The sequence below is a fragment of the Streptomyces sp. NPDC004647 genome, assembly GCF_040609575.1.
Taxonomy (GTDB): domain Bacteria; phylum Actinomycetota; class Actinomycetes; order Streptomycetales; family Streptomycetaceae; genus Streptomyces.
In genome coordinates this window covers 56963-113314 of sequence record NZ_JBEXKU010000014.1, presented here as the reverse complement: position 1 = coordinate 113314, position 56352 = coordinate 56963, and the positions used below count along the sequence as shown (strand labels likewise).

General features: G+C 70.6%; 47 protein-coding genes and 4 tRNA genes (1 of these 51 running past the window's edge). 18 read left to right on the top strand and 33 right to left on the bottom strand.

The window, feature by feature from the left end; translation table 11 throughout:
* The first annotated feature begins 115 nt into the window (after positions 1 to 115).
* Complete coding sequence (locus ABZW18_RS09025) at positions 116 to 826, top strand: hypothetical protein (protein WP_356184206.1); 711 nt, start codon at positions 116 to 118, stop codon at positions 824 to 826.
* Between the two features lie 54 nt (positions 827 to 880).
* On the opposite strand, the gene ABZW18_RS09020 is transcribed toward ABZW18_RS09025, so the two are convergent.
* Positions 881 to 1564, bottom strand: a complete 684-nt coding sequence (locus ABZW18_RS09020) for a FadR/GntR family transcriptional regulator (RefSeq protein WP_356184203.1) — start codon at positions 1562 to 1564, stop codon at positions 881 to 883.
* Positions 1565 to 1689: 125 nt separating this feature from the next.
* Positions 1690 to 1763: transfer RNA gene (locus tag ABZW18_RS09015), tRNA-Lys, on the bottom strand.
* 200 nt (positions 1764 to 1963) lie between these two features.
* Between ABZW18_RS09015 and ABZW18_RS09010 the strand changes: the two genes are divergently transcribed.
* Positions 1964 to 2554 (top strand): lytic polysaccharide monooxygenase auxiliary activity family 9 protein, encoded by a 591-nt coding sequence (locus ABZW18_RS09010; RefSeq protein WP_356184200.1) that lies wholly within the window; start codon positions 1964 to 1966, stop codon positions 2552 to 2554.
* Between the two features lie 139 nt (positions 2555 to 2693).
* A complete protein-coding gene (locus ABZW18_RS09005) occupies positions 2694 to 4379 on the top strand; it encodes an AMP-binding protein (protein ID WP_356184197.1) in 1686 nt (561 codons plus the stop codon).
* 122 nt (positions 4380 to 4501) lie between these two features.
* On the opposite strand, the gene ABZW18_RS09000 is transcribed toward ABZW18_RS09005, so the two are convergent.
* The 6 genes from ABZW18_RS09000 to ehuB all read right to left on the bottom strand — a co-directional run bounded on the left by ABZW18_RS09000 (position 4502) and on the right by ehuB (position 8741).
* Positions 4502 to 4578 (bottom strand) — tRNA-Lys (locus tag ABZW18_RS09000).
* Between the two features lie 94 nt (positions 4579 to 4672).
* The gene (locus tag ABZW18_RS08995) at positions 4673 to 5431 is read right to left on the bottom strand and encodes an IclR family transcriptional regulator C-terminal domain-containing protein (RefSeq protein ID WP_356184194.1); all 759 of its coding nucleotides are present in this window, start codon (positions 5429 to 5431) and stop codon (positions 4673 to 4675) included.
* Positions 5432 to 5661: 230 nt separating this feature from the next.
* Entirely contained in the window at positions 5662 to 6480 is an 819-nt protein-coding gene (ehuA, locus tag ABZW18_RS08990) for an ectoine/hydroxyectoine ABC transporter ATP-binding protein EhuA (protein ID WP_356184192.1), read from the bottom strand.
* Positions 6470 to 7120: an ectoine/hydroxyectoine ABC transporter permease subunit EhuD gene (ehuD, locus tag ABZW18_RS08985; RefSeq protein ID WP_356184189.1), complete on the bottom strand. Its 651-nt coding sequence runs from the start codon at positions 7118 to 7120 to the stop codon at positions 6470 to 6472. The genes ehuA and ehuD overlap by 11 nt, the downstream gene beginning before the upstream one ends.
* Positions 7120 to 7857, bottom strand: coding sequence for an ectoine/hydroxyectoine ABC transporter permease subunit EhuC (ehuC, locus tag ABZW18_RS08980; RefSeq protein WP_356184186.1), 738 nt, complete (start codon positions 7855 to 7857; stop codon positions 7120 to 7122). The genes ehuD and ehuC overlap by 1 nt, the downstream gene beginning before the upstream one ends.
* On the bottom strand, positions 7854 to 8741 hold the full coding sequence (gene ehuB, locus ABZW18_RS08975; RefSeq protein ID WP_356184184.1) for an ectoine/hydroxyectoine ABC transporter substrate-binding protein EhuB: 888 nt from the start codon (positions 8739 to 8741) through the stop codon (positions 7854 to 7856). Before ehuB ends, ehuC begins: the two co-directional genes overlap by 4 nt.
* Positions 8742 to 8917: 176 nt before the next feature.
* Here ehuB and ABZW18_RS08970 point away from each other — a divergent pair, with 176 nt between their 5' ends.
* Entirely contained in the window at positions 8918 to 9418 is a 501-nt protein-coding gene (locus ABZW18_RS08970) for a DUF3830 family protein (protein WP_356184181.1), read from the top strand.
* 230 nt (positions 9419 to 9648) lie between these two features.
* On the opposite strand, the gene ABZW18_RS08965 is transcribed toward ABZW18_RS08970, so the two are convergent.
* Together ABZW18_RS08965 and ABZW18_RS08960 are read right to left on the bottom strand one after the other, a co-directional pair.
* Complete coding sequence (locus ABZW18_RS08965) at positions 9649 to 11088, bottom strand: amidase (RefSeq protein ID WP_356184179.1); 1440 nt, start codon at positions 11086 to 11088, stop codon at positions 9649 to 9651.
* 321 nt (positions 11089 to 11409) lie between these two features.
* Positions 11410 to 12375, bottom strand: coding sequence for a D-2-hydroxyacid dehydrogenase (locus ABZW18_RS08960; RefSeq protein ID WP_356184177.1), 966 nt, complete (start codon positions 12373 to 12375; stop codon positions 11410 to 11412).
* 221 nt (positions 12376 to 12596) lie between these two features.
* On the opposite strand from ABZW18_RS08960, the gene ABZW18_RS08955 reads away from it, so the two are divergent.
* The 3 genes from ABZW18_RS08955 (at position 12597) to ABZW18_RS08945 (ending at position 16170) form a co-directional block, all read left to right on the top strand.
* Positions 12597 to 13523 (top strand): decarboxylase, encoded by a 927-nt coding sequence (locus ABZW18_RS08955; RefSeq protein WP_356184174.1) that lies wholly within the window; start codon positions 12597 to 12599, stop codon positions 13521 to 13523.
* 270 nt (positions 13524 to 13793) lie between these two features.
* A complete protein-coding gene (locus ABZW18_RS08950) occupies positions 13794 to 14555 on the top strand; it encodes a decarboxylase (protein WP_356184171.1) in 762 nt (253 codons plus the stop codon).
* A 490-nt stretch (positions 14556 to 15045) separates the two neighbouring features.
* Entirely contained in the window at positions 15046 to 16170 is a 1125-nt protein-coding gene (locus ABZW18_RS08945; RefSeq protein ID WP_356184169.1) for an LLM class flavin-dependent oxidoreductase, read from the top strand.
* A gap of 173 nt (positions 16171 to 16343) precedes the next feature.
* On the opposite strand, the gene ABZW18_RS08940 is transcribed toward ABZW18_RS08945, so the two are convergent.
* Positions 16344 to 18122 carry an EAL domain-containing protein gene (locus ABZW18_RS08940; protein WP_356184221.1) on the bottom strand — a complete coding sequence of 593 codons (1779 nt, stop codon included), beginning with the start codon at positions 18120 to 18122 and terminating at the stop codon, positions 16344 to 16346.
* 469 nt (positions 18123 to 18591) lie between these two features.
* Between ABZW18_RS08940 and ABZW18_RS08935 the strand changes: the two genes are divergently transcribed.
* Positions 18592 to 19839 carry a M6 family metalloprotease domain-containing protein gene (locus tag ABZW18_RS08935; protein ID WP_356184166.1) on the top strand — a complete coding sequence of 416 codons (1248 nt, stop codon included), beginning with the start codon at positions 18592 to 18594 and terminating at the stop codon, positions 19837 to 19839.
* A 172-nt stretch (positions 19840 to 20011) separates the two neighbouring features.
* On the opposite strand, the gene ABZW18_RS08930 is transcribed toward ABZW18_RS08935, so the two are convergent.
* The 6 genes from ABZW18_RS08930 to ABZW18_RS08905 all read right to left on the bottom strand — a co-directional run bounded on the left by ABZW18_RS08930 (position 20012) and on the right by ABZW18_RS08905 (position 26229).
* Positions 20012 to 20085, bottom strand: a tRNA-Lys gene (locus ABZW18_RS08930).
* Between the two features lie 217 nt (positions 20086 to 20302).
* Entirely contained in the window at positions 20303 to 20671 is a 369-nt protein-coding gene (locus ABZW18_RS08925) for a hypothetical protein (protein WP_356184164.1), read from the bottom strand.
* A gap of 96 nt (positions 20672 to 20767) precedes the next feature.
* Positions 20768 to 22165 carry an AAA domain-containing protein gene (locus ABZW18_RS08920; RefSeq protein ID WP_356184218.1) on the bottom strand — a complete coding sequence of 466 codons (1398 nt, stop codon included), beginning with the start codon at positions 22163 to 22165 and terminating at the stop codon, positions 20768 to 20770.
* 44 nt (positions 22166 to 22209) lie between these two features.
* Positions 22210 to 23880: a hypothetical protein gene (locus ABZW18_RS08915; RefSeq protein ID WP_356184161.1), complete on the bottom strand. Its 1671-nt coding sequence runs from the start codon at positions 23878 to 23880 to the stop codon at positions 22210 to 22212.
* Positions 23871 to 25229: a hypothetical protein gene (locus ABZW18_RS08910; protein WP_356184216.1), complete on the bottom strand. Its 1359-nt coding sequence runs from the start codon at positions 25227 to 25229 to the stop codon at positions 23871 to 23873. Before ABZW18_RS08910 ends, ABZW18_RS08915 begins: the two co-directional genes overlap by 10 nt.
* A complete protein-coding gene (locus ABZW18_RS08905) occupies positions 25153 to 26229 on the bottom strand; it encodes a phosphatase PAP2 family protein (RefSeq protein ID WP_356184158.1) in 1077 nt (358 codons plus the stop codon). The genes ABZW18_RS08910 and ABZW18_RS08905 overlap by 77 nt, the downstream gene beginning before the upstream one ends.
* Before the next feature lie 331 nt (positions 26230 to 26560).
* On the opposite strand from ABZW18_RS08905, the gene ABZW18_RS08900 reads away from it, so the two are divergent.
* The gene (locus tag ABZW18_RS08900; RefSeq protein WP_356184155.1) at positions 26561 to 27172 is read left to right on the top strand and encodes a histidine phosphatase family protein; all 612 of its coding nucleotides are present in this window, start codon (positions 26561 to 26563) and stop codon (positions 27170 to 27172) included.
* 113 nt (positions 27173 to 27285) lie between these two features.
* Here the strand turns inward: ABZW18_RS08900 and ABZW18_RS08895 are convergent, their stop codons facing one another.
* Positions 27286 to 28686 carry a tetratricopeptide repeat protein gene (locus ABZW18_RS08895; RefSeq protein WP_356184152.1) on the bottom strand — a complete coding sequence of 467 codons (1401 nt, stop codon included), beginning with the start codon at positions 28684 to 28686 and terminating at the stop codon, positions 27286 to 27288.
* 276 nt (positions 28687 to 28962) lie between these two features.
* Here ABZW18_RS08895 and ABZW18_RS08890 point away from each other — a divergent pair, with 276 nt between their 5' ends.
* Positions 28963 to 29424 (top strand): hypothetical protein, encoded by a 462-nt coding sequence (locus ABZW18_RS08890; RefSeq protein WP_356184149.1) that lies wholly within the window; start codon positions 28963 to 28965, stop codon positions 29422 to 29424.
* 77 nt (positions 29425 to 29501) lie between these two features.
* Positions 29502 to 30362: a fused MFS/spermidine synthase gene (locus ABZW18_RS08885; RefSeq protein WP_356184147.1), complete on the top strand. Its 861-nt coding sequence runs from the start codon at positions 29502 to 29504 to the stop codon at positions 30360 to 30362.
* Between the two features lie 18 nt (positions 30363 to 30380).
* Here ABZW18_RS08885 and ABZW18_RS08880 read toward each other — a convergent pair whose 3' ends face one another.
* Positions 30381 to 30899 (bottom strand): hypothetical protein, encoded by a 519-nt coding sequence (locus tag ABZW18_RS08880; RefSeq protein WP_356184144.1) that lies wholly within the window; start codon positions 30897 to 30899, stop codon positions 30381 to 30383.
* Between the two features lie 84 nt (positions 30900 to 30983).
* Between ABZW18_RS08880 and ABZW18_RS08875 the strand changes: the two genes are divergently transcribed.
* The 3 genes from ABZW18_RS08875 (at position 30984) to ABZW18_RS08865 (ending at position 34776) form a co-directional block, all read left to right on the top strand.
* Complete coding sequence (locus tag ABZW18_RS08875; RefSeq protein ID WP_356184142.1) at positions 30984 to 31676, top strand: response regulator transcription factor; 693 nt, start codon at positions 30984 to 30986, stop codon at positions 31674 to 31676.
* On the top strand, positions 31673 to 33085 hold the full coding sequence (locus ABZW18_RS08870) for a HAMP domain-containing sensor histidine kinase (protein ID WP_356184139.1): 1413 nt from the start codon (positions 31673 to 31675) through the stop codon (positions 33083 to 33085). The genes ABZW18_RS08875 and ABZW18_RS08870 overlap by 4 nt, the downstream gene beginning before the upstream one ends.
* 197 nt (positions 33086 to 33282) lie before the next feature.
* The gene (locus ABZW18_RS08865; protein ID WP_356184136.1) at positions 33283 to 34776 is read left to right on the top strand and encodes a cellulose binding domain-containing protein; all 1494 of its coding nucleotides are present in this window, start codon (positions 33283 to 33285) and stop codon (positions 34774 to 34776) included.
* Between the two features lie 154 nt (positions 34777 to 34930).
* On the opposite strand, the gene ABZW18_RS08860 is transcribed toward ABZW18_RS08865, so the two are convergent.
* The 4 genes from ABZW18_RS08860 to ABZW18_RS08845 form a co-directional block, all read right to left on the bottom strand.
* Positions 34931 to 36349 (bottom strand): GH1 family beta-glucosidase, encoded by a 1419-nt coding sequence (locus tag ABZW18_RS08860; RefSeq protein ID WP_356184133.1) that lies wholly within the window; start codon positions 36347 to 36349, stop codon positions 34931 to 34933.
* A gap of 170 nt (positions 36350 to 36519) precedes the next feature.
* Positions 36520 to 37422 carry a carbohydrate ABC transporter permease gene (locus ABZW18_RS08855; RefSeq protein WP_356184131.1) on the bottom strand — a complete coding sequence of 301 codons (903 nt, stop codon included), beginning with the start codon at positions 37420 to 37422 and terminating at the stop codon, positions 36520 to 36522.
* A 9-nt stretch (positions 37423 to 37431) separates the two neighbouring features.
* Positions 37432 to 38415, bottom strand: a complete 984-nt coding sequence (locus ABZW18_RS08850; protein ID WP_356184128.1) for a sugar ABC transporter permease — start codon at positions 38413 to 38415, stop codon at positions 37432 to 37434.
* A 4-nt stretch (positions 38416 to 38419) separates the two neighbouring features.
* A complete protein-coding gene (locus ABZW18_RS08845) occupies positions 38420 to 39751 on the bottom strand; it encodes an extracellular solute-binding protein (protein ID WP_356184125.1) in 1332 nt (443 codons plus the stop codon).
* 259 nt (positions 39752 to 40010) lie between these two features.
* On the opposite strand from ABZW18_RS08845, the gene ABZW18_RS08840 reads away from it, so the two are divergent.
* Positions 40011 to 41039: a LacI family DNA-binding transcriptional regulator gene (locus tag ABZW18_RS08840; protein WP_356184122.1), complete on the top strand. Its 1029-nt coding sequence runs from the start codon at positions 40011 to 40013 to the stop codon at positions 41037 to 41039.
* Positions 41040 to 41132: 93 nt separating this feature from the next.
* Here the strand turns inward: ABZW18_RS08840 and ABZW18_RS08835 are convergent, their stop codons facing one another.
* The 4 genes from ABZW18_RS08835 to ABZW18_RS08820 form a co-directional block, all read right to left on the bottom strand.
* Positions 41133 to 41609 (bottom strand): hypothetical protein, encoded by a 477-nt coding sequence (locus tag ABZW18_RS08835; RefSeq protein WP_356184120.1) that lies wholly within the window; start codon positions 41607 to 41609, stop codon positions 41133 to 41135.
* Positions 41610 to 42042: 433 nt separating this feature from the next.
* Positions 42043 to 42115: transfer RNA gene (locus ABZW18_RS08830), tRNA-His, on the bottom strand.
* A 92-nt stretch (positions 42116 to 42207) separates the two neighbouring features.
* Complete coding sequence (orn, locus tag ABZW18_RS08825) at positions 42208 to 42810, bottom strand: oligoribonuclease (protein ID WP_356184118.1); 603 nt, start codon at positions 42808 to 42810, stop codon at positions 42208 to 42210.
* A 5-nt stretch (positions 42811 to 42815) separates the two neighbouring features.
* Positions 42816 to 44069: a helix-turn-helix domain-containing protein gene (locus tag ABZW18_RS08820; protein ID WP_356184117.1), complete on the bottom strand. Its 1254-nt coding sequence runs from the start codon at positions 44067 to 44069 to the stop codon at positions 42816 to 42818.
* Positions 44070 to 44908: 839 nt separating this feature from the next.
* Here ABZW18_RS08820 and ABZW18_RS08815 point away from each other — a divergent pair.
* Positions 44909 to 45430 carry a universal stress protein gene (locus ABZW18_RS08815; protein ID WP_356184114.1) on the top strand — a complete coding sequence of 174 codons (522 nt, stop codon included), beginning with the start codon at positions 44909 to 44911 and terminating at the stop codon, positions 45428 to 45430.
* A gap of 272 nt (positions 45431 to 45702) precedes the next feature.
* Here the strand turns inward: ABZW18_RS08815 and glmS are convergent, their stop codons facing one another.
* Together glmS and ABZW18_RS08805 are read right to left on the bottom strand one after the other, a co-directional pair.
* Positions 45703 to 47517: a glutamine--fructose-6-phosphate transaminase (isomerizing) gene (gene glmS, locus ABZW18_RS08810; RefSeq protein ID WP_356184112.1), complete on the bottom strand. Its 1815-nt coding sequence runs from the start codon at positions 47515 to 47517 to the stop codon at positions 45703 to 45705.
* A gap of 88 nt (positions 47518 to 47605) precedes the next feature.
* Complete coding sequence (locus ABZW18_RS08805; protein ID WP_356184109.1) at positions 47606 to 47881, bottom strand: hypothetical protein; 276 nt, start codon at positions 47879 to 47881, stop codon at positions 47606 to 47608.
* A 269-nt stretch (positions 47882 to 48150) separates the two neighbouring features.
* Here ABZW18_RS08805 and ABZW18_RS08800 point away from each other — a divergent pair, with 269 nt between their 5' ends.
* A complete protein-coding gene (locus tag ABZW18_RS08800) occupies positions 48151 to 49740 on the top strand; it encodes a beta-N-acetylhexosaminidase (protein ID WP_356184107.1) in 1590 nt (529 codons plus the stop codon).
* Positions 49741 to 49995: 255 nt separating this feature from the next.
* Here the strand turns inward: ABZW18_RS08800 and ABZW18_RS08795 are convergent, their stop codons facing one another.
* The 4 genes from ABZW18_RS08795 to ABZW18_RS08780 are packed head-to-tail and all read right to left on the bottom strand — an operon-like array spanning position 49996 to position 56028.
* Positions 49996 to 51162 (bottom strand): acyl-CoA dehydrogenase family protein, encoded by a 1167-nt coding sequence (locus ABZW18_RS08795; protein ID WP_356184104.1) that lies wholly within the window; start codon positions 51160 to 51162, stop codon positions 49996 to 49998.
* A gap of 5 nt (positions 51163 to 51167) precedes the next feature.
* Positions 51168 to 52118, bottom strand: a complete 951-nt coding sequence (locus tag ABZW18_RS08790; RefSeq protein ID WP_356184102.1) for a hydroxymethylglutaryl-CoA lyase — start codon at positions 52116 to 52118, stop codon at positions 51168 to 51170.
* Complete coding sequence (locus tag ABZW18_RS08785) at positions 52118 to 54382, bottom strand: biotin carboxylase N-terminal domain-containing protein (RefSeq protein WP_356184099.1); 2265 nt, start codon at positions 54380 to 54382, stop codon at positions 52118 to 52120. Before ABZW18_RS08785 ends, ABZW18_RS08790 begins: the two co-directional genes overlap by 1 nt.
* Before the next feature lie 14 nt (positions 54383 to 54396).
* On the bottom strand, positions 54397 to 56028 hold the full coding sequence (locus ABZW18_RS08780) for a carboxyl transferase domain-containing protein (protein WP_356184097.1): 1632 nt from the start codon (positions 56026 to 56028) through the stop codon (positions 54397 to 54399).
* A 154-nt stretch (positions 56029 to 56182) separates the two neighbouring features.
* Here ABZW18_RS08780 and ABZW18_RS08775 point away from each other — a divergent pair, with 154 nt between their 5' ends.
* Positions 56183 to 56352, top strand: partial view of a TetR/AcrR family transcriptional regulator gene (locus ABZW18_RS08775; protein WP_356184094.1) — the 5' end (the start) only. The gene runs 475 nt beyond the window's last position; 170 of the gene's 645 nt are visible here — the first part of the coding sequence; its start codon is at positions 56183 to 56185; its stop codon lies off the right edge, out of view.

Below are 56352 nucleotides of genomic sequence, written 5' to 3'. Positions count from 1 at the left end.
CTGGGGAGCCGTGCGCGGCAAGTAGACGAACGTTCGATATTCCGCTATTTCCGTCAGTAATGTTCGATTGCGGTGCTCGATGCGCCATGGAAGGCTCCTCGGAAATCATCGGGGGGTGGATATGGCTACAAACGTAAGCTCGAACATCGTCATAGACGCGTTCAACTCGCTTGGCTGGGATACTTCAATCGCCGCGCGAGGTGTTGCCGGGTACTCGACACTCTCAAGCTGGCGTACGTCGCAGACCGCTCAGGTAGCCGCAGCCGGCGCGGCGGCCATGGCAGTACCGGGCGCACATCTGCTCGCTCTCACCGCGGACGTGGGATTTCTCCTGCACAAGATGTCCATCTGCGCGTGGGGCATCGGATTCAAACTGGGGGCCACGGTTGACGGCGAGGATGACATGGCGGTCATCCTCGGCCTGTGGGCCGGAGCCCTGGAGCCGGACGCGTTGAGCGTGGGTACTGCCGCCGTCGGGGTATCAGCAGGCTGGATGGTCCTCAACGCCACCTATCCGACCTACGGTGCCGCCGTGATGGCCAAAGTGCTGGCCGCCGGCGCCGGATCCGGGGTTTCCGCGGTGGGAGCCAAGATCGCGGGAAAGAAGAGCGGCAAGGCCCTGGCCAAGCTGAGCAAGCCATTCCTGCAGAAGATCGCGCAGAAAATAGCGGTGAAGTTCTCGGCACTGCTTGGTTCAAAGGCCGCTACAGGCGCTATTCCCATCCTCGGTGCACTCGCCGGCGCCGGAATCAATTCCTACTTCATCATGAAGTTCGCCGATGCCGCGGAGACCTACTACAGGGCAAAGATCGCCGCCGGAGGATGAGGCACTGACAGCCCGACGCGAACGAACGCTGGGGTGCCACCGATCCGGTGGCACCTAGCGTTCGCGGCGCGCGGAGCTCAGACGGGTCCGGATGTTCCCGAAGTGGTCGCGTACGGCTGCCTCGGCGCGTACGGCGTCCCCCGAGCGGACCGCCGCGAGGATCTCCCGGTGCTGACGGCAGGTGTTCTTCGGGTCGGGCTGGGTGTCCACCAGGTCCGTACGGACACGGTGGAAGGAGTCCCAGAACGCCTCGAGGACCTCGCTCAGCAGAAGGTTGTCCAGCCCGCGGTAGAGGGCGGTGTGGAAGGCCCGGTCGGTGTCGGCCCGGACAGCGCCGTCGTCGGCCTCGTCCTCCATACGTGATACGAGCGCGTCCAGTTCGACGAGATCCGCGGCGGGTACGCGGCCGGCCAGTCGCGCTATCAGCCCGGTCTCTATCGCCTCGCGCAGCTCCAGGAGCTGGAGAAGGCTGTCCTCGCCGCGGTAGTGCCCGGCGACCGTGCGGAAGGTCAGGCCCTCGATCATCGGGGCCATGGACATCGGTCCGACGTACGTCCCGAAGCCGTGCCGGATCTCGACTATGCCCATCGCCTGGAGAGCCTTGAGGGCTTCGCGGACGGAGTTGCGGCTGACCCCGAGCAGCTCCATGAGCTCGGCCTCGGTGGGCAGCGGAGCGCCGGACGGCAGCCGCTGGTCGATGATCAGCTTCTTGATCCGCTCCTGGATGTCGCTCGCCATTCCGCGACTGTGCACTGCAACCTCCGATTTGGCCATCCCCTGACCGTGGTCAGGAGGTAACCGGACACCGCCCCGGAACGACTCTGGGCCTCCCCGCCGGTGGCGAGGAGGCCCAGAGTGTCGTGTGCGCCGCCAGGGACTCGAACCCCGGACCCGCTGATTAAGAGTCAGCTGCTCTAACCAACTGAGCTAGCGGCGCGCGCTGACATGGAAATCGTACCCGATCAGCGGGGATGGTCCGAACGGCCGGGCGGGCCGGGTGTTCGGGCGGGCCGGGGCCCGGATTTCACGCCTTGATTGGTCTGGACATGTCCATCGGGCAGTCCTAGTCTGGCACTTGGTCTAGACCTGATCTGCACTCGGCTCACGGACATCCCCCACGTCCTCCAGGAGCGAAGCATGCATAAAAAGATCAGTGCGGCCGTGATCGGGCTCGGTATCGTCGGCGCCTCGGTTCTCGCCACCGGCAGCGCCACCAGTCACGGCTACACCAACCTCCCCATCAGCCGGCAGGCCCTCTGCGCCAACGGCACCGTGAAGGACTGCGGCCCCATCCAGTACGAGCCGCAGAGCGTCGAAGGCCCCAAGGGCTTCCCGTCGGGAGGCCCCGCGGACGGCAAGATCTGCAGTGCCGGCAACAGCCAGTTCGCCCAGCTCGACGACCCGCGCGGCGGTCGGTGGCCCGCCACCAAGGTCACCGGCGGCCAGGGCTACAGCTTCACCTGGCGGCTCACCGCCCCGCACTCGACCACCGACTTCCGCTACTACATCACCAAGAACGGCTACAACCCCTCAAGGCCGCTCACCCGGGCCGACCTGGAGCTCCAGCCGTTCATGTCGGTCCCCTACAACGGCACGCGGCCGGGTACCACCGTCGTGCACCAGGGCACCATCCCCACCCAGAAGACCGGTAAGCACCTGATCGTCGGCGTCTGGACCATCGCCGACACGAGCAACGCCTTCTACGCCTGCTCGGACGTCACGTTCTAAGGCGTCGCCCTCCGTTTCGGACCGTCCTCACTGCCGCGGTCGGTCCGGGACGCGGGCAATGGCGCCGGTCGATACGGATGACCTCGGGGCTTGATTGCCCCCTCCTCACCTGACATAGCGTCAGTTACCGTGCACTGTCATGGGGACGACGACCGGCACCGTCGCGGAACTCGTACAGCAGCGTTGGGGCGACCACCGGCCCGGCCTGAAATTCGAGGACCGGGTCATCAGTCACCATCAGGTCGCGGCCGGAGCAGCCGCCCGGGCCGCGCTCCTGACCGATCTGCTGCCGCCCGACGGTGCACCGCACATCGGGGTGCTGCTGGACAATGTGCCCGACTACCCGCTCTGGCTCGCCGCCGCGGCGCTGGCCGGCGCCACCGTCGTCGGCGTCAACCCCACCCGGCGCGGCCCCGAGCTCGCCGGCGACATCATCCACACCGACTGCTCTCTGCTGATCACCGAGCGGGCCCATCTCCCGCTGCTCGAGGGCCTCGACACGGGCATCCCCCCGGGCAGGGTCCTGGTCGTCGACGACCCGGGTTACGCGGCGCTGCTCGCACCGTACGAAGGGGCAGGTCCCGGCGACGCCAGGGTCGGTCCGGTCGGGCCCGGCACCCGGATGCTGCTCTCCTTCACCTCCGGCTCCACCGGTGCGCCCAAGGCCGCCATCTGCTCCCAGGGCCGGCTCGCCGCCGCGGGCCGGTCCCTGGTGTCGTACTTCGGGACCGGCCCCGACGACGTGCACTACATCTGCATGCCGATGTTCCACGGCAACGCCGTCGTCGCCGGCTGGGCCCCGGCGCTGGCGGGCGGGGCGGCCGTCGCCCTGCGCCGCAGATTCTCGGCGTCCGGCTTCCTCCCGGACGTACGGGCCTTCGGGGCGACCTACTTCACGTACGTCGGCCGGGCCGTGCAGTATCTGCTGGCCACGCCCGCGAAGCCGGACGACCGCGACAACCCGTTGCGCACCGGCTTCGGCACCGAGGCCGGAGCTGTCGACGCGGCCCGCTTCACCGCCCGCTTCGGCGTACCGCTGGTCGAGGGCTACGGCTCCTCCGAGGGCGGGGCCGCCCTCCAGCGCTCCCCGGACGCCCCGCCCGGTGCCATAGGCCGCGCCACCCCGGGCGACGATCTCGCGGTGGTCGACCCGGAGACGGGCCGGGAGCTGCCTCGCGCGGTCCTCGATCCGGCCGGCGGGCTGCTCAACGGAGAGGAGGCGATCGGCGAGCTGGTCAACCGTGGCCGCAGCCCCTTCGAGGGCTACTGGCGCAATGAGCAGGCGGCCGCGGCCCGCACTCGGGGAGGCTGGTACTGGACCGGCGACCTCTTCTTCCGCGACGAGCGCGGCTTCTTCCACTTCGCCGGGCGCTGCGACGACCGGCTGCGCGTCGACAGCGAGAATCTCGCCGCCGCGATGATCGAGAACATCCTCGCCCGCTACGAGCCCGCCGCCGCGGTCGCCGTGTATGCCGTACCCGACCCGGTCGCCGGGGATCAGGTGATGGCTGCCCTCGCACTGCGCGAGGGCGACGTGTTCGATCCGGAGGACTTCGCGGCCTTCCTGACCGCTCAGCCCGACCTCGGTACGAAGATGGCCCCCCGCTTCGTACGGATCGCGGCTGCCATGCCCGTCACCGCGACGAACAAGGTCCACCGGGTCGGTCTGCGCCGCGAAGGGTTCCGCTGCACCGACCCGGTGTGGTGGTCGCCGCAGGACGCCGGCCCGTGCGGGGCCGCCTACCGGCTGCTGGACGGCCGCGACCTCGGGCGGCTGCTGAAGAGCTACCGGGACCAGGGCCGGGAGGACCTTCTCGGCCGCTGATCAGGGCCCCGGCCGGTCCGGGCGTTCTCCGCGGAGGTCGGAGGGTGGCGGCCGAAGCGGGCCGGAAACGACACCGGGCTCTCTCGGATGTCCGAGAAAGCCCAGGTCAACAACGCTCTCTGTGGTGCGCCGCCAGGGACTCGAACCCCGGACCCGCTGATTAAGAGTCAGCTGCTCTAACCAACTGAGCTAGCGGCGCGCTGACGACTGCCGCGGAGCGGCCGACGTCAGAAGCAATAGTACCTGGTCCGAGGGGGTGGTCCGGCACGGAGGGAGCAGCGGTCCGCCGTACGTCAGATCGTGAGCGAGAGCAGTACGGGAGCGGCCTTGCGGTTGAGGGCGTCGGCGGCCTGCCGCAGCCGGTGGGCGTGCTCGATCGGCATCGACAGCGCGAGGCAGCCGACCGCCTGGCCCGCGGTGATCGGGACCGCGGCGCACACGGTACCCACCGCGTACTCCTGGAGATCGAGCACCGGGACGGTCGGCGGCTGGTTGTCCAGCTTGGTGAAGAGCACCCGCTCGTTGGTGATCGTCCGTGAGGTGAGCCGGGCGGTCTTGTGGCGCGAGAGGTGGTCGCGGCGGCCGTTGTGGTCGAGCTGGGTGAGCAGGCACTTGCCGACCGCGCTCGCGTGCGCGGCGGACCGGAAGTCCACCCACTCGTTGACCTTCGGAGCCCGCGGCCCGTCCACATACTGCGTGATCTTGACCTCGCCGTCGATGTAACGGCTGATGTAGACCGCCGCTCCCACCGAGTCACGGATTTCGGTCAGGATGCGCTGGAGTTTGCCGGACAGGGCCTGCTTGTTGTCGCCGCCGGAGCCGAGAAGCACCAGGGATTCACCGACGACATACGCACCGTCGGCGACCTGCTCCACATATCCTTCGCGCCGCAGCATCAGCAGAAGCTGGGAGAGGGAGCCGACAGGCAGGCTTGTTTCGCGCGCGATCTGAACGTCGGTGACCCCGTCGCCGTGCTTGGCAACGGTTTCCAGCACGCGAAGGGCGTACTGCACCGAGTGGAACGGCGCGGTCGGCTCGGGCTTGAGCGCCACGGTTTCCCCCTAGCAGGTTGTGACCGCTTGCGTCGTCGCCGTCGCTGCTGGTCACGGGGGAGGGGCACTCCACACCGGCCCCGGCAGCTGGGCTCGATACCACGATAGCCGCCAAGGGCGCGGAATGGAGCGGGTGTTGAGCAGATCGATGGCGCGCTCCAAGCGTGTCAGCAAGAGCGCGCCATCGTGGCATATGCCCAGGTCATGGAATGACCGCAGGAGCTGCGATATCAGAGCACCGCGCTGAGGAATTCCCGCGTGCGCTCCTGCTCGGGCTCCGAAAAGATCTTCTCCGGCGGACCCGATTCGATGACCCTTCCGGCGTCGAACATCAGCACGTCATCCGAAATGTCTCGGGCGAAATTCATCTCGTGAGTCACACAGAGCATGGTGATGTCCGTGGTGTGCGCGATGTCGCGCAGCACATCCAGGACCCCGGCCACCAGCTCCGGGTCCAGCGCCGAGGTCACCTCGTCGAGCAGCAGCACCTGCGGCCGCATCGCCAGCGCCCGCGCGATCGCCACCCGCTGCTGCTGTCCGCCGGACAGCTGCGTCGGGTACTTGTCGATGTGCTCGGTCAGCCCGACCAGCTCGAGCAGCTCGCGCGCCCGCTCGTCGGCCTCGTCCTTGGTCATCCCGAGGACGTGGACGGGTGCCTCGGTGATGTTCCGCAGCACCTTCATGTTGGGGAACAGGTTGAACTGCTGGAAGACCATGCCGATCTTCTTGCGGATCTCGCGGCTGTGCTTCTCGCCCGCGGGGACGAGCTTGTCGCCCTTCTGCTCGTGGGTGAGGTACTCGCCGGCGACCTGGATGCTGCCCTCGTCGGGCTTCAGCAGGGTCATCAGCAGCCGCAGGATCGTGGTCTTGCCCGATCCGGAGGGGCCGATCAGCGTCACATGCTTGCCAGGGGCGACCGTGAAGTCGAGGTGGTCCAGGACGGTGTTGCCGCCGAAGCGCTTGGTCACCTGGTCGAAGCGGATCAGCTCGGTGCTGTCCTTGCTCACCGGGACGGGCGAGGGCGGGGTCTGGGAGTTGTCAGTGGACAAGACGACGCTCCAGGAATCGCATGAGAAGGGAAGCCGGGTAGGAGATCAGGATGAAGGCGACGCCCACCACGGTGTACGGCTCGATGTACTGGAAGGTCGCCGCGCCGAACAGCCGGGCCTGGTTCAGCATCTCCAGGACGCCGATGGCGAGCAGCATCGGCGTGTCCTTCAGCAGCGCGATGACGTAGTTGCCGAGCGCCGGGACGACGCGGCGGATCGCCTGCGGAAGGATCACCGAACCCCAGGTACGGCCGCGCGGCAGGCTCAGCGCGGTGGCCGCCTCCCACTGGCCCAGCGGCACGCCCTCGATACCCGCCCGGTAGACCTCGGCGGTGTACGTCGAGTAGTGCAGCCCGATGCCGATCACTCCGGTGGCCAGCGCGGAGGTCTGGATGCCCCACTCCGGCAGCACGAAGAAGAAGAAGAACAGCTGCACCAGCAGCGGGGTGTTGCGGATGAACTCGACGAAGACGTTCACCGGCCAGCGTACGAAGCGGGTCGGCGCGCGCTGCGCCAGAGCCCAGACCAGGCCGAGCGCGAAAGCGAGCAGGGAGCCGAGCGCGGTCGCCTCGAGGGTGACCCTGACCCCGTCCCAGAATTGCGGCATGAAGTCGCCGACGACGGACCACTGCCAGTTCATCAGTGACCTCCAGCGGTGATGATGTTGGAGGACTGCTGGGTCTCCTCGCGGATGTTGAGCTTCCGGAAGATGCCACCGCCCTTCTCGGGCTTCTGGCCGATCGAGGCCTTGGCGCGGCGCTCCAGCAGTCGCATACCGCGGGTGAGGATGAAGGCGAGGACGAAGTACATGCCGAGGATGCTGAGGTAGATGTTCGCGCTCTCGCCGGTGGCCAGGCGCGCCAGCTGCGCTTCGAAGGAGATCTCACCGACGCCCAGCAGGCCGGCCAGCGCCGTGCCCTTGAGCAGCTCGATGAGCAGGTTGTTGAACGGCGGAAGCATCTCGGGCACCGCCTGCGGCAGGATGACCAGGCGCAGCCGCTGCCAGGGCGTGAAGCTCAGCGCGATCCCGGCTTCCCGCTGGGCCGGGGCGACCGCGGCGATGCCACCGCGGACGATCTCCGAGCCGTACGCGCCGTAGGACAGCCCGAGGGCGAGGGTGGCGGCCCACATCGGGACCAGCTGCCATCCCAGGGCGAGAGGTACCACGAAGAACAGCCAGAACATCAGGACCAGGGCCGATGTCCCGCGGAAGACCTCGACGTAGAACCCCGAGAGGAACCGGAGGATCCAGAACCGCGAGGTACGCGCGAGGCCGGTGATGAAGGCGACGCCGGCGCCGAGCGCTGCACTGTAGAAGGTCAGCTGGACCGTGATCCAGATGCCCTCGAAGATGAGTCCCCACAGCTCCGCTGTCATTTCTTGCACAGCTCCCCTGCGGTGAGGTCGGTCATCTCGGTGGTGGTGAAGCCGAAGGGTTTGACGATGCGCAACAGCTCGCCGCTCTCCTTCATCTTGTGCAGCTCTTCGTTGAAGGCGTCCCGCAGCTTCGTCTCGCCCTTGCGGAAGGCGAAGGCGCCCGCGCCGTGGGCGGGCTTGCCGTCGAGCTCCGGCAGGAAGGGCTTGGTCGACTCGACCTCGGGATTCTTCGTCTGCTCGATGACGTTGCGGACGGTGAGGCTGGTGCCGGCGAAGGCGTCGGCGCGGCCCTGGGCGACAGCCAGCAGGCCGGCCAGCTGGTCCGGGTAGATCTGGATGGCGTCCCGCTTGATGCCGGCGTCGACCGCGTAGTCGATCTCGGCGTATGCGCTGCCGCTCGCGAGTTTGGCGCCGGTCTTCTTGACGTCCGCGTACGTCCCGAGTTTCTTCGGGTTCCCCTTGCGGACGATGAAGGCGTCCAGCACCTCGTAGTCCGGGTCCGCGAAGAGGACCTGCTCGCAGCGGTCCGGGTTGATGAACATGCCCGCGGAGATCACATCGAACTGCTGCGAGTTCAGACCGGGGATGAGCGACCCGAACTCGGTTGGCACCGGCTGAACATTCGGCACCCCCAGCCGTTTGAAGATGACCTTCGCGATCTCCGGTGCCTCTCCGGTGACCTCCGCCTTCTTGCTGATGTACCCGAAGGGGATCTCACCCGCGATCCCCAGCCGCACGACCTTCTGAGCGCGCATCCGCTCCAGAAGGTTCCCTCCGCCCTGTACGTCCGCGGTGGACACCCGGCTACAGCCGGCCGCTCCCAGTGCTCCGAACGCGGCCGCTCCCTTGAGAAGCGAGCGGCGGCCGACCGTTCTTCCGATCATGTCGTTCCCCTGTGGTGAGCCATGGGCGCGCGGCTACCCGGCTCCAGCCCAGTTATGCCAATCGATTCCAGCCGTTGCTGGTTTTCTTCCGGGGAGGACCCCGGAGCGCGGTCGCGGCGCCGTGCTATTGACCGTTGGGACACAATTGGTCCCGTATCCGAACGAGAGGATCCACGATGGCAGACCGCTTCATCGAAGTCTCGCTCGACAAGCGTGGTGTCACCTGTACGGCCAAGCTGCTCGACGACCGCGCGCCGATCACCTGTGAGGCGGTGTGGAACGCGCTGCCGCTGGGCGGCGACGTCTACCACGCGAAGTACGCACGCAACGAGATCTATACGCTGCTTCCGCCCTTCGCGCCGGCGGAGCCGCCACTGGAGAACCCCACGATCACTCCCATTCCGGGCGACCTGTGCTACTTCACTTTCTCCGACACCCAGTTGGGGACGAAGTCCTATGGCTACGAAACGCAGGCCAAGCATCAGGGCCAGGTCCAGGTCGTGGATCTCGCGCTCTTCTACGAGCGCAACAATCTGCTGATCAACGGTGACGCGGGCTGGGTCCCGGGCATCGTCTGGGGCTCGATCGTCGACGGCCTCGACCGGATGGCCGAGGCCTGTCAGGACCTCTGGCGGGCGGGAGCGCTGGGCGAGACCCTCAACTTCCGACGGGCGTAGCCGCCACCGCGGCTGTGATCGCGGGGCGCCCCGTCGTTCTCATGGGGCGCCCCCGTTCCCTCATGGGAAGCCCGCATTCCTGGCGGGCGTCCCCTGGTGTGGGCGGTCGGCGTCGTACTGCCGCGTTGTACGGCCGCGGCGTGCGGTCAGCGCTCTGAGGTCTGCGCCGTACGGCCGGTGCTGTGCGGTCTGCGCCGTGCGGTCGGTGCGTTGAGGTCTGCGCCGTGCGGTCAGTGTTGTGCGAGTGCCGGCGGCCGGACTCCGTCCGCGACCCCGGCCTCGTACAGCGCATGCGCCGCCCGCAGGACGAGCCCATCCGCGTGGCGTGCGGCGACCAGCTGCACACCGATCGGCAGGCCGTCGCCGTCCATGCCGCACGGCACGGACGCGGCGGGCTGCTGGGTGAGGTTGAAGGGGTAGGTGAAGGGCGTCCAGCCGGTCCAGCGCCTGTGGGCGGAACCCTTCGGTACCTCGGCGCCCGCCTCGAACGCGGTGATCGGCAGCGTCGGGGTCACCAGCAGGTCGTACCGGCTGTGGAAGCGGCCCATTGCCTGGCCCAGTGCCATCCGTACGTCCACCGCCGCCAGGTAGTCCAGCGCGCTGTACTGCGCCCCCTGGTCGCAGATCTCCCGGAGCCCGGGGTCGAGCAACTCTCGCTGCTCCTTGCCCAGATGCTGCACCACACGGGCCGCGCCGCTGAACCACAGGGTGTGGAAGGCGTCCACCGGCTCGGCGATATCGGGGTCGACCTCCTCCACGTACGCCCCGAGCTCGGCGAGCCGCTCCACCGCGTGCCGGACCGCGGCGGCGACCTGGGGGTCAACGGCGACCTGGCCGCCGAAGGTCGGGGAGTAGGCGATGTGCAGTCCGGCCAGTGCGCGGCCGGGGCCGTCACCGGCGCCGTCCCCGAGGCCGTCCAGGAAGCCTCCCGGTGCCTGTCCCAGCTGGGACCAGTCCCGCCAGTCCTGGCCGGTGATCACATCCATCAGCAGCGCCGCGTCGCGTGCGTCGCGGGTCATCGGCCCGACGTGCGCGAGGGTGCCGAAGGCGCTCGCCGGGTAGATCGGAACCCTCCCATAGGTGGGTTTGAGCGCGAAGATCCCACAGAAGGACGCGGGGATACGGACCGAGCCGCCGCCGTCCGTGCCCAGGCTGAGCGGGCCCGCGCCGAGCGCGACTGCCGCGGAGCTCCCGCCGCTCGAACCGCCCGCCGTGCGCTGGGGATCGTAGGGATTGGTCGTCACGCCGTGCCGCGGGCTGTCGGTCACTCCCTTCCAGCCGAACTCGGGCGTCGTCGTCTTGCCGACAAAGACGGCGCCGTGCTCGCGCAGCCGGGCGACGGCGGGAGCGTCCTCGTCCCAGGGCTGCCCCTCGGCCTTGACGGTCTTCGACCCGCGCAGCGTCGGACCGCCGCGCAACAGGAGGATGTCCTTCACCGACACCGGCACACCGTCCACCAGCCCGGCCGGCTCGCCGCGCCGCCAACGCTCCTGGGACTCGGTGGCCCGAGCGAGCGCGTCCTCGGCGTCGACCCGTACGAAGGCGTTGACGGTTGGGTCCGTCCGCTCGATCCGGTCCAGTACGGCACGGGTCGCATCGACGGGGGAGAAGGCGCGGGCGGCGTATCCCGTCAGGAGCTCGGTTGCCGTGAGATCGGCCAGATCGGTCATCGACCCTCCAAGGGTTCGGACTCGGGACTCGGGACTCGGGGGGTTCGGGGGGCCTGGGAGCGGGAGCTGGGGCTCGGCCAGGAGGCGGTCCGGGATGTGGCGGTGGCGGTGGGGCGGCTGTGGCTGTCGGCTGGGGTGGTGGCCGCGGGTCGTTCGGGTCGGGCCGCGCCCCGTTCGGGTCGGGCCGGGACCGGGACCCGTTCGGGTCGGGCCGGGACCGGGACCCGTTCGGGTCGGGCCGGGACCGGGACCCGTTCGGACCAGGACGTGCCACCGGGCTCGGGGCCATCCGGTGGCACGCACCGGGTGACCCGCGGCCGTTCAGGAGACCGGCACGTACCCCAGCCGTTTGTCCACCACGTTGAGCAGTGGCTCGCCCGCCGCCCAGCGGTCGAAGTTGTCCATGAACTGTTCGGCGAGGGCGTCCCGCCAGCCGATGGTGTCCCCACTCATATGGGGTGAGACGAGCAGCCCCGGCACATCCCAGATCCGGCTGTTGGCGGGGAGCGGCTCGCTCTCGAAGACGTCGAGTGCCGCGCCCCCGATCGTCCGGTCGAGCACGACGTCGACCAGGTCCTTCTCCACCACGAGAGGGCCGCGCCCCACGTTGATGAAGCGGGCCTCCGGCTTCATCCGGGAGAACGTGGCGGCATTGAACATGCCCCTCGTCTCTTCTGTGAGAGGGGCCGCGCAAACCACCCAGTCGGCTGAAGGCAGCAGACCGTGCAGCGCCCCGCTGCCGTGCACCCGGCCGAACTCCGGGTCCTCCCCGCGCTCCGTACGGCCGACCAGTTCCACCCGGATGCCCAGCCCCGCGAGCGTGCGGCCGATCGCCCGGCCGATCGGCCCGGAGCCCACGACCACCGCCCGGGACCCGGCCAGCCGCATGGTCTCCCGGTGTTTCCAGCGGCGCTGCCGCTGGAGTTCCCAACTGCCGGGGAAGTCCTTGGCCATGGCGATCACGAGCCCGGCGACGTACTCCGCGATCGGCTGCTCGAAGACTCCCCGGGCGTTGGTCAGCACGGTGTCGGAGGCGACGATCTCCGGGCAGAGCACCCGGTCCACGCCCGCGCTGGCGGTGTGCACCCAGCCCGGCCGTGAGCCGGAGCCGGGCCAGGCATCCCGTACCGCGTCGGAGGTGAAATCCCAGACGAGCAGGGCGTCGGCGGTCGACAGCAGCCCGGCCAGAGACTGCTCGTCGCTATGCACAATTCGGACACGGCCGGCCAGTCGGTCGAGCCGCGGTGGGGGGTCCGCGCCGAAGACAAGAAGGGTGCTTTCGGACATTGGCAGGAAACCGTTTCGAAACGTAGGTCCGCTTGGCTGAAGCGCCGGAGCGGTGAACGGCCTGAGATGGGAGGATTGACCACGCTAGGGAGCAGAAACTACCTTCGTCAACACGGGGTATCTGCCCCGCATCTGTCCCGACGTCCCGGCGTGCTCCGGCTCTCGTTTCTTCCTGGTCATCTGGCCATTGGCCCAGCCCTCCGTTTGTATTGGGGCTTGAAATGGACGTCTCCTTTCTGGGTGGCCCGCAGCCGCAGCGCGGTGTGGGCGTCGTCGCACCATTCGATTTCGCTCTCGACCGCGAACTGTGGCGCTGGGTTCCGGACGACGTATCGCTCCATCTGACCCGCACTCCGTTCGTGCCCGTCGAGGTGAGCCTCGACCTGGCGCGGTTGGTCAGTGAGCACGAGACCCTGCGCGAGGCAGTGCAGGCGCTGTGCGCGGTCGCCCCGGAGGTCGTGGCGTACGCCTGCACTTCGGGCAGTTTCGTCGGCGGCGTCGCCGGGGAGCGCGGGATGTGCGCGGCGATGGAGCAGTCCGGCGAGATGCCGGCACTGACCACGTCGGGCGCCCTGCTTGCCGCGCTGCACGAGATCGGTGCGCACCGCATCGCCCTCGTCACGCCGTACACGAGGTCCGTCACGAGCTCGCTGGAGGACTACCTCGCCGAGGGTGGGGTCACCGTCACCGGGCGGGCGTATCTCGGGCTGACCCGGCACATCTGGAAGGTGCCGTACCGCGACGTGGTGGACATGGCGCGGCAGGCGGTGATCGGTTCGGCGGACGCGCTGTTCATCAGCTGCACCAACCTGCCCACGTACGACGTGATCCCGCAGCTCGAGGCGGAGCTGCGCATGCCGGTGCTGTCGGCGAACCAGGTGACGATGTGGGCGGCTCTGCAGCGGATCGGCGAGCAGGCGGTGGGGCCGTACCAGGCGCTCCTGGATCCGGTGGCAAGGCGTGGGCCGGCGGCGCTGTCGTCGTCTCCGCCGAGCGAGCCGGTGCTCGGCCCGGGGCCGCAGTTCTCCGGTGAGCGCGGGGAGCCGGAGGCGGCTTTCGCGGGGCCGCCGGCGGCGCCCGAGGCGGAGGCCGCGGAAGGTCTGGAGGGTCCGCAGTTCCCGGATGATCCGGGGCCCACGCCGCCGTGACGGCGGGGCCGGACCAGCGTCAGCACCCAGCGGGTTCCGCCCGCGGCCTCACTCGGAAGAGTGAGGCCGCGGGCGGAACCGCAGGATCGCGGCCGGTGTATTCAAGGTAGTCGCGCGGCGCCGTGGGGCGAGCGGCGAGCGGTACATCGGCCCCAGAGCACAATCGGCACGGAACAATCGGGGCACAGAGCAATCGGCAGACAGCGAGCGGCACACGGCAAGCAGCAAGAGGCAAGCGGTATGTGGCGCGGGATCGACTCGGAGGTGGACATGGCAGATGCGGCGGTGAAGCGGTCGGAGGTGGGAACGGCGGCGGTCGGGTTCCTATACCCCGGTTACTCGGCGGAGGACGACTACCCACGGCTCGAAGGCATACTGTCCGCGGACGTCCGGCTGCCTCTGGTCCACACGGATATCGGCGAGGACGCCCACCGGGTGGACGCCCTGCTGGAGATGGGCTCCGCCGCGCGGCTCGCCGCCGGGGTGGAGGAGCTGAAGGCGGCCGGGGCGCAGGCTGTCGTCTGGGCCTGCACCAGCGCCAGCTTCGTCTTCGGCTGGGAGGGCGCGAAGGAGCAGGTGCGGGAGCTCTCCGTTGTGGCCGGGCTCCCCGCTTCCAGTACGTCCTTCGCCTTCGCCCATGCCATTCACGCCCTCGGCGCGGACCGGGTCGCGATCGCCGCGACCTACCCCGAGGATGTCGCCGAGCACTTCAAGGCCTTCCTCAAGGCGTCCGGAACCGAAGTCGTCGCGATGCGCGGCAGCGGCATCATCACCGCCGCCGAGGTCGGCACCTGGGGCCGGCAGGAGGTGCTGGAGCTGGCCCGGGCCGGCGACCACCCCGAAGCCCAGGCCGTGCTGCTTCCCGATACGGCCCTGCACACGGCCGCGTATCTCTCCGACCTCGAGGCGGAGCTGGGTAAGCCCGTCCTCACCGCCAACCAGGTCACTGTGTGGGAGGGCCTGTGCCTTCTCGACCGGAGCGTGCCGCACTCGGACCTCGGGGCACTCTTCGCCTCCGCCCCGGCGAGGTAACCCGGCTGGGAGAGAACCGGGGCACCCGGCGAAGGCGGCCGGGTGCGGGCCGTCGGCGATGGCCCGTCGGCGATGGCGCCGGGCGCTGGTGATCGGGCAGTGGTGGCTTGGCAAAATGGTGACCGGGCAACGGTGACTGGACAGTGGTTGCTTGGCATGGGTGACCGGGCAGTGCTGACGCTGCGAGGCTGACTGCCGGGCCGTGCTCCTGAGCGTGCCCTCCGCCTTGGCCTCCCGCATGCCGGAGGCCGAGGCGAACCGGACGCCGCGGGCCGGTCCGGCGCGATGCCCGAGACGGACCTCGGCCGAGAGCACGGAGGCCGCCGGGGTCCGGTGCCAGCACCCGCCGGTGAAGCCCAGGTTGGCCTTGGCCGGGGGCGGTCGGCTGCCGGTGTATGCCCCGCCATGCGCATCGGGAATAACCGGAGCTCGACTCCGGTTGTCGGTCTGCGGCAAGCAGAACGACAGATCGACCAGGGAGGCGGGCCGCATGGCAGGCACGCACGAGACCATCCGCGGCACGGCCGCCGGGACCGCTCCGGTCCCGCTGTCCGTACTCGACCTCGCCACCGTCGGCAGCGGCCTGACCGCGACTGACGCGCTGCGCACCAGCGTCGAGCTGGCCCGGAACGCGGAGCGGCTCGGCTTCCACCGCTTCTGGGTCGCCGAGCACCACTCCATGCCGGGAGTCGCCAGCTCCTCTCCCGCGGTCATCCTCGCTCACTTGGCCGCGCACACCGAGCGGATCCGGCTCGGCTCCGGCGGGGTCATGCTCCCCAATCACGCGCCGCTGGTGATCGCCGAACAGTTCGGCACCCTCGAAGCGCTGGCCCCCGGCCGGATCGACCTCGGACTCGGCCGCGCGCCGGGCACGGACGGGGCGACCGCCGCCGCGCTGCGCCGCACCGACCGCTCGGGGTCTTCCGTACCGCGGGCAGGGGGAGAAGGGGCCGATGAATTCCCGCAGCAGCTGGCCGAGCTGACCCGGTTCCTGGACGACGACTTCCCGGACGGCCACCCCTACAGCCGTATCCACGCCGTGCCGGGGCCGATCCAGGCCACCCTCCCCGGCGGCGTCCAGTCGCCCGGCAGGCCGCCCGTCTGGCTGCTCGGCTCGAGCGGCTTCAGCGCCCGGCTCGCCGGGATGCTCGGTCTGCCCTTCGCCTTCGCCCACCACTTCTCCGCCGCGCATACGGTCCCCGCGCTCGAGCTCTACCGAGAGTCCTTCCGCCCCTCCGAGTCGCTCGGCGAGCCGTACGCGGTGATCGGCGTATCCGCGCTGGCGACGGAGGACGAGAAGGAGGCCCGTCGGCAGGTACTGACGGGCGCGCTGTCGATGGTCCGGCTGCGCACGGGGCGACCCGGCCTCATACCCTCGGCCGAGGAGGCCGAGGCGTACGAATTCAGTTCCCTGGAGCGGGAGTTCGTGGACAGCTGGCTCTCCAATGTCATCCACGGCACCCCGGACGCGGTCCGCGACGGGCTCGACGGTCTGGTCAAGCGGACCGGTGCCGACGAGCTGATGATCACGTCCAATGCGCACGGCTCCGAAGCCCGTGTGCGCTCGTACGAACTGATCGCCGGGGAGTACGGGCTCCCGGGCGCGACAGGCTGATTGCCGTGGTCGGGTGGGGTCGCTGGTTTGCCGAGCGGCGCGGGACGTAGCCGAGCTGCGTACGCTCCACTCGCGCGACGGCGGCGGGCGGCCCCATTGACTCCCCGGGGAGTTGGCCGTCCCCCGGCTGACTCCGGCCTTGCGCTACCCCTTCGTTGGCCCGCGTCGGACGGTCAAGTCGGGGACTGATTCCGCAGTAGTGCGGAGATACGATTCGGCGGCACCGGGCGGGAGTAGAACCAGCCCTGGCCGGTGTCGCAGCCGATCCTCCGCAGCCGGTCAGCCTGTTCCGCGCTCTCCACACATTCCGCGATCACTGTCAGCCCCAGCCGGTGGGCGAGCTCAACCAGTGCCTCCACGATGGTCTCGTCCGCCGGATTGGGGTGCTCCTCGTCGCGGAAGCCGCAGACGAACGATCCATCCAGCTTCAGAACGGACACCGGCAGGCGGCTCAGATAGGCCAGGTTGGAGTAGCCCGTCCCGAAGTCGTCGATGGCGATCGCAACGCCCATGTCGCTGAGCGCCTGGAGGGCCTGAAGCGGCCGGCCGGCCGATCCCATCACCGCGGATTCGGTCAACTCCAGTTGGAGCAGCTCGGGTGGCAGCCCGGTCTCCTCGAGGATTCCGGCGACATCGGCCACCAGATCCGAGTCCCACACCTGCCGCACCGCGACATTGACGCTGACGAGGACCGGCGGTTTCCCCGGGTGTTCCAGTTGCCAGCGCCGCGCCTGACGGCAGGCGTTCTCCAGCACCCAGCGGCCGAGTTCGACGATCGAGCCGTCCTCCTCCGCCAGCCCGATGAACCGGTTGGGCGCGAGCCTGCCGAACTGCGGGTGCTGCCACCGAACGAGCGCCTCCACCCCCCGTACGGTTCCGTCGTCGAGCCCCACCAGCGGCTGGTACTCCAGGGTGAACTCGCCACGCTCCACGGCCGGTCGCAGGGTGCTGGACAGCGCCTGCCGGGTCATCCGGTGCGCGTTGCGCTCGGGGTCGAAGAGTGTCCACCGGGCTTTGCCGTCCGCCTTCGCCCAGTACAGTGTGGTGTCGGCCGCTTGCATCAGCCCGGTCGCGGTGGTCCCGGCGGCCACCCGCTCGACGACGCCGATGCTCGCCGAGACCGACAGCCGCTGCCCGGCCAGCTCGAAGGGCTGCTGCAACGCGGCCAGTACGGACCCCGCCAGCGTCGCCAGTTGCTCGGTTCCGGTGGAGTCCTCCACCAGGACGGCGAACTCGTCGCCGCCGAGTCGAGCCACCAAATGCCCGCCGCGCCGCGCGTACCCGGCCTGGTCCGCGCAGTGCGTCAGCCGGTGCGCGACCGCGACCAGCAACTGGTCGCCGACGCGGTGCCCGAGCGTGTCATTGACGGCCTTGAAACCGTCGAGGTCGAGGTAGCACAGCCCCACCCGGCCGGTGCCTCCGGGTTCGTACGCCGAGGACTCCAGGGCACCCGCGAGCCGCTCGAAGAAGAGAGCGCGGTTGGGCAGCCGGGTCACCGGGTCGTGCATCTGCAGATGGCGCAGCCGCGCCTGGAGGTCCCGTCGGTCGCTGATGTCCGCAACCGACAGCAGCATGCTGCTGCCCCCCGGAATCGGCGCGATGGTGATCTCGGCCCAGAGCGACTGACCATCGGGGCTCTTGAGGGGGCGCGTGCACTGGAGCCGGTCGCTGCCGCCGCGCAGCAGTGCGCGGTACGCGGCCCAGGTGCGGGAGTCGTGGTCGAGGCCGACGAGATCGGCGGCGGCCTCGGCGGTGAGCCGTGCCGGGTCCCTGCCGAGAAGCGCGCCGAGGGCGTGGTTGGCGCTGACCACCATGCCGTCGCGGTCGACGACGGCCATGGCGAGCTGGGCGGCGTTGAACGCGGCCTGGATGTCACGCAGCTCCGGAGCGGACCGGCCGACCGCCCCAGCGGCCCGGGCCGTACCGCGGTGTGCCGGACCGTGGTCCGGCATGGGCTGCCGGCTCTCCACGGGCCCATGGTCCGCTGCCGGAAACCGGTCCGTGACCGGACTACGTTCTGTGATCATCGGCGGCGTGAAGCCGGGCAGGCAGCCCGGCCCGTCGGGGGATTCGCACACGGCTCGCTCCCGCAGGGCACTCGTCTCGTACAGGTCTCGTAGAGCTGGTCCGGCCGACGGCGGACAACCGCCCATTGAGCAATCCGCGCTGGAAATGTGGCGATCATAGAGGCAGGCGTGACCACCGTTCCAGTAACCCGCCCCTGCCTTCAGGTCCTTGCGGCGACCGTCTGACGGTTCTTGTTCGTCTCCAGCGCAGTTTTGATAACTCGCTGACCGTCTGTGACTTTCCGCTCTGTGTACACGTGTCACGCCGCTCACTCGACCGGGCCACCGAAACAGGTCGTATCTGGACAAATCACAGCAATGTGGAGGTGTCCCGATTCCGTCCGGGGAGGTCGACGTGCCGCGTCCGCAGACACCCGGGGGAGTGGAGCGGCCGCGGTCCCGGCTGCGCAGTCTTGCGGCCGCCCTCACCTCCCTCATGGCGGTGATCGCCACGTCGCTCGTCGCGGGCCCCGCCTCCGCCGACCCCGCTGCCGCCCCGTGCGCCCTGACACGTACGAACGCGCACCACTCCGAGGGTCTGGACTCCTGGAACAGCGCCTATCCGCGGCCGCAGCGCCGGCTCGACGCGGTCATGGTGTTCCTGTCCTTCCCGGATTTCGAGCCGCAGGTCACCCCCGACGAGTTGGCCGCCGACTACTTTCCCGACACCTCTCGCTTCTTCGAGCGCGCCTCGTACGGCCGGTTCGAACTCCGCGCCCACCCGCTCCGCAGCTGGCTCCGGATGCCGGGCCCGTCGACCTCGTACGGGATAGAGCGCGACTGGGACCCCGCCCGGCGGACCACCTATCTGAGTGAAGCCATCGCGGCTGCTGACGCTCAGGTGGATTTCAGCCGGTTCGACATCGTGTATCTGGTCGCCGACCCGGACGCGCCCGGTGTCGACTCGGACGCCACGAAGGTCGTCAACTTCGGGCGGCCGCTGCGAGCCGATGGCAAGGAACTGCGCAGGATCGTCACCGTGTTCGAGGAGCACCCGCCGGACCGGAATGTCCTCGCCCACGAGACCGGGCACGCCTTCGACCTGCCCGACCTCTACCACCGGCCCAGGGACGGCAAGGGCGACTGGGACACCTACGTGGGGGACTGGGACCTCATGGGCAGCCAGTTCGGGCTCGCGCCCGAACCCTTCGGCTGGCACAAGTGGAAGCTGGGCTGGCTGGGCCGGGAGGAGGTCGGCTGCGTGGAGCGCAGGGGTACGAGGGTCTACAGCCTCGACCCGCTCACCGCCCCCATACGGAACGGCTCGGACGGCGGCACCCGACTGCTGGTCGTCCGTACCGCCCGGGCGGCCGCGATCGCCATCGAGGTCCGGGCGGCGGAGGGCAACGACGCCGAGAGCTGCACGCAGGGCGTACTCGTCTACCGGGTGCGCAGTGCGACCGCGTCCGGCGGCGGGCCGATCGAGGTCCTCGACGGGCATCCGCACTCCGCGGCCTGCTGGACGGGGTCGGTCTACCCGCCGCTGGCGGATGCGCCGCTGGGTGTGGGGGAGCGGATGACCGACCGGCGCAGCGGGGTGGTGGTGGAGGTCCTGGGCGTCGACCGGAGCGGGCGCTGGACGGTACGGACGACCCTGCCGTGACAGATCGATCAGGACGGCTCGGGGCAGCTGCGGGTCGCGGGACTGCTCCGGGCCGGGACAGCCCGGGGCGGCTCCAGGAAAGCTCCGCGAATGCTCCGGGAAAGCTCCGGGAATGACAAAAGGCTCTCTCGCAGAAGCGAGAAAGCCCAGGTCAACGGCTAAAACCGTAAAGTGCGCCGCCAGGGACTCGAACCCCGGACCCGCTGATTAAGAGTCAGCTGCTCTAACCAACTGAGCTAGCGGCGCCCGACGGGGAAGACATTAGCATCAGGGTCCGGCGGAACGAAAATCGATACTTTGCCGCCGGTGAAAACGGGCATAACGACTCATGATCGCCATCTGTCGGCCGAGCCGGAGGTAGCGGACCGCGGGCGCCACAGCAGGCGTCACAGCGGGCGATGCGGCGGGTGCGTGTGGGTGGTGCGTGTGCACGCCGGGACGGCGCGGGAGCCGGGCCCGCACGTCACTGCCCCGGTGATTCACCGTGCCGGAGGAGATCACGCCCGAACTCGATCATCCTCTGGGCGTAGTCCTCGCTCCAGTCCGCCCGCGCCGCGACAGCGGCGACGGACAGCGCGTCGAACCGCCGGGGGTCCGCGAGCTGTGCCGCTGCGATCGCCTGGTACTCGGTCGCGCGATCGGCGGCCTCGCGGAAGGCCAGGGTCAGCTCCGTGGACCTGGCCAGCAGGTCTCGCGGGTCATCTATCGACTCCAGATCGAAGAAGTGCTCGTCGTCCTCCAGAGCCTCCGGGGGTTCGAAGAGCAGCGCCGCAGGTCGCAGCCGTCGCTTGGCGTCGTCCGCCTGGTGGTGAGCCGACCGCGGCTCCGACATGGAACTACCTCCGACGTATCTGGACATCACTGACCGCCGCCCTCCATTGTCCCGCGTGTGGCAAGTGGACTGCGGACCGGGCCTCCCTACCCAGGCCTACTCCTGCCATGCCACGGTGTGCTCGGAGAGGTGCGAGAGCACCGCGTGGTTCGCCTCCCAGCCGTCCGGGAACTTCACCGTCACCCCGAGTTGGACGGGCTCGGTGGACGGATGCTCGTCCAGCAGCTCCGCCACTCCCGCCCGGCATACCACGATGCAGGCGTGCCGGTGCCGCGACGCCAGCACGCACAGCCGCCCAGTCTCCAGGTGGAAGGCCGTCGCGTCCGGCCGCCCCGACAGCGGGTGCAGGACGACGGTCACATCGAACTCCCTGCCCTGCAACCGGTTCGCGGTGTCCACCGCCACACCGGACACGCCGAGCTCGGCGAGAGCGCCGCGCACGGCGGCCGCCTGGTCCCGGTGCGCGGTGCCGACCGCGATCCGGGCGGTGGTCAGGGGTACGGGCTTCTCGGCGCGCTCGCTGGTGGCCGCGCCACCCCGGTCCAGCAGTCGCCGGACGACCTGGGCCACGGCGCGGACCGCCTCGGGATCGGTGCGGGGCGTGTGCCGGGCGGGCAGCTCCAGCAGCCCCCAGCCGGACTCGGCGGCTTCGTCCAGCACCCGGTCCGCCGCCGAGCCGTCCGGTGCCACCCCGAAGGTCAGCCGCCGGTCCCCGTGACCCGTACCGCTGCGGAAGGGCGTGTACGGATAGAAGGCGTCCGATACCAGGGGCGCGGCCGAAGCGGGCAGCCGCCACGACACCGGCAGGCGGTGCTGGGGCAGCCCGGGGTTATGGGCGAGCAGCGTGCTCACGGCGCTGGCCGACGGGTCGTAGGACAGGCCCGCCCACTGCTCGGCGCCCACTACGCTGAATGGGTCGAGCTGGCCCGGGTCCCCGACGAACAGCGCCCGCTCGAACAGCCCCGCCACGGCCAGCAGCGCATCCGAGCGCATCTGATAGGCCTCGTCGACGATCGCGTGCCCCCACGGTTCGGCGAGCTTGGTGTGGGCCCACTTCGCGGCAGTCGAGATGACGATGTCGAGGCCGGCGAGATCTGCGGCCTTGGCGGACTTGCGGACCGTGGAGTGCTTGTCGAGGACCGGGTCGTACGGCTGTCCGAAGTGAGGCTGTGGGTCGTTGCCGTGCAGCCGGCCGACCGGGAGGTCGGGTTCGGCCGTCGCCAGGCGGTCCACCAGATCGTCCACCTGCGCGTTGGTCTGCGCCACGACCATCAGCGGGCGGCCGGCGGCGGCCAGCTCGCGCGCGGCCCGGACGACGAGTGTCGATTTGCCCGCGCCGGGCGGCGAGTCCACGACGACGCCGCGGTGCGCTCCGTGCAGCGTGTCGTGCAGGATCGCGTCCGTTGCCCGCGCAGCGGCCGCCCCGGGGTCGAAGCCCTTCTCGGCACCCGCCTCGGGGCCGAAGCTCCTGTCTGCACCTGCTCCGCGGCTCATCGGCGCACCCTCCGCGGCTGCTGCTGCCGCCGGTACCTGATCGCTCACAGCACGTCCTCATCGGTCACCGGGTCCGGAGCCTCGCCCATGGCCGCCGCCAGGGGAGGACCGCCATGCGTCCACGGAGTCAGATCCCGGTCGGGCAGCTCGGGGCCGCCGCGCGGAGCGTGCTCGAACAGCGTCCAGCAGACGCGGTCGCCCTCCTCCGGCACCGACCCCGGTTCCGGGACCTTGCCCCGCCCCATCCCGCCGGTCAACCGTACGACCAGCGCGCCGGGTTCGAACGCCACGAACTCTCCGTTCTGCGTCTTTCCGCCGGGCACCGCGCGGTACACCTTCGCGGATCCGGCGAGATGCGGCCGGTCGTCCGTACGGACCGTGATGAGCGGCCGCGGCCGGGGCACCTTCGCCTCGCTGTACGCCATCACCACGTCCGTGACCACGCCCGCGAACGCCTCCCCGGCCAGCCTCCGGCCCGCCATCACGAGCGGGTCGTCCAGCGCCTCCTGCGCGTCGAGCTGCGCCTGTGCCGTCTCCCGCGCCATCAGCTTCTGCGCCGCCGTGACCGCGTCGTCCCGCTTCGGCTGCGGGGGCTCACCGGCGCGGACGCGGTCGCGATGGCCGGTGTAGGACCAGCGGTCCCGCTTCCACCGATCCGCGACGCGCTCTCCTTCGGGGAGGGTCCGCAACAGATCCACGCCGTGCCACAACGCGTCCCAGGTGGGCCGCAGCTGTCCCTCGACGAGCCGGCGGATCTCGCGCTCCGCGGCGCTCAGTTCCTGGGGCGGCGTGTGATGAGCGGCGAACGCGCCCGGGGCGTCGGTGCCGTCCACCGAGTCGGCCCCGGCTTCGGTTTCGGCGCCGGCCCCGGCTTCAGCGCCGCGCTTGACGCCGCCCGGCATCGCCGCGCGGGCCCGGTCGTAGCGTGCCATCGCCGGAGCCAGCAGCCTGTTGTCGAACACCGGGTCGGTCGCCGGGCCTGCGGGAGGGCGCAGCAGCAGCCCGTCCGCGCCGCGCTCCAGCTCCGCGCGGAGCGCGGCGTCCGCTCCCCGCTCTCCGTCCTCGGGATCGATCCAGGCGAGCAGTGCGCCCAGGTGCTGGTCCTCGAGATTGCTCTGCCCGGTGGCCCAATGGCGGCCGAGCAGCTCGGTCAGCGAGAGCAGCAGCGAGGAGCCGGGGACGCGGGACCGCTCGCCGTAGTGGGTCAGCCAGCGGCCCAGCAGCGGTACGCGTGCGGGCGCCGGATAGGGGGTGTCCGGGTCCTGTTCTGCGGTGCGGCGGAACCGCATCGACCGGCCCAGCAGGCGTACGAACTCCACTCCCGCGGCGCTCGGCAGGAGCAGCTGCGGGGCGTCGGAGCAGAGTTCGACCTCGACCGGCACCTTCTTGCCCGTCTCCGGATCGGTCTCCTTGCGCTCCTCGGCCTCGACCAGGTCCGCGTACGAGTCCAGGTAGGGCAGCACGGCCTCGGCGAGGTCCGCGAGGAACGCGAACCGCAGGTCGCGGTCGCGTGGCTGGGGCACGACCAGCAGGCGTGGCTCGTCCCGGTCGGTGCCCACCAGCGCCCCGAGCGGGGCACCCGCCTCACCGGCGGTCGTCAGCGGAACGAACGCGAGCGGCCGGTCGGACAGATGCCGGTGCCGCACGGTCGCGTTCGGCTGCGCCCGCCCGGCCCGGACGGCCTCCAACCGGGCCAGTGTGGTGATCAGCGACATACGGTCTCCTCGCCGGCGGCGGCGAGCGCCTCGAGCCGCAGGGCGGCGGCGCGGCGCAGGGCGTCGACGGTCGGATCCCCGGACAGCCCGGCTCCGGACGCCCCGCTTACGGACGCCCCGGCTCCGGCCGCCCCCGCCCCGGACGCCCCGGCCCCGGGCTCCTCGGGCCCGCTCTCCTCCGCTCCGGACGCCGCGCCCCCGGAATTGTCGGCTCCGGCCTGCTCCGCGCCCGGTTCCTCGGCGCCGGGCGCCAAGTCGCCCAGGGCCGCGTCAAGGACCGCCCCCACCGTGCTGAGGCCGCCCAGCTCGCCGCGCACCCCGCGGCCCAGCGACTCGACGGCGCCCTGCGCCCGCGACCGGGCCCGGCAGTGGAAGGCCAGCTCGCAGGCGGCCAGGCACTCCGGCGCGTACGTCGCCCCGACCGACTCGACGGCCGTCGCCAGTTCTTCCGCGGGCCGGGTGGGCGTTCTGCCGTCCTCGGCCATCCGCAGATCGAACGTGGTGCCCTCGGGCAGGGCGGCGGCGATCTCCTCGATCCGGGCGAGCCGGGCGAGCTGCCGCCGGGTGACGGAGAGTTGCTTGCGCACGTCCACCGGTTCGGCCGTGGGCAGGTTGGAGAAATCCTTGGGGCAGACCAGCAGCACTCTGTGCCGTACGGGGGAGGCAGCGGAGCGCGCGACACCCATGGCCCCGGCCAGGCGTTCGAGGGCGAGAACGTACACAGCCGCCTGCCGGGCCGCCGCGCCCACCTTGGCCGCGTCGGCCGCACCGTCCACCACCGGGAAGGACTTGACCTCGACAACAGTCCAGCCGCCGTCGGGGTGCACCGCGACCGCGTCCGGCTCCAGATAGGCGGGAGCCCCCGCCACGTCGAGCACCAGCATGGGATGGAACAGCAGCGACCAGCGTCCGGCGGCGCTCGCCTCCTCCAGGGCGAGGCGCGTACGGGCGACGCGTCCCTCGGGGCCGGCGGCCGACAGATCGGGGACCTCCACGACCGGGCCCGCGGGCGGCTCGCCCAGGCGTTCGTGCAGCAGCCGGATCAGCTCTGCCCCACCGTCGGCCCGGACGCGGGCCTCGAAGGCGTTGCCGCGTACGAAAGCGAACTGCGACTGGCCGAAATTCGATGGCGCGCCCAGTGCGTCCGCCAGCGCGGCCTTGTCGACTCCGGCGCCGTCCAGCAGCGCGCGGCGTCGGCAGCCGGGGTTTGCGGCGAGTGCGGCAAGGGCACGGGCGTCGAGCGGGTGCGGTGCCGCGTCGGGCCCGCGGAGCTCAGCGAGCCGCTGCCGGAGCGCCGTCTTCGGCCGTGGCAGGGCCTGCGGTGGCGGTGCGGTCGGGGCCGCCGCCACGGCTCGGCTGTCGAGGGATCCGTTCACCCGCCGAAGTCTCGCATCCGCCACCGACAATGGCGGCGGTTCCGCTTCCGGGGGCGGCACTTCCGGGCGCGGCGACCGGGGTTGCGAGGGGGCCTGCGACGGGTGCGGGAGCCCCCGGTTTCACGGGAGTTGGAGCGACCGCGGAGGTGAGGGCGGCCGCGGGAGACGCCGCGGCGCGGGCAGCGAAGCGGGCGCGGACCCGCCCACGTATGCCGTCGCAGAGCCGCAGCGCGGGGCGTGCCAGCAGCAGTCCCAGCCCCATGACCGCCGCGCCCGCGACCGCGTCGAGGAAGTAGTGGTTCGCGGTCCCCATCACCACGACCGTGGTGAGCAGCGGGTAGGCGATGCCGACGGCCCTCATCAGCCGCGTGCGGCCGTACCGCCAGAGCATCGCGCCGCACCACAGGGACCAGCCGACGTGCAGACTCGGCATCGCCGCGTACTGGTTGGTCAGCCCGCCCAGCCCGCGCGGCGCGCTGGCGTCACCGCCCCACCAGCCGTACGAGGAGTACTGCGCCATGGTGTCGACGAAACCGTGGCCCGCGGAGAGCAGACGGGGCGGGCAGGTCGGGACGAGGGTGAAGCCGACCAGACCTATGAGGGTCGAACCCATCAGCCAGGTGCGGGCGACGCGGTAGTGCTCGTGGCGCCGTTTCCAGAGCCAGACCAGGAGCGCCGGGGTCACCAGGTAGTGCAGGGAGGCGTACGCGAAGTCCGCGGGTATGCCCAGAGAGGCGTGCCGGGTGAACAGCCGGTTGAGCGGGTGCTCGGCGTTTATCGACAGGAGTTGTTCGAAGCGCAGTATGGCCCGGCCGTGGTCCACGGCCGTGGAGACATCGCCCCGGGCCAGCAGCCGCCCCATCGAGTACGCGGCGTACACCACAACGATCAGCGGCAGTTCGGTCCACCAGCGGGCCCTCGTGCCGTGTGCCTCTCCGACGCGGTGCGCGGGCGCGGGCGCGGTGTGGGGCATCCGAACGCTCTCCAAATGTTAAGACGGCCAGCAGGCGCGAGTTCAACCGTACGGTGTACGCGAAACCCGTTGCACACCGCCCCGGTGCTTTGGCAGCACCGCGTTCGCCTGCTGTTCAGTCCCCCGTCGGTACGTGGTCGGCGGGCGTGCGAGCGGGAAGACGCGGGGATCGCTCAGCAGGTTGCTCATCGGTCGTGTGCGCGATGATGGAGAAGGCAGGCCGCACCTGCCGCACAGGTACCGCGCGTACGACGTACGGCGTATCGCGCATACGTTCAGCGCGACGCGTCGTGCGTGCCGTGCGCACCGCACACTCGGCGAGAGGTTCGCTATGGCTCCCCGCATCCTGCTGGCCCGGCACGGGCAGACGGAATGGTCGCTGTCCGGCAGGCACACCGGCCGCACCGACATCCCGCTCCTCGACCAGGGCCGGCGTGGCGCCAAGCTCCTCGGAGAGCGGCTGCACCGGGCGCCGTTCGACGGACTGCCGGGTGTGGAGGTCCGCACGAGCCCGCTGGTGCGGGCCTCGGAGACCTGCGAGCTGGCCGGGTTCGGGGACAGGGCGGAGCCGTGGGACGCGCTGATGGAGTGGGACTACGGCGCCTACGAGGGCCTGACGCAGGCCCAGATCCAGGCCGAGCGGCCGGGCTGGTTCATCTGGCGCGACGGCGTGCCGGAAGGGGAGACGCTGGACCAGCTCGCACGGCGGGCGGACGCGGTGGTGGAGTGGGCGCGCTCGGCGGACCGCGATGTGCTGGTCTTCGCGCACGGCCACATCCTGCGGGCGCTCGGGGCGCGCTGGCTGGGCCAGGACGTCTCGTTCGCCGCCCGGATCAAGTTGGAGCCGACGTCGCTCTCGGTGCTGGGGTGGGCCTACGGGGAGACGGCGCTCGAGGTCTGGAACGAGACGGGGCACCTCGCCGGTCAGAGCGCTCCGAGGTAGCGGACGCGGTGCCTCCCCGGGGCGGGCCGCGCCGGGGAGGCACCACGTGGATTACGAGGGCGCCGGAGTCGAGGGCGCCGGAGTCGAGGGCGCCGGAGTCGAGGGCGCCGGAGTCACTGTCCGGCTCCGCGGGCGGCCGGCCGGGGGCCCGGCACGGTGGAGCCCGGCTGCGCGTGGTGGGCCAGGAAGCCGGCGACGGCCGAGGAGTGGTCGTACGGCCGCAGCAGGCGGGCCGTCGTGCTCAGCATGGTGCGGATGCGGGAGGACTGGACGTGCTCCAGCAGCCGCAGGACGCGTTCGCCCGCGTGTGCCGCTTCCTCCGGCGCCCCGCTCCGGGCGAGGTTCCCCGCCAGTTCCGCGGTGAAGAGAGCCGTGTTCCGCGCGAAGTGCGGGCTCTGCAACTCAGCCGCCCGGCGCGCGTGGTCCGCCGCGCGCCCCCACTCGTCCAGCGCCGACCAGCACTGCGCCTCGAGCCCCTCCAGTTCGGCCTCGCCGTAGAAGGACATCCACTCCGGATCGGCGTCCGTGGGGCCCCGGCCGAAGAGCGACTGGGCCCGCAGCAGTGCCTCTTCACAGCTCCTACGGTCGCCGAGGCCCGCCCAGCCGCCTGCTTCGCGCAGTGCCAGCAGCGATAGCAGCCGGGGCGAGGACAGAAGACGGGCGGCGCGCTGTGCGGCCTGGGCGGCGCGTACGGCCTCGCGCGGGCGGCCCGCGTCACGGGCGAGAAAGGCGGTGTTGCAGAAGGCATGCGCCTCCAGCGCCGGATCGCCCGCCACGCGCGCGGTGGCCAGGGCCTCCGCGTAGTGCGAGCGGGCATCCGCGAAACGGCCCGAATCGTGCGCCAGCCAGCCTACGGAGATGGCGAGTTCACCGGCACCGGCGTGCAGCCGGTCTGTCGTCGACTGGCGTTGCGCTCCAGCGTCGAGCAACGCGTAGGCGATGCTCAGCGGTTGGGCGGCACGCCGGTACAGGCTGTCCGCGCCGTGCCTGTCGTCGAGCAGCCTGATGCGCCGTACGGCCTCCTCGACGGCCGCCGCCTCGGCCGCTCCGGCGCGGTGTTTCGCGCGGGCGGGGTCCGGCCCCAGGGAAGTGGCCGCCACGGCAGCCGGGCCGCCGGTCATGAATGCGCGGCGCAGCACGTCGCTCTCCTCGATGGTCTGGACACAGGGTTCTGGTCGGGTCTCGGTCGGGGGCGTGCTGCCGCTCGTGCGCGCCCCCCGTCCACGCACCGCCTCCCGGGGCGAGAAGCCCATGTCCCCGAGCGAGTGGCCTGGGAACATGTGCCGGAACACCCGTTCATAGGCGTAGTTGGGGCAGCGGATCTCCCCGGACTCGACGCGCCCGATGTAGCGGGCGTCGCATGAGACCTGTTCACCGATGCCGCGGGCCGCGCGGCGTACGGCGGCCGCGAACTCGCCCGGTGACAGCGGACCACGAAGCTGCCGGAACGCCGTGTTGGGCCGCGGCGTGGGACGAGCGTCGAAGATACGCGAAGACGCTGATGGGGACGCCATGGCCGAGCCCTCTCCCTGGCGGTGCTGCCGCCCCGTGAGGGGCGGGGGTTCGTACGGCCGAATCGCGCACCGGGCGCTGGTTCGGCGAGGCACGACCGTACCCGTTGTGACGGAGTCGATACGCAGAGTTTGGCTACAAACCGGATATCTCACCCGCGATCCGCCATGAACTGCCATCCTTTTCGGCGGCGTGCCCCGTAGCCGTTGACGCCGCACCGCGTTGAACACTGCGCACAACGAGCGATGCGGCTCACTTCGGAGGAGGGGTTTCTCTTGATGGAGGCCGGCGTGGATACCAGCGCCTCGCAGACAACTGCCCGGCATCGCCCCAGCCCGGACTGCAGCCGGGCCCCGGAGATCGCCGAGCCCTGCGATCTCGTCACCGTCCCGGCGCGTCAGGGCCTGGAGGCGGTGGACATCCTGCGGCGCGGCATCGGCCCTCAGGCCCCGCGGGCGGGCGTGGGTGGCGTCGGTCCCGTGCTGCACGACCGGAGTTGCGACACCCTCGGTTTTCTGGTGCCGCCCGGCACCGCGGCAGGCTGGGACGTACCGGGCAGCGCGTGCAGCGAGACGAACGGGCGCGGGCTGTCCCTGGCCCATGCCGCCGAGCCACCGGTCGCCGGGGCCGGCTGGCTGCTGCCCCCCAACGGGGCCGACACCGTCACCGACCCGGCGGTGCTGCGTGCGGCGCTGGGCGAGGCCGCCCGCATGATCGAGGCCGTCGACCGCTGCCGCTGACCCGGGGGATCCCGGCTCGGCCCGGGGATGCCGACCGACCGGCCCGGGGATGCCGACCGACCCGGGATACTGGGGGTATGGCAAAGGGCAGACGGCGTGGACGCGGGGCCGAGTCCGTCACCGAACAGGTGGACGGCGGCACTGCCGAGCTTGTCCCCGACCCCGACCGGCCGCGGGCCCGGACGCTGCTCATCGACGGCGCCCCGCAGTCCCATGTGGATCTCGACGACCCGGCCTATCTGGACTTCGAATATCAGCGCAGGCTCGGCCACATCGCCGATCTGACCGCTCCTCCCGGCCGCCCCCTCCAGGCCGTGCACCTGGGAGGCGGCGCCTTCACCCTCGCCCGGTACATCGCGGCGACCCGGCCGCGGTCCACCCAGCAGATCGTGGAGCTGGACTCACGGCTCGTCCAACTCGTACGGCGGGAACTCCCGTTGGAGAGCGGCTGGCGAATACGGGTACGCGGCGGCGACGCCAGGGAAGGGCTCGGGAAGGTGCCCGACGGCTGGGCGGATCTCGTCATAGCCGATGTCTTCAGCGGGGCCCGTACGCCCGCCCATCTGACGAGCGGGGAGTTCGCGGGGGAGATACGGCGGGCGTTGCGGCCCGGCGGTTTCCTCGCGCTGAACATCGCCGACGGGCCGCCACTGGCCCATCTGCGGGCACAAATCGCCACCGTGCGCACCGTGTTCCCCGAGGTGTGCCTGATGGCCGACCCGACCGTGCTGCGGGGCCGGCGCTTCGGCAACGCCGTACTGCTGGCCTCGGACCGCGAGCTGCCGGTCGCCGAACTCACCCGCCGTGCCGCCGGTGATCCGCACCCCGGCCGGGTGGAACACGGGCGGGCGCTGGTGGCCTTCACCGGTGGAGCGGCGCCGGTGAGCGACGTGGGTGCGCGGCCCTCGCCCGAACCGCCGGCGTCGGCGTTCGGCTGAGCGGAGCCGGAACAGGCCCTAGCCCGGGACCCTCTGGACCGTCGGGGGATGCCCGTTCCAGGTGCAGAACACGGACGACGCCCGGCCGCCCGAAGTGAAGTCAACCCGGATCCACTCGGACTGCTTCCAGACCTGCATCCGCCAGCCCGTGTCCGGCGTCGCGGAGACCAGGGAGGCCGAGTACTTGCCGAGATCCAGCACGACCCTTCCGCCCGGCACCGTGTAGCTCTTCACCGTCGCCGGTGCGGCGGAGGGGGCGGGGGAGCGCGGCGGACGGGTGTCCTTGTGGCCGGAAGTGCCCGACGGCTTGGGGGACGACGACGTCGGAGAAGGCTTGGGCCGCCGGGTGGAGGAGGACCGCGGCTGAGCGCCGCCGTCGGCCTCGCTCAACGCGGTCGCATCGCTGGGTATGGGGAGCGCGCGCGGCGGATCGTACGCCGTGCCGGCGAGCACGGTGTGGACGCCCCACCACGACAGCGTGACGGCGGCGCCCGTGGCGAGCGACCAGGCTGCGGCGTGAACGAGACCTCGTTGCATCTGGCTCATACTGCCGCACTTGGCCGGATCCGTACGCTGTTCCGCGCAGGACGGACATCACCCGTATGGCGTACGGTGCCGCTCATGGCAAGTGTGCTCGTGGTCGAGGACGACCAGTTCGTACGCTCCGCCCTCATCCGGCACCTGACCGATGCCTCCCACACCGTGCGAAGCGTCGGCACGGCCCTCGAGGCGCTGCGCGAGGTTGCCCATGTCGGCTTCGATGTCGTGATCCTCGATCTGGGACTCCCCGATCTCGACGGGTCGGAGGCGCTGAAGATGCTGCGTGGCATCACCGATGTCCCGGTGATCATCGCGACGGCGCGGGACGACGAGTCCGAGATCGTCCGTCTGTTGCACGCCGGGGCGGACGACTACCTGGTCAAGCCGTTCTCCGTCGAGCACCTGTCCGCCCGGATGGCCGCCGTGCTGCGCCGCTCGCGCTCGGCCGCTGGTGCCGAGCCGCCGTCCCGGGTGATCCGCGTCGGCGGGCTCGCGATCGATCCGCTGCGGCGTCAGGCCGAGCTGGACGGGGACGGGCTGGACCTCACGCGCCGCGAGTTCGACCTGCTGGCCTTCCTCGCCGGGCGGCCCGGTGTCGTCGTATCGCGCAAGGAGCTGCTGGCCGAGGTGTGGCAGCAGTCCTACGGGGACGACCAGACGATCGACGTCCATCTGTCCTGGCTGCGCCGCAAGTTGGGTGAGACGGCCGCCAAGCCGCGCTATCTGCATACGCTGCGCGGAGTCGGGGTCAAGCTGGAACAACCGCCGCGATGAGGTGGGCACTGGTCAAGGTGAGCCTGGCCGTCACCGCGATGGTCGTGGTCGCCTTCGCCGTACCGCTCGGGCTCGTGGTCAAGGAGATGGCGCGCGACCGGGCCTTCTCCAACGCCGAGCGGCAGGCCGCCACCATCGGCCCGGCCCTCGCCATCACCACAGACCGGGCACAGCTGCTGCGTGCGGTGGCCAGTACCCAGGCCGGTGCGGAGGGCCGGATGGCCGTGCACGTACCGGCCGCCGACGAGCGGCCGGCGGACACGTCGGATGCCGTCGGCGGCGCGGTGGAGGTCGGCGAACAGCGGGCCACCGAGGACGACCTGGCCACCTCGACCCGGCTCGGCCGCGCGTCCATCTCGTCCGTGCCCGGTGGTTTCGCACTGCTCCAGCCGACCGCCGTCGGCTCCGGTGAGGTCGCCATCGTCGAGGTGTTCGTACCGGACCGCGATGTCACCAACGGCGTCAACACCGCCTGGCTGGTGCTCTCCGTGGTCGGCCTCGCGCTGATCATCGGCTCGGTCGCGATCGCCGACCGGCTCGGCACCCGTATGGTCCGTCCTGCCGAGGAGTTGGCGGGGGCCGCCCAGGATCTGGGTGAGGGCAAGCTCGGCACGCGCGTGCCCGAGGAGGGGCCCGCCGAGCTGCGGGCGGCCGCGGTCGCCTTCAACTCGATGGCCGACCAGGTGGTGCAACTGCTCGCCAACGAGCGGGAGCTGGCCGCCGACCTCTCCCACCGGCTGCGCACCCCGCTGACCGTACTGCGGCTCAACGCCGCCTCCCTCGGCGACGGTCCGGCCGCCGACCAGACCCGGGCGGCCGTCGCCCAGCTGGAGGGCGAGGTCGACCAGATCATCCGCACCGCGCGCGAGCAGAAGCCGCAGACCCAGAGCCCGCTGAGCGCGGCCGCCGGCTGCGACGCCTCCGAGGTGATCCGGGAACGGATGGACTTCTGGTCGGCGCTCGCCGAGGACGAGGGCCGGAAGGTACGGCTCGCGGGTGTGGACCGGCCTGTACGTATCCCGGTCGCGCGTCCCGAGCTCGCCGCCGCCCTCGACGCGATGCTCGGCAACGTCTTCCGGCACACGCCCGAGGGCACCGCCTTCGCGGTGGATGTGCACAACGGCGACGATGCCGTGATCGTGCTGGTCTCGGACGCGGGTCCCGGCATCGCCGACCCGGACGCGGCGCTGCGCCGCGGGCAGGGCGACGGCAAAGTCGGCTCGACCGGGCTCGGCCTGGACATTGTCCGCCGCGTCGCGGAGTCCACCGGCGGGGACGTGCGGATCGGGCATTCGGTGCTCGGCGGTACGGAGGTCCGGGTCTGGCTCGCGCTGGACGGGCGGGGGCCGTCCCAGGGGCGCCGCGGGCACCGGGTCGTCCGGCGCAGGCGCGGCAAGGTTGCCGGCTGAGCCTGTCGAGGTCCGGAATTCGCTCGAACGACTCCTCGGACAACTGGCGGAATGCCTTGAACGATTAATCGCCGCCGATCGCGCCCTTAAGGGCGCCATAAGAACGTCCGGGGCCGGGTCGATCTTGGCTTTTGTCCGGTTCGGGCTCGCTAGCGTGCTCCTCACCCACCCCCCGTACAGCAGAGGCAGGCACGCGAATGAGCAGGACTCATCGGCGCAGCATGGGCCGCAGGACCAAGGTGATCGGCGCGGTGCTGACCGCGGCCGCCGTGGGCGGCGGCGCGGTCGTGCTGGCCGGGACGGCACAGGCCGCCTCTGTCGGCGCGGCGTACACCAGGACGAGTGACTGGGGCGGCGGCTACACCGGGCAGTACGTCATCAGCAACGAGACGGACAAGGCGCTGTCCCGCTGGAAGCTCGAGTTCGATCTGCCGGCTGGTACGAAGCTGAGCTCGATGTGGAACGCCTCGCACACCGCCAAGGGGCAGCACATCACCGTGAAGCCCGCGAGCTGGAGTGATGAGATCGCCCCCGGCAAGTCCGTGACGGTCGGTTTCGTCGCCACGTCGGACGCGAAGGCGGCCGCCCCGCGGGCCTGTCTGATCAACGAGGTGAAGTGTTCGGTCGACGACGGCGCCAAGCCGCCGGTGCCGAGCGGCCGCCCGACCCGGACCGCCGAGCCGAGCGTCACCCCCTCCCCGACGAAGACGCCGACCGCGGAGCCGTCGCGCCCCGCCACGGCCTCCCCCTCGCCGTCCAAGACCTCGGGTGCGGGCGCGGGCTCCGGTTCCGCGGCGGGTGCGGGCTTCGCCCCGTACATCGACACCTCGCTCTTCCCGGCCTACGACATGCTGGGCACGGCGAAGAAGACCGGGGTGAAGGAGTTCAACCTCGCGTTCATCACCTCGGGCGGCGGCTGCACTCCGAAGTGGGGCGGCGTGACCGACCTGGGCAGCGACCCGGTGGCCGCGCAGATCGGTGACCTCCGCAAGGCGGGCGGCGATGTGCGCGTGTCCTTCGGCGGCGCGGCGGGATCCGAGCTGGGCGTCGCCTGCTCCTCGGCCTCCGAGCTGGCGGCGGCGTACGGCAAGGTCGTCGACGAGTACAAGCTGACCAAGGCCGACTTCGACATCGAGGGTGCCGCGCTGCCGGATGCCACGGCCAACACCCGCCGCGCGCAGGCCATCGCCGAGCTGCAGAAGAAGAACCCCGATCTCGATGTGTCCTTCACCCTGCCGGTGTTGCCCTCGGGCCTCACCCAGCCGGGCGTCGACCTGCTCGCCGACGCCAAGAAGAACGGTGTGAAGATCTCCGCCGTGAACATCATGGCGATGGACTACGGACCGGCGTTCAGCGGCGACATGGGCCAGTACGCGATCGAGGCGGCGACCGCCACGCAGGGGCAGATCAAGAGCGTCCTCGGACTGTCGGACCAGGCCGCCTGGAAGGCCGTCGCCGTCACTCCGATGATCGGCGTCAATGACGTCGTCACCGAGATCTTCAAGGTCGAGGACGCCACACAGCTGGTGAAGTTCGCCGAGTCCAAGGACCTGGGGTGGCTGTCGATGTGGTCCTCGACCCGTGACAAGCAGTGCCCGGGCGGCGCGAAGGACAGCGCCGACGCGACCTGCAGCTCGATCGTCCAGGACGAGCTGGCCTTCACCAAGGCCTTCGGCACGTACGGCGGCTGAGACCCGTTTGTATGGCGGCTGAGACCCGCTGTACGCACAGCGGCTGAACCCCCCGGGTACGTACAGCGGCTGAACCCCGCACCCCCACGGCACCCCCCACACGCGCGCCCCGGCCCGGCTCCCCCCCACCCGGCCGGGGCGCGCCCCTGTGCCGTTATGCGGCGGGCAATTCACCGGTCCGGGCCACCTCCGCGTACCAGCGGGCGCTGGATTTGGGGGTACGGGTCTGGTTCGCGTAGTCGACATGGATCGCCCCGAACCGTTTGCCGTAGCCGTAGGCCCATTCGAAGTTGTCCAGCAGGGACCAGAGGAAGTAGCCGCGGACATCCGCGCCGTCGGTGATCGCGCGGTGCGTGGCCGCCAGATGCGCCTGCAGATAGGCGATCCGTTCCGGGTCGTGGACGGCGCCGTCGGCGTCCGGCTTGTCCTCGTACGCCGCCCCGTTCTCGGTGATCATCAGAGGCAGGCCGGGGGCCTCGCGGGTGAAGCGCATCAGCAGGTCGTAGAGGCCGGTCGGGTCGACGGACCAGTCCATGGCGGTGAGTTCACCGGGCGGCTGGTGGAACGCGATGCGCTCGGCGCCGGGCCACGGGGAGTGTTTGCCCGCGCCGTGGCCGTCCTTGCGCGGAGGCCGGTTGTCAGTGGCGGCTGATACCACTGAGGGCGTGTAGTAGTTGATGCCCAGCGCGTCCAGGGGGTGCTTGATGACGGCCGGATCGGTGTCGTGCACGTACGACCAGTCGGTGAGCCGCGCGGTGTCGGCGAAGAGGTCGGCGGGGTACCGGCCGTGGAGCATGGGGTCGCTGAAGATACGCGTCGCCAGGGCGTCGATCTGCCGCTGAGCGTCGGCGTCAGTGGCGGCCGGGGGCATTCCGGGCGACGGCGTCAGGGCTCGTACGGCTCCGGGGTTGAGGCTGACCGAGATCCGGGCGCGGGACGGCAGCGCGGACCGCAGGGCCTGGGCTCCGAGGCCGTGGGCGAGGTTGAGGTGGTGCGCGGCGCGCAGGGCCGCGACCGGGTCCGTACGGCCCGGCGCGTGCACTCCCGATCCGTAGCCGAGAAAGGCACTGCACCAGGGCTCGTTGAGGGTCGTCCACAGCTCGACACGGTCACCGAGGGCGTCGGCGACGAGCCGCGCGTACTCGGCGAAGCGGTGCGCCGTGTCGCGCTCGGGCCAGCCGCCCGCGGCCTCCAGCTCCTGCGGCAGATCCCAGTGGTAGAGGGTCAGCAGCGGCTGGATGCCGTACGTCAGCAGCTCGTCGACGAGTGAGCGGTAGAAGTCGAGGCCGCGCTGGACGGCGGGGCCCCGGCCGGTGGGCTGCACGCGCGGCCAGGAGACGGAGAAGCGATAGGCGCCGAGCCCCAGCTCGGCCATGAGCCGGACATCGTCACGGAAGCGGTGGTAGTGGTCGACGGCGACGTCACCGGTGTCGCCGCCGTACACCTTGCCGGGCGTATGGCTGAAGGTGTCCCAGATGGAGGGCGTGCGGCCGTCCTCCCGGGCGGCGCCCTCGACCTGATACGCGGCGGTGGCGGCGCCCCAGAGGAATCCGGGCGGAAAGCGATACGTCATGGAACGCTCCCATGGTGAGTGGGTCGGTGCTGGTGAGGCTGTGAGGCTGTGAGCGGTGAATCGGTGGGTGGTCACCGACGGAGAGGAGGCGAGGGGGGATGTCCGCGGGAAGCCGCACGGAAGGGGCGTGCGTAGGGGCCGTACGTACGGGCCGTACGGAGGGCAGCCGGTCAGCCCTTGATCGCGCCCTGCATGGTGCCGCCGACGATCTGCTTGCCGAAGAGGGTGAAGGCGAGCAGCAGCGGCAGGGTGCCGAGCAGCGCGCCGGCCATGATGACCGACTGGTCCGGAATGTAGCCGCGGCCCAGGCCCGTCAGCGCGACCTGCACCGTCGGATTGTCCTGGGTCAGCGCGATGATTGGCCAGAAGAAGTCGTTCCATGCCTGGACGAAGGTGAGCATCGCGAGCACGGCCATGGCGGGCCGGGCAGCCGGGAAGACCACATGCAGGACGATCCGCAGACTGCTCGCGCCGTCCACCCGCGCAGCCTCGATCAGCTCGGTCGGCAGCGCCTCGGTCAGATACTGCCGCATGAAGAACACCCCGAAGGCGCTGACCAGGGTCGGCAGGATCACGGCCTGGAGCTGGTTCGTCCACTCCAGTTCGGCGACCGTCATGAACAGCGGCACCACGCTCAGCTGGGGCGGCACCATCATCGTGGCGATGGTCAGTATGAGCAGCACGTTCTTGAGACGGAAGCGCAGCTTGGCGAAGGCGAAACCGGCGAGGGTCGAGAACAGCACGGTGCCCGCCGTGACGGTCACGGCCACCACGGTCGTGTTGAGCAGCGCCAGACCCATGTTGGCGTCCGTCCAGGCGGTCTCCATGTTCCGGAACAGATTCCCGCCGAACCAGAAGGGCGGGGGCGTCTGGGCGAGCCGGGTATTGGTGCGGGATGCGGCGATCGCCGTCCACAGCAGGGGGAAGAGCGAGCCGGCGGTGAAGACGGCCAGTACGGCGTAGGTGATCCTGCCGCCGTGCAGCTGCCGACCGGCCTGACCCGCCCTGCCTGTTCTGCCCTCCCTGCGCGCCCTACCCGCCCTGCCGGGCCAGCCGATGTGTGCGGCCGTCATGGCACCCCCTCACTGGCTCTTCCGCAGCCGACGCACGATCAGCCAATGGACCGCGGCGATCAGCAGCAGGATCAGGAACATCGTCCAGGCGATGGCGGAGGCCCGGCCGAGATGGAAGTTGAACCAGCCCTGCTCGTACATATAGAGGCCCAGGGTCTGGAACTGGTGCGAGGCGCCGCCCTTCTCGCCCCCGGCGCCGCCGAACAGCAGCGGTTCACCGAAGAGCTGGGTGGCCCCGATCGTCGAGACGACGACGGTGAAGAGGATCGTCGGCCGCAGCGAGGGGATCGTCACATGGATGAACTGCTGCCAACGCGATGCCCCGTCCAGAGCCGCCGACTCGTACAGATCGCGCGGAACGGCCTGCATCGCCGCCAGATAGATCAGCGCGTTGTAGCCCGTCCACCGCCAGATCACGATCGAGGAGACCGCCAGCTGCGAACTCCACTCGCCGTTCTGCCAGTCGATGCCGTCGAGGCCGACCAGACCCAGCGCCCAGTTGACCATCCCGTAGTCGCGCCCGAAGAGGAGCACGAACACGAGCGTTGCGGCCGCCACCGATGTGGCGTACGGGGCGAGCATCGCGACGCGGAAGAAGTTCGAGCCGCGCAACCGGTAGTTGAGGAGGTGGGCGATCCCGAGCGCCATCAGCAGCTGGGGGACGGTCGAGATCACGCCGATGGTGAAGGTGTTGCGCAGCGCGTTCCAGAAGAACTCGTCCTCCAGCAGCCGGGTGTAGTTGTGCAGCCCCGCCCACTCCATGGCCGTGGGGTCGTGCAGGGACACCCGGTGCAGCGACGACCAGCCCGTATAGAGGAGAGGGAAGAGCCCGAAGACGGTGAAGAAGACGAAGAAGGGCGCGACGAAGGCATACGGGCTCCAGCGCACGTCGCGGCGGTAGCGGCGGCTGCGCCGCAGCGCGCGGCGCTGTGCGCGGAGGGCCGCGCCCCCCTGCCCTGCGGGGGGCGCGGCCGTACGGGACTCGACAGCCATCCGGTCACTGGTCCAGTGCGTTGTCGATGTTCTTCACCGCCGCGGCCCAGCCCTGACCCGGGGTCCTGCCCTGCTGCTCGACCTGGAGCACACCCACATCGGTGATGGCTGTCTGGATGGTCAGGTCCTTCTCACCGACCACCAGCGTCGGGATGCCTCGCGCCGCGTCCGCGAAGATCTTGCCGATCGGCGCATGGTCGAAGTACTCGTGCCGCGCGCCGGCGACTTCGGGTAGCTCGTACGCCGCCCGGGAACTGGGGAAGCTGGCCTGCTTCTCGAAGAGCTTGGCCTGTTGCTCGGGTGCGGTCAGCCAGGCGGCGAGCTTGACGGCCTCGTCCTTGTTCTTCGCGGCCTCCGGCACGGCGAGGAAGGAACCGCCCCAGTTGGCGGGCTTGGGCGCCGGGGCGACGTCCCAGCGGTCCGCCGCCTTCTCCCCGGCCTTCTCCTTGATGTAGCCGAGCATCCACGGCGGGCAGGAGACGGTGGCGAAGCGGCCGTTGGCGTACGCCTGGTCCCAGGTCTTGTCGAACTGCTTGAGCTTGGCGGTCATCTTCCCGTCGATGGCGTCCATCGCCAGGCCCCAGGCTTCCTTCACCGCCGGGCTGTCCTTGTAGATGATCTTGCCGCTCTTGTCGTAGTAGCGCTCCACGTTGCCCGAGACGGCCGCGTTGTAGACACCGCCCGCCGAGTCGAGGAAGACCGTGCCCTTCGGCGCCTTCGCCATGTAGTCCCTGCCGGTGTCGATGTACTTCCGCCAGTCGCCCGCCCAGAGCTTGCCGACCTCCTTGCGGTCGGTCGGCAGCCCGGCCTGTCGGAACAGGTCCTTGCGGTAGCAGATCGCCATCGGCCCGATGTCGGTCCCCAGGCCCACGGTCTTCCCGTTCTCCGCCGTGGCCTGCGCCCACTTCCAGGGGACGAAGCTCTCCTTGTCCACGCCCGTCGTCTCGCCCAGGTCGACGAACTTGTCGGAGTGCTTGGCCGCGACCTCGGTGATGTTCCCGACCTCGACGGCCTGAATGTCCTGCAGCCCGCTGCCGGTGCCGAGATGGGTGAGCAGGTTGGGGTAGTACTGGTCCACCCGCTCGATCGAGGTCTCCTTGACCGTGACGCCGGGGTTGAGCTTCTCGTACGCGTCGTAGAGCCCGGCCTGTTTGTAGCCGAAGACTCCGAAGACGCCTACGGTGACGGTCGTCCTCCCCTTGCCGTCCCCGCCGCCCGGGCTCGCCGAACCCGGTTCGTCACTGTCCTCGGCGCAGCCGGCGAGCAGACCGGTGCTCAGCGCGGCGACGGCAGTGAGGACCACCACCCGGCGGGACATCCGGAACCTTGAGCGCATTTCGTCCTCCTAGCGCACTGACGTACCGCTCGGCCATGGGGGATCGTGAGATGAGGAGTGTGGTGCTGCGGCTCGGGCGGGGAACGTACGGGATATGTATGAGTCCGATACCTTGGGAGCGCTCCCAGGCGTGATGTGTTGAAGAGTTGCGGCTCCCCGGTGGGGTGTCAAGGCTGCGGACACGGGCAACTTACCGAGCCCGAAGTGATGTTGAATGGCACGGCGGTGCCCGATGTATGGCTTATGGCTGGAGGCGGACATGGCGGGGATCGGACGGAGAGGTGGCAGGCCCACCCTGGAGGAGGTCGCCGCCCGAGCCGGTGTCGGCCGGGGTACCGTCTCCCGGGTGATCAACGGCTCGCCCCGGGTCAGCGACCGGACCCGCGCAGCCGTCGAGCGGGCCGTCGCCGAGCTGGGCTACGTACCGAACCGGGCGGCCCGGGCGCTCGCGGGCAACCGCGCCGACGCCGTGGCTCTTGTCATCCCCGAACCCGAGACGCGACTCTTCGCGGAACCGTACTTCTCCGACATCATCCGTGGTGTCGGCGCCGAACTCGCCGACACCGACCTGCAGTTGCTGCTCACCCTCATACGTACACCCAAGGAGCGCCAGCGCCTCGCCCAGTATCTCAGCGCGCACCGCGTCGACGGCGTGCTGCTGGTCTCCGTGCATACCGACGATCCACTGCCCGACCTGCTGGAGCAGATCGAGATGCCCGCGGTGCTCAGCGGCCGCCGCTCCGCCCGCGAGTCCGTGCCGTACGTCGACTCCGACAATGTCGGGGGTGCACGCACGGCCGTGGAGCACCTCATCGAGCGCGGCCGCCGCCGGATCGCGACGATCACCGGCCCGCTCGACATGTACGTGGCGCAGTGCCGGCTCGACGGCTACCGCCAGGCCTTGACCGACGCCGGCATCCCGGCCGACGAGGACTTGGTCGCGGGCGCGGACTTCACCGAGGAGGGCGGCCGCCGCGCGATGCGTGAGCTGCTGGACCGGGGCGCCGACCCGGACGCCGTCTTCGCCGCCTCCGATGTCATGGCGGCGGGCGCCCGCCAGGTCCTGCGCGAGTCCGGCCGCCGGGTCCCCGGGGACGTCGCCCTCGTCGGCTTCGACGACTCACCTGTCGCCCGCCATATGGACCCGCCGCTGACCAGCGTCCGGCAGCCGATCGAGGAGATGGGCCGGGCGATGGCCCGGGTGCTGCTGGAGGAGATTGCGGAGCGCAGCCGCGCGCGCCCGCAACTGGTCCTGCCCACCGAGCTGGTCGTCCGCGCGTCGTCCTGAAAGGAGCCGCGCTTCCCCTCGGGCGAGGGACCCCGGCCGGTCGGCGCGGGCTTTCGGCGCGGGGTTTCGGAGCGGGGTTTCGGCGCGGGCGGATCAGTTGTGGACGGCCAGCTTGAACTGGGCGTGAATGATCTTTCTGGGGGCGCTGTCGTTGTGTGAGACCAGCAGCGCCAGCGGCGTACCCGTGTGCACGAAGATCGCGTGATGCTTGGTGAAGCACTGGATCCCGGGCGAGCGGGGCCGGTGATCGGTGCCCGTGGAGTCAGCACTGCCGGCCAGGCCGAGCGGGTCGCGTACGAACCGGTCACGCAGCTCCGTGTACCCGCCCTCTTCCCAGTGGATGTTGGCCGTCAGATCGCCCCAGCCACCCGCCGCGGGCCAGATCAGCCCCGACCGGTCGTCGGCGCGCCAGTCGGCGACCTCGTAGCCGTCGGGCTGCCGCACCTGGTGCATGCTGTGCTCGTCGTAGGACTCCGCCGAGCCGAAGGGGAACCGCACGCAGTGATACCCGCCATCGGCAGGTATCACCTGAGGCTCATCCCGGATGAGCGAACACACAAGAACCGGCATCAGGACTCCTCTGTCTCAGGCCGACTGCACGCCGTGGGCGCCCGGACCGGCCCCCACTGCCGTGCCCGCCCCCGCACTGCGGCGCAGTTGCCCTTGCAGTTCCATGTCTGCCCGGTTCCGGTAACCGGGGATCTCCACCATGGTGTTGAGACCATCCGTCCCGGTGGCAGCAGTTGACCCCTCGATCGGGTGTCGTATTACGGCGGTGCTTTCTGGGGGGCGTGACGTGTCGATGGGCCTTGACGAATCCGGTGCCCTGGACTCGGCCCGTGCCTGTGCGCCTGCCGCCCTCGAGGGGCGGTCCTGGGTGTACGCCGTGGAGGGTGACAGGGCGGCCGGCCCGAGCGAGGGCCGGGCCCCAGGGGGATCCACGTGGCTTCCGGGACGACAAAGGCCGGACCTGTTCTCGCAGGTCCGGCCTTGATCATTTAAGGGTGAGTAACGGGACTCGAACCCGCGACATCCTGGACCACAACCAGGTGCTCTACCATCTGAGCTATACCCACCATGACCGGTGCTTTCCGCACCGGCCGAGAAAAAGTGTACAGGGTCGGGAGGGATGCTCGCTCCCGGCTTTGAGCCGACCGGGAGCGAGCCTCTACTGCGCCGTAAGCACGTGCTTCGCCGCGATCGCCTTCGCCGTGTCCGAGTCCGGACCGGGCTGCGGCACGAAGATCGCCTCCCGGTAGTAGCGCATTTCGGCGATACTCTCCCGGATGTCCGCGAGCGCCCGGTGGTTGCCGTTCTTCTCCGGACTGTTGAAGTACGCCCGCGGGTACCACCGCCGGGCCAGCTCCTTCACGGACGACACGTCGACGATCCGATAGTGCATATGGCTCTCCAGCGTCGGCATGTCGCGCAGCAGGAAGCCGCGGTCGGTGCCGACGGAGTTCCCGCACAGCGGTGCCTTGCCGCGATCCGGCACATGCGCGCGCACGTACTCCAGCACCTGGGCCTCGGCCGCCGCCAGCGTCGTGCCACCGTCCAGCTCGGCGAGCAGCCCGGAGTCCGTATGCATCTGCCGCACCACCTCGGGCATGGTGGTGAGCGCCTCGGCCGGCGGGCGGATCACGATGTCCACCCCGTCGCCGAGTACGTTCAGCTCCGAGTCCGTGACCAGCGCTGCCACCTCGATGAGCGCGTCGTTCGACAGCGAGAGGCCGGTCATCTCGCAGTCGATCCACACCATGCGATCGTTCATATGTCTCACCCTACGGGCCGGTCCCGCTGACCGGGCACGGACGGACGCCCCGGAATCCGGCCGCCGCCCTGCTCGGACAGCCGTGGGACATAGGCATCGGACTCCGGCTTGCCCTGTTCGTGCCCGGCAGGACCGCCCGGACCGCCCGCCGCGGCGGATCTGCGTATCGCCACGATGCCCGCCGGCTCGGCCTGCCGCTGCTCGATGATCTCCAGCCGCTCCGAACGCTCCGCGGCGCCGTTCTGCGGCCTGCGCGCGCGGTACGCCGCCCGGTAAGCCGCGGGGGAGGACCCCAGCTGCCTCCGGAAGTGACCGCGCAGGGCGACCGGCGACCGGAAGCCGCACCGGCCCGCGACCTCGTCCACCGAATAGTCCGAGGTCTCCAGGAGACGCTGCGCCTGGAGCACTCGCTGAGTGATCAGCCACTGCAGGGGAGCGCTCCCAGTGAGAGAACGGAATCTCCGGTCGAAGGTGCGGCGACTCATATAGGCGCGGGCTGCCAGGGTCTCCACGTCGAACTGCTCGTGCAGATGCTCGAGCGCCCACGCGACGACCTCGGCGAGCGGGTCCGCGCCGATCTCCTCGGGTAAAGACCTGTCGAGGTAGCGCTCCTGACCGCCGCTGCGGCGCGCCGGTACGACGAGCCGGCGGGCGAGCGCGCCCGCTGCCTCGGCGCCGTGGTCGGTGCGCACGATGTGCAGGCACAGGTCGATGCCGGCGGCTGTCCCCGCTGAGGTCAGCACGTCGCCGTCGTCCACATACAGCTCGCGTGGGTCCACATGGACGGACGGATAGCGCTTCGCAAGCGTCGGCGCGTACATCCAGTGCGTGGTGGCGGGCCGGCTGTCCAGCAGTCCGGCCGCGGCCAGCACGAAGGCCCCGGTGCACAGCCCGACGATCCGTGCCCCCTCTTCGTGGGCCCGGCGCAGCGCTTCCAGGGCCTCCGCCGGTGGTGGCGAAGTGATCGAACGCCATGCCGGTACGACCACGGTGCCGGCTCGGGCCAGCGCCTCCAGGCCGTACGGCGCGGTCAGTTCGAGTCCCCCGGTGGTGCGCAGCGGCGCGTCCTCCCCGGCGCACACCAGCAGCCGGTAGCGCGGCACCCCGGCGTCCTGGCGGTCGATGCCGAACACGGAAAGCGGGATGGAGCTCTCGAAGATGGGCCCGCCGCTGAAGAGCAGCACTGCGACGATCTCCCGGCGGCGGCGTCCGGACAGCTTCCGCGCGGCCTCCGGTACGGTCGTGGAGTCCTGGCTCATGGCTCTAAGCCCCCCTCGGTGGTCGCGTCCTCTCGGTCCTGCACGTTTCCCCTCGGTCCTGCACAAGTCCCCCGCCGTGAATGGCCAAGATCGAATCTACTGTGTCGTACGAGGTCGGCGTGACAAGTTCACCACCCACCGCTATGTCGACATGACAACTTGGCGTGAAGCATTCGATCACGAAGCGTCGCACTCGACGGCTCCGCTGGGAAGTACGCCTCTCGCCCTTGCCCCATGCCCGTAGGGTGCACGCGCCCCCGACGCTCCTTTCAGCCCAGGTGGACAGGGGGTTGAGGGCCCTGTCCTGCAAGTGATGCATTGCGGCGCGAAGTTGGCCGAAAACCTTCGCCGCTCGATGGGTAGGTCTCCCCATCTCCCGGCGCGCGCTCCCCGGCGTGGTCGTCTTTGCCCCGCGCCCCGGCCCTGTACTGCCGAGTAGTATCCCTCAGAGCTTCTCAGGGCGCTGCGGTGTCCGTGAACCCGGCCCCCGGTGTTGGTGAGTTCCGTGGTTGCCGGCGGTGCAGACACGCCGGGTAATCGGCCCGTCACAAGGCGGGAGGGTCGGGCGGACGCACCGGGGCATTGCGCTACGCGCCCGGCTCCGGCATGCTCCCGTGGAACCGCACCGACGGCTGCCATGGTGGTCCGCTCCGCTCCGCGGGGCAGGCCCTGGGCAGGCGGGGAGTGTCGCCGTACCCTTGTGGGTAAGCGCTTGGGAAGATGATTCCCGGACACCCCGGGGCGTCCGGGGCTCGCCGCCCGGGTAGTGCAACATCAGTTCCGACCCGCTCCGCCAACCGTAGTTCCCTCCCAAGAGGACTTCCTTCGCCGAGACACCGATGGCCGGTCACGAATTCCCCGAACCCGCAGACCGCAAGCAGGTCGCAGATCCCACAGCGAACCTCGAAGCGGCGGAGCAGTCGCGCCACCCTTGCGATCCGGCATTTCTGCACGGAGTGGTCGTCGGCTTCGACGGCTCGACGTCCAGTGAGCGAGCCCTCGCCTACGCCATCGGTATGGCGCTGCGCTCGGGGTCCGGCCTGATCATCGTTCATGTGGCCAACCGGCTGCCGACGACCGTGTGGGCGGGCTGCGAGCCGCCGGTCTTCGTGGATGTGCCGGACCACCGCACCGAGGTACTCGGCCTCGAACTCGCCTGTGCGGACTACCTCTGTGAGGTCCCCTGGATCCTCGTCGAGCGGGGCGGGGACATCTGTCACGAGCTGGAGGAGGTCGGCCGGGAGTACTCGGCCGACGCCATCGTGGTCGGGTCCACGCATGGCTTGGTCGGTCGGCTCTTCGGCTCGGTTGCGGGGCGGCTCGCGCGGCGCGCGCAGCGCCCCGTCGTCGTGATTCCGTAGCCCCGTAGCCCCGTAGCCCCGTAGCCCCGTAGCCCCGTAGCCCCGTAGCCCCGTAGCCCCGTAGCCCCCCCGTAGCCCCGTAGCCCCTCTTGGCCCGTGGCCCGTAGGGCAACGCCTCCTCGGCGCGGGCCGGGTGGCCGGGCTGCACGGCTGAGCCTCCCCGGACGCCGGTCCGGGGAGGCTCAGCCGCTTCAGCCGTTCTCACGGCCGTGGTTGTCGTCGTGGGGGGCCTGCTCAGTGGAGATCACGTCACTGCGGGTTCCCCGGCCGGGTCACTCGACGGTGACCGACTTCGCGAGGTTCCGCGGCTTGTCGATGTCCCGGCCCAGCGCCAGCGCCGAGTGGTAGGCGAGGAGTTGCAGCGGGATGCCCATCAGGATCGGGTCCAGCTCCACCTCGTTGCGGGGCACCACGATCGTGTGATCGGCCTTCTCCTGCTCCTGGTGCGCCACGGCAAGGATCCGGCCGCTGCGGGCCTTGATCTCCTCCAGCGTCGCGCGGTTCTTCTCCAGCAGTTCGTCGTCCGGCACGATCGCGACGGTCGGCACGTCCGGCTCGATCAGCGCGAGCGGCCCGTGCTTCAACTCCGAGGCCGGGTACGCCTCGGCGTGCACATAGCTGACCTCCTTGAGCTTCAAGGAGGCCTCGCGGGCGACCGGGTAGCCCCGGACGCGGCCGACGAACATCATGCTCTTGGCGTTCGCGTACTCCGCGGCGAGCTTCGCGATCTGCTCCTCGTCGCCCAGGATCTCGGCGATCTGCTCGGGGAGCTTGCGCAGGCCGGCGATGATCCGCTTGCCGTCGGCGACGGAGAGATCGCGGATCCGGCCGAGGTGCAGGGCCAGCAGTGCGAAGGCGACGGCTGTGTTCGTGAAGCACTTGGTCGAGACGACGCAGACCTCCGGGCCCGCGTGGACGTACACGCCGCCGTCCGTCTCGCGCGCGATGGCGCTGCCGACGACGTTGACCACGCCCAGGACGCGCGCGCCCTTACGCTTCAACTCTTGAACGGCGGCCAGTGTGTCGTACGTCTCCCCGGACTGGCTGACCGCGATGTAGAGGGTGTCCGGATCCACCACCGCGTTGCGGTACCGGAACTCGCTCGCCGGCTCCGCGTCGGCGGGGATACGAGCCAGCTCCTCGATCATCTGGGCGCCGATCTGGCCCGCGTGGTAGGCCGAGCCGCAGCCGAGGATCTTCACCCGGCGCACCCCGCGCGCCTCACGGGCGTCGAGGTTCAGCCCGCCCAGGTGCACGGTGGAGAAGCGGTCGTCGATCCGGCCGCGCAGTACGCGGTCGACGGCGTCGGCCTGCTCGGAGATCTCCTTGTGCATGTACGTGTCGTGGCCGCCCATGTCGTAGGACTCGGCTTCCCACTCCACGGTGGTCGGCGAGGCGGAGGTGCGGCTGCCCTCGGTGGTGTACGTGCGGTAGTCGTCGGCCTTGAGGGTGGCCATCTCGCCGTCGTCCAGGGTGACGACCTGGCGGGTGTGGCTGACCAGGGCGGCCACATCGGAGGAGACGAACATCTCGTGCTCGCCGATGCCCAGCACCACGGGGGAGCCGTTGCGGGCCACGACGATCCGGTCCGGGAAGTCGGCGTGCAGCACCGCGATGCCGTACGTGCCGTCGACCAGGCGCAGTGCCTGGCGGACCTTCTCCTCCAGGGTCTCGGCCTGCGAGCGGCCGATGAGGTGGGCGAGGACCTCGGAGTCGGTCTCGGAGGCGAACTCCACACCGTCGGCGGTGAGCTTGGCGCGCAGCTCGCCGGCGTTGTCGATGATGCCGTTGTGGACGATCGCGACCTGGCCGTCGGCGTCCAGATGGGGGTGCGCGTTCTCGTCGTTCGGCGCGCCGTGGGTGGCCCATCGGGTGTGGGCGATGCCCGTGGTGCCGGTGAAGCGCTTGGGGAGCTTGGCCTCCAGCTCGCGGACCCGGCCCTTGGCCTTGACGGTCTTCAGCGCCCCGCTCTTGCCGCTGACAGCCAGGCCCGCGGAGTCGTAACCCCGGTACTCCAGGCGCTGGAGTCCTTCCAGCAGCAGCGGAGCCACATCGCGCTTGCCGATGTATCCAACGATCCCGCACATATGAAGGGGTCCCTCCCGTGTTGATCTGTTCCGGGGCTCATTCAGCCTCCGGGTCGTACAAGGTGTTCAGCTGCCCCGGCAGCTTCGGTCAGCCGTAGACGATGCGGCGCAGCTGCCGCAACGAGAGCTCGGGCGGCGCCACCGCGCGGCGGGGCAGCTCGTGCGTGATCCGCAGGAAGATGTCCGGGTTGCTCAGCCCCCCGGACTGCAGTTCGCGGTGGCGGCGGCGAACGAACTCCTCGGTCGTCTCGTCGAAGTACGCCAGCACGTCCAGCACCACACGGGCGGCCTCGCCGCGCTGAAGCGGCGTGCTGCGGACCAAGTGGTCGACAAGGTCGTCATGTGACGCGGGGCGATCGAGCATCCGTCGATACTGATGGGCGGCTCCTGCTTTTGCAAGATTTCTGCCCGATGTCGGGCAGAACCTCGCCCATTCGGGTCGGCAGGGCTGCGGAATGGCTCCTTCGACGGTAGCGAACCGCTCCGTGGTGAGGATTCCGACGCGATGTGGCTTCCCCGTTCCGCGCACACGGCAGTGGTCTACACCTTGACCCTCGGTGTGACGCGCGGTACCCATGGTGACCGTTCGGTCGCGCCATCCGCTGGGACGAAGCCCCGTCGAAGGGACCGCTCGTGAGACGACTGCCCAAGCTGCTGTGCTCCCTGCTCCTCGTCGTGGCGGCGGGGGCGACGGCCACCGGGGCCGTCGCGGCCGCGCCCACCCGGGAGGCCCCGCGCGTGACACCCCTCGACCAGGTCGTACCCGCCCCCGCCTCCGTACGGCCCGGCGGCGCTCCGTACACGATCAGCGAGAAGACCCGGATCCGGGTGCCCGGTCAGTCGCGGGAGGTACGGAAGGCGGGGGAGTACCTGGCAGACGTGCTGCGCCCGTCCACCGGCTACGACCTGCCGGTCACCACGCGCGGCGGGAGTGACAACATCGTGCTGAGGCTCGGCGCCGGGGGGCGCGGGCTGGGCGACGAGGGCTACCGCCTCGACTCCGGCCGCGGTGGCGTCACCATCAGCGCGCGTACGGCGGCGGGCCTGTTCCACGGCATCCAGACGCTGCGGCAGCTGCTGCCCGCGTCGGTCGAGAGGGGCGGCCCGCAGCGGGGGCCGTGGACGGTCGCGGGTGGCACGATCACGGACGCCCCGCGCTACGCCTACCGCGGCGCGATGCTCGATGTCTCGCGGCACTTCTTCACCGTCGAGCAGGTGAAGCGCTATATCGACCAGATGGCGCTCTACAAGATCAACAAGCTGCATCTGCACCTGTCCGACGACCAGGGGTGGCGGATCGCCATCGACTCCTGGCCGCGGCTGGCGGCCTACGGCGGCAGCACTCAGGTCGGCGGCGGCCCCGGCGGCCACTACACCAAGAGCGACTACCGCGACATCCTGCGCTTCGCGACCGACCGCCATGTCGAGATCGTTCCGGAGATCGACATGCCCGGCCACACCAACGCGGCCCTCGCCTCGTACGCCGAGCTGAACTGCAACGGCGTCGCCCCGCCGCTCTACACCGGTACGGACGTCGGCTTCAGCTCGCTGTGCGTGCCCAAGGAGATCACCTACGACTTCGTGGACGACGTGGTGCGCGAGCTGGCCGCGCTGACGCCCGGCCGGTATCTGCACATCGGTGGTGACGAGGCCCATTCCACCAGCCACCAGGACTATGCGGCCTTCATGGACCGGGCGCAGCGCACCGTCGCGAAGTACGGCAAGACGGTGGTCGGATGGCACCAGTTGGCGGGCGCCGACCCGATCGACGGCGCGGTCGCCCAGTACTGGGGCACGACCGGCACGGAGGAGGAGGTCGTGGACGCGGCCAAGGCCGGGACCCGGCTGGTGCTCTCGCCCGCGAACCGCGCCTACCTCGATATGAAGTACAACAAGGACACCCCGCTCGGGCTGGACTGGGCGGGCTATGTCGAGGTCCGGCAGTCCTACGACTGGGACCCGGGCAGCTACCTCGAGGGCGCGCCGCCGTCGGCGATTCTGGGGGTCGAGGCGCCGCTGTGGTCGGAGACGATCTCGACCAGTGACCACATCGAGTTCATGGCCTTTCCGCGGCTCCCGGGCATCGCGGAACTCGGCTGGTCCCCGGCGTCCACACACGACTGGGAGTCCTACCGGAACCGTCTCGCGGCGCAGGGACCGAGGTGGTCGGCGCTCGGCATCGACTACTACCGCTCGCCCGAGGTGCCGTGGCCTGCGCAGTGACCTGCCCGGTCCTGCGCCTGCTCACCGGGTGAGTGCCGGGTGAGTGTCGGGGGCGGCTTGGTAGGGCATTGCTCGTGCCGCGTCTCGTCCGGGCTGCGTCTCGTCCGTGCCGCCGCTTTCGCGCAGCGAGCGCACGGCCGTCTTCGCGACGCAGCGACCGTGGTGCCCCTGTTTCGCCGCCGCGTGCCGCCGCCCCGTACCGCGGCAGGCGGCGGTACGGGGCGGCGGCCGGGTCCGCCGCCGTGGAGGCGACCGTCAGCCCGCGAGCCCCAACTCACGGGCGATCAGCATGCGCTGGACCTCGCTGGTTCCCTCGCCGATCTCGAGGATCTTGGAGTCCCGCCACATCCGGGCCACCGGGTACTCGTTCATGAAGCCGTACCCGCCGTGGATCTGGGTGGCCTCCCGTGCGTTGGTCACCGCGATCTCGGAGGAGTAGAGCTTGGCGAGTGCCGCCTCTTTCTTGAACGGCTCGCCGTGCACCAGCCGGGAGGCCGCGTCGCGCCAGGCGATACGGGCCGTGTGGGCGCGCATCTCCATGTCGGCCAGCTTGAACTGGATCGCCTGGTTCGCCCCGATCGGCTTTCCGAAGGCCTGACGGGTCTTCGCGTACGCCACCGACTCGTCGACACACCCCTGGGCGAGGCCCGTGGCCAGAGCCGAGATCGCGATCCGGCCTTCGTCGAGGATGCGCAGGAACTGTGCGTATCCCCGGCCCTCCTCGCCGAGCAGGTTCGCGGCCGGCACACGGCAGTCGGCGAAGGACAGTTCGCGGGTGTCCGAGGCGTTCCAGCCGACCTTGGAGTACGGGGCGGCCACCGTGAAGCCGGGCGTGCCGGACGGCACGATGATCGAGGAGATCTCCGGACTGCCGTCCGCCTTACGGCTCGTGACCGCCGTGACCGTGACCAGACCGGTGATGTCCGTGCCGGAGTTGGTGATGAAGCACTTCGTGCCGTTGATCACCCACTCGTCGGTGGCCTCGTCGAGCCGGGCCGTGGTGCGGGTGCCGCCCGCGTCCGAGCCGCACTCGGGCTCGGTCAGCCCGAACGCGCCCAGGATCTCGCCGGAACACATCCGCGGCAGCCACTCCCGCCTCTGCTCCTCGGTACCGAACCGGAAGACCGGCATCGCACCCAGTGAGACGCCCGCCTCCAGGGTGATCGCCACGGAGGAGTCCACCCGTGCCAGCTCCTCCAGAGCCACTCCGAGCGCGAGATAGTCGCCGCCCATCCCGCCGTACTCCTCGGGGAAGGGCAGACCGAACAGGCCCATCCGGCCCATCTCGCGGACGATCTCGTAGGGGAACTCATGGTTCTCGTAGAACTCCCCGATCTTGGGCGCGACGATCTCGTGTGCGAACTCCTCGACCGTGCGGCGGAGTTCCTCGTGCTCGGGGGAGAGTCGGTGGTCGATCGACATGGCGCTCACTGCTCCTGGTGGGAGGTGGTGCCCGACAGGGCACGGACGGTACGGGACGGGCTGGGTCGGCCCAGGTGAGCGGCCATCCACACGCTGGTGGCGGTGAGACGGCCGAGATCGACCCCGGTCTCGATGCCGAGGCCGTGCAGCATCCATACGAGGTCTTCGGTGGCCAGGTTTCCCGTGGCGCTCTTGGCGTACGGGCAGCCGCCGAGGCCGCCCGCGGAGGAGTCGACGGTCGTGACGCCGTGCTGGAGCGCGGCCAGGGTGTTGGCGAGCGCCTGGCCGTAGGTGTCGTGGAAGTGCACGCCCAGGTGGTCGGTGTGGATACCGCTCTCGCCCAGCGCGGACAGCAGTTCGAAGACATGGCCCGGCGTGGCCACACCGATGGTGTCCCCGAGGCTCAGCTCGTCGCAGCCGATGTCCATCAGGCTGCGGCTCACCCGTACGACCTGGGCGATCGGTACCGCGCCCTCCCACGGGTCGCCGAAGCACATGGACAGATAGCCGCGCACGCGGACACCCGCGTCCCGGGCCTTGGCGACCACCGGCGCGAACATCGCGATCGACTCGTCCACGGAGCGGTTGAGGTTGGCCTTGGCGAACGACTCGGTCGCGCTGCCGAAGACGGCGATCTCGCGCACGCCGAGCGCGAGTGCGCGCTCCAGACCGCGCTCGTTGGGCACCAGGACGGGCAGCCGGGCGGCCATTCCTTCGAGCATCGGCATCAACCGCTCGGCGTCGGCGAGTTGGGGTACCCACTTGGGGTGCACGAAGCTCGTCGCCTCGATCGTGTCGAGCCCGGCCTCGGCCAGCCGCTTGATGAAGTCGGCCTTCACCTCGACCGGGACGACCATCGCCTCGTTCTGCAGGCCGTCGCGCGGACCCACTTCGTGGATACGGACCCGCGCCGGGAGATCGGGCGCGGGCACCCGCATGGGCAGTCCCTCGATCATCACTCGCCCTCCTCGTACGGGGTGACGACGGCCAGCACCTGGTCCATGGCGACGGTGCTGCCGGGGATCACATCGAGTTCGGTGACCGTCCCGGAGTGTGGGGCGGAGATGACGTGCTCCATCTTCATCGCCTCGACGACCAGCAGGCTCTGACCAGCGGTGACCTCGTCGCCGACAGCCGCCTTCACGACGGTGACGGTGCCGGGCATGGGAGCGGTCAGCGCGTCCACCCCGTACGGCCCGGCCGCACCGCGCAGCGCCGCTTCGACGGGATCGTGGTCCTGCAGATGCCAGGCGTCGCCGTCCCGCCCCAGCCAGCTGCCCTCACGGCCGGGCGGGGCGACGAAGGTGTGGGTGACGCCGTCCCACTCCAGCAGCACCCGGACGGCGTCCGTCGCCGGGGCGCTCGCGGCGCCTGCGGCGCTTGTGGCAGAGCCGCCCGGGACGGCTCGCGCCGATGCCGCGTCGGCGCGGACGAGCCGGGCCGGCACCGGGCCGGCGTCGCCGATCCGGACCTGGGCGGCCGCCGCGCTGCCGCGCACCCGTACGGCCACGGGCTCGTGGCCGGGCGCCCGCAGATGATGGACGGTCCAGGCGGCCTCGCCTCCGAGCCGCCAGCCGCTGGGCACGGAGAAGGGGTCGGTCCAGCCGGGTTCCGCCGGCGGGACGACCGGCGAGCCGTGCTCAAGTGCCGCGTGGCGCAGCAGCCCCGCGGCCGCGTACACCTCGTCCGGAATGCCCAGCTGCACCAGCGAGCCCGCGTCGCGGTCGACCAGGCCGGTGTCCAAGTCGCCGGAGACCACTGCCGGGTGGGCCAGCAGGCGGCGCAGAAAGCCCGTGTTGGTGTCCACACCGAGGACCACGGTCCCGGCGAGAGCCGTGCGCAGCCGCCGCAGCGCCGTCGCCCGGTCAGGCCCGTGGGCGATCACCTTGGCGAGCATCGGGTCGTACGACGTGCCGACCTCCGTGCCGGCGGAGAGTCCGGAGTCCACCCGCACGCCCTCGCCCGCCGGCTCGCACAGCACCCGCACGGTGCCCGCGGACGGCAGGAAGTCCACCCGACCGCCCGTCGCCCGGGCCTCGCCAACGCTGGTACCGGCCCGGCTCGAGCCGCCGGGGGCTTCCCCGGAATCCGCCGACGGGGCTGCCGACGGGGCTCCTCCCGGCGTCCTCGCCGTCTCCGGCGTGGCCCGCGCGGTCTCCGCGCAGATACGGGCCTCCACCGCGTGACCGGTGAGTTCGATGTCCTTCTGCTCGTACGTCAGCGGCTCGCCCGCGGCGATACGGACCTGCCACTCCACCAGGTCCAGGCCGGTGACGAGCTCGGTGACCGGGTGCTCGACCTGCAGCCGGGTGTTCATCTCCATGAAGTAGTAGTCGGTGGAGGCATCCCCGGCGGAAGCCGGGGAAGGGGAAGGGGCACTGCCCCGGACGATGAACTCCACCGTGCCCGCGCCCGTGTACCCGCACGAGCGCGCCGCCTGGACCGCCGCCGCGCCCATCGCCTCACGGGTCGCGGCGTCCAGCAGCGGGCTCGGCGCCTCCTCGATGAGCTTCTGGTGGCGGCGCTGCAGCGAGCACTCGCGCTCGCCGATGTGGATCACCCGGCCGTGCCCGTCGGCCAGGACCTGGATCTCGATGTGCCGCGGCCGGTCGATCCAGCGCTCCACGAGCAGCGTGTCGTCACCGAAGGACCCGCGGGCCTCGCGCCGGGCAGCCGCGATCTCATCGCCGAGCAGGGCCTCGTCGCGCACGAGCCGCATGCCCTTGCCGCCGCCGCCCGCCGACGGCTTCAGCAGCACCGGCATCCCGATCTCCCGTGCGGCCGCGGCGAGTTCGGCGTCGGTCAGCCCGCTGCCCGAGGAGCCGGGCACGACCGGCACGCCGGCCGCCTGCACCGTCTCCTTGGCGCGGATCTTGTCGCCCATCAGCTCGATCGCGGCAGCCGGAGGGCCGATGAAGACGAGCCCGGCGTCGGCGCACGCCTGCGCGAACGCCGCGTTCTCGGCGAGGAAGCCGTAACCGGGGTGCACCGCCTGGGCTCCGGTACGGGCCGCCGCCTCCAGCAGCCGCGCGGGCGAAAGATAGCTCTCCGCAGCGGACGCGGGGCCGATCCGGACCGCGGTGTCGGCCTCCCGCACATGCCTGGCGTCGGCGTCGGCGTCGCTGAACACGGCGACGGAGCGGACGCCCATGGCCCTGAGCGTGCGGATGACCCGGACCGCGATCTCGCCGCGGTTGGCCACCAGAACCGTCTCGAACATCGTCATGCTCCCCCTCACATCCGGAAGACGCCGTAGCCGGGTGCGGCAGGGTCTTTGCAGGGCAGCGGTGCGTTGGCACACGCGGTCAGCGCGAGACCCAGCACCGTGCGTGTCTCCATCGGATCGATGACCCCGTCGTCCCAGAGCCGCGCCGTGGCGTAGTACGCGTTCCCCTGGGACTCGTACTGCTCGCGGATCGGGGCCCGGAAGGTCTCCTCGTCCTCCGCGCTCCACTCCTCGCCGGCCGCTTCCAGCTGGTCCCGCTTGACGGTCGCCAGCACCGAGGCTGCCTGCTCGCCGCCCATCACCGAGATCTTGGCGTTCGGCCACATCCACAGGAACCGCGGCGAATAGGCCCGGCCGCACATCGAGTAGTTGCCCGCGCCGTACGACCCGCCGATGACGACCGTCAGCTTCGGTACGCGTGTGCAGGCCACCGCCGTCACCATCTTCGCGCCGTGCTTGGCGATGCCGCCCGCCTCGTAACTGCGCCCGACCATGAAGCCCGAGATGTTCTGCAGGAACAGCAGCGGGATGCCGCGCTGGTCGCAGAGCTCGATGAAGTGCGCGCCCTTCTGGGCCGATTCGGAGAACAGGATGCCGTTGTTGGCGACGATTCCGACCGGGTGGCCGTGGATACGGGCGAAGCCCGTCACCAGGGTCGTGCCGAACTCCGCCTTGAACTCGGCGAAGCGGGATCCGTCCACCAGCCGCGCGATCACCTCGCGCACGTCGTAAGGCGTCCGCGAGTCCACCGGCACCGCGCCGTACAGCCCCGCCGGGTCGGCCGCGGGCTCCTCGACCGGCTCGACCGGCCAGGGCAGCGGAGTCCGCTCCGGCAGCGTCGAGACGATCGTCCGGACGATCCGCAGCGCGTGCGCGTCGTCCTCCGCGAGATGGTCGGTGACCCCGGAGGTGCGCGAGTGGACTTCGCCGCCGCCCAGCTCCTCGGCGGTCACCACCTCGCCCGTCGCGGCCTTCACCAGCGGCGGGCCGCCCAGGAAGATCGTGCCCTGGCCGCGCACGATGACGGCCTCGTCGCTCATCGCCGGGACATAGGCCCCGCCCGCCGTGCAGGAGCCGAGCACCGCCGCGATCTGCGGAATGCCGGCGCCCGACATACGGGCCTGGTTGTAGAAGATCCGGCCGAAGTGGTCGCGGTCCGGGAACACCTCGTCCTGCATCGGCAGGAAGGCGCCGCCGGAGTCCACCAGATACAGGCAGGGCAGCCGGTTCTCCAGCGCCACCTCCTGGGCGCGGAGGTGCTTCTTCACCGTCATCGGGTAGTACGTACCGCCCTTGACCGTGGCGTCATTGGCGACGATCACCACCTCGCGCCCCGAGACCCGGCCGATGCCGGCGATCACGCCCGCCGCCGGGGCCTGCCCGCCGTACATCCCCTCCGCCGCCAGCGGCGCCAGCTCGAGGAAGGGCGAGCCCGGGTCGAGCAGCGCGTCCACCCGCTCCCGGGGCAGCAGCTTGCCGCGGGCGGTGTGCCGCGCCCGGGCCTTCTCGCCGCCGCCCAGCCGCGCCGCGGCGAGCCGCTCGCGCAGGCCCGCCGAGAGCTCGCGGTGGGCCGCCTCGTTGACCCGCCAGGCGTCGGACGCCGGGTCGTCGGCGGCGGTCAGCACGGGTGCCTGCTGCATCTCCTCGAGCTCCCTTGCTCGGTTAATGAGCGTTAACGTGTTGCCTTCAGGTTAACGACCGCTAACGGCTCTGTCTAGAATGAATTTCCGTGCTCCGGCCCCGCTGGTTCCGCCTGCCGGGAGTCCGGGGATCAGCCCCCGGGAGAATGCAGTCATGAGTACCCACGCTGCCGCCAGGACCCAGGCGCCCACCCGTCGCGAGCAGATCCTCAGGGAGGCCGCCCGCCTCTTCGCCGAGCGCGGCTTCCACGGCGTCGGCGTCGACGAGATAGGCGCCGCCGTCGGTATCAGCGGGCCCGGCCTCTACCGTCACTTCGCGGGCAA

Bases quoted from the DNA above. Each gene is read 5' to 3' on its own strand.
- ABZW18_RS09020 (WP_356184203.1), bottom strand. From the start codon at position 1,564: ATGGCGAGCGACATCCAGGAGCGGATCAAGAAGCTGATCATCGACCAG.
- ABZW18_RS09010 (WP_356184200.1), top strand. From the start codon at position 1,964: ATGCATAAAAAGATCAGTGCGGCCGTGATCGGGCTCGGTATCGTCGGC.
- ABZW18_RS09005 (WP_356184197.1), top strand. From the start codon at position 2,694: ATGGGGACGACGACCGGCACCGTCGCGGAACTCGTACAGCAGCGTTGG.
- ehuD (WP_356184189.1), bottom strand. From the start codon at position 7,120: ATGAACTGGCAGTGGTCCGTCGTCGGCGACTTCATGCCGCAATTCTGG.
- ehuC (WP_356184186.1), bottom strand. From the start codon at position 7,857: ATGACAGCGGAGCTGTGGGGACTCATCTTCGAGGGCATCTGGATCACG.
- ehuB (WP_356184184.1), bottom strand. From the start codon at position 8,741: ATGATCGGAAGAACGGTCGGCCGCCGCTCGCTTCTCAAGGGAGCGGCC.
- ABZW18_RS08970 (WP_356184181.1), top strand. From the start codon at position 8,918: ATGGCAGACCGCTTCATCGAAGTCTCGCTCGACAAGCGTGGTGTCACC.
- ABZW18_RS08965 (WP_356184179.1), bottom strand. From the start codon at position 11,088: ATGACCGATCTGGCCGATCTCACGGCAACCGAGCTCCTGACGGGATAC.
- ABZW18_RS08960 (WP_356184177.1), bottom strand. From the start codon at position 12,375: ATGTCCGAAAGCACCCTTCTTGTCTTCGGCGCGGACCCCCCACCGCGG.
- ABZW18_RS08955 (WP_356184174.1), top strand. From the start codon at position 12,597: ATGGACGTCTCCTTTCTGGGTGGCCCGCAGCCGCAGCGCGGTGTGGGC.
- ABZW18_RS08950 (WP_356184171.1), top strand. From the start codon at position 13,794: ATGGCAGATGCGGCGGTGAAGCGGTCGGAGGTGGGAACGGCGGCGGTC.
- ABZW18_RS08945 (WP_356184169.1), top strand. From the start codon at position 15,046: ATGGCAGGCACGCACGAGACCATCCGCGGCACGGCCGCCGGGACCGCT.
- ABZW18_RS08940 (WP_356184221.1), bottom strand. From the start codon at position 18,122: ATGCCGGACCACGGTCCGGCACACCGCGGTACGGCCCGGGCCGCTGGG.
- ABZW18_RS08925 (WP_356184164.1), bottom strand. From the start codon at position 20,671: ATGTCGGAGCCGCGGTCGGCTCACCACCAGGCGGACGACGCCAAGCGA.
- ABZW18_RS08920 (WP_356184218.1), bottom strand. From the start codon at position 22,165: ATGAGCCGCGGAGCAGGTGCAGACAGGAGCTTCGGCCCCGAGGCGGGT.
- ABZW18_RS08915 (WP_356184161.1), bottom strand. From the start codon at position 23,880: ATGTCGCTGATCACCACACTGGCCCGGTTGGAGGCCGTCCGGGCCGGG.
- ABZW18_RS08905 (WP_356184158.1), bottom strand. From the start codon at position 26,229: ATGCCCCACACCGCGCCCGCGCCCGCGCACCGCGTCGGAGAGGCACAC.
- ABZW18_RS08900 (WP_356184155.1), top strand. From the start codon at position 26,561: ATGGCTCCCCGCATCCTGCTGGCCCGGCACGGGCAGACGGAATGGTCG.
- ABZW18_RS08895 (WP_356184152.1), bottom strand. From the start codon at position 28,686: ATGGCGTCCCCATCAGCGTCTTCGCGTATCTTCGACGCTCGTCCCACG.
- ABZW18_RS08890 (WP_356184149.1), top strand. From the start codon at position 28,963: ATGGAGGCCGGCGTGGATACCAGCGCCTCGCAGACAACTGCCCGGCAT.
- ABZW18_RS08885 (WP_356184147.1), top strand. From the start codon at position 29,502: ATGGCAAAGGGCAGACGGCGTGGACGCGGGGCCGAGTCCGTCACCGAA.
- ABZW18_RS08880 (WP_356184144.1), bottom strand. From the start codon at position 30,899: ATGCAACGAGGTCTCGTTCACGCCGCAGCCTGGTCGCTCGCCACGGGC.
- ABZW18_RS08875 (WP_356184142.1), top strand. From the start codon at position 30,984: ATGGCAAGTGTGCTCGTGGTCGAGGACGACCAGTTCGTACGCTCCGCC.
- ABZW18_RS08870 (WP_356184139.1), top strand. From the start codon at position 31,673: ATGAGGTGGGCACTGGTCAAGGTGAGCCTGGCCGTCACCGCGATGGTC.
- ABZW18_RS08865 (WP_356184136.1), top strand. From the start codon at position 33,283: ATGAGCAGGACTCATCGGCGCAGCATGGGCCGCAGGACCAAGGTGATC.
- ABZW18_RS08860 (WP_356184133.1), bottom strand. From the start codon at position 36,349: ATGACGTATCGCTTTCCGCCCGGATTCCTCTGGGGCGCCGCCACCGCC.
- ABZW18_RS08855 (WP_356184131.1), bottom strand. From the start codon at position 37,422: ATGACGGCCGCACACATCGGCTGGCCCGGCAGGGCGGGTAGGGCGCGC.
- ABZW18_RS08850 (WP_356184128.1), bottom strand. From the start codon at position 38,415: ATGGCTGTCGAGTCCCGTACGGCCGCGCCCCCCGCAGGGCAGGGGGGC.
- ABZW18_RS08845 (WP_356184125.1), bottom strand. From the start codon at position 39,751: ATGCGCTCAAGGTTCCGGATGTCCCGCCGGGTGGTGGTCCTCACTGCC.
- ABZW18_RS08840 (WP_356184122.1), top strand. From the start codon at position 40,011: ATGGCGGGGATCGGACGGAGAGGTGGCAGGCCCACCCTGGAGGAGGTC.
- ABZW18_RS08835 (WP_356184120.1), bottom strand. From the start codon at position 41,609: ATGCCGGTTCTTGTGTGTTCGCTCATCCGGGATGAGCCTCAGGTGATA.
- orn (WP_356184118.1), bottom strand. From the start codon at position 42,810: ATGAACGATCGCATGGTGTGGATCGACTGCGAGATGACCGGCCTCTCG.
- ABZW18_RS08820 (WP_356184117.1), bottom strand. From the start codon at position 44,069: ATGAGCCAGGACTCCACGACCGTACCGGAGGCCGCGCGGAAGCTGTCC.
- ABZW18_RS08815 (WP_356184114.1), top strand. From the start codon at position 44,909: ATGGCCGGTCACGAATTCCCCGAACCCGCAGACCGCAAGCAGGTCGCA.
- glmS (WP_356184112.1), bottom strand. From the start codon at position 47,517: ATGTGCGGGATCGTTGGATACATCGGCAAGCGCGATGTGGCTCCGCTG.
- ABZW18_RS08805 (WP_356184109.1), bottom strand. From the start codon at position 47,881: ATGCTCGATCGCCCCGCGTCACATGACGACCTTGTCGACCACTTGGTC.
- ABZW18_RS08795 (WP_356184104.1), bottom strand. From the start codon at position 51,162: ATGTCGATCGACCACCGACTCTCCCCCGAGCACGAGGAACTCCGCCGC.
- ABZW18_RS08790 (WP_356184102.1), bottom strand. From the start codon at position 52,118: ATGATCGAGGGACTGCCCATGCGGGTGCCCGCGCCCGATCTCCCGGCG.
- ABZW18_RS08785 (WP_356184099.1), bottom strand. From the start codon at position 54,382: ATGTTCGAGACGGTTCTGGTGGCCAACCGCGGCGAGATCGCGGTCCGG.
- ABZW18_RS08780 (WP_356184097.1), bottom strand. From the start codon at position 56,028: ATGCAGCAGGCACCCGTGCTGACCGCCGCCGACGACCCGGCGTCCGAC.